We start from the raw sequence: 57671 nt of genomic DNA, 5'->3' as shown, positions 1-57671 counted from the left end.
TCTCGGGACCGTGCACCGATCACCTTTCAGGGTAGGAGCACATACGTCGCGGTACTCCACATTCCTAGTAAATTGTCCTGCACTCGGCATTTTACGCGAGCGACCAACGGGTGAACGTCAGGCGAGCAGAACCAACCGGTACGTCGAAACGCCAGGTGACCGCACCGACCGCTAGGGCACCGCCGCGTGCCATGCTCGGACCGGGTTCGTAAAATGATGTGCCGCAATGCAACCGGAGGTGACGACGAGATGCGACCCGAGACGCTCGCGCGCATCGAGCGACAACTCCGCAGCGAGGCGGACCGCGACGGCATCGCGCATTTCGTCGTCGGCGTCGCGGTGTTCCGCGACCGCAAACTTCTGGTGGTGCGCCGGGTCCCCGACGACTATCACGGCGGCATGTACGAGCTACCCGGCGGTGGCGTCGAATCCGGCGAGACCTTCGCCGAATGCGTCGAACGTGAGCTGTTCGAGGAAACCGGCCTGCGGCTGCGCGGCATCACCGATTTTCTCGGCGGCATCGACTACGCCACCAGAACCAAGTCCAGGGTGCGGAAATACAGCTTCGTGGTAGACGTCGAACCGGGCGAGGTGGCCCTGGAGCCGGGCGAACACGACGCCTTCGCGTGGATCGACGCCGACGCCCTCGACGAACTACCCATGGCCCCCGATATGCGCGAGGCGGTCAGCGCCCTGGTCACCGACGCGCACTGAATTTCACCGACGCGCACCGAATTCGGCGCGGCACGGCCGCAACCAGTAGCCTCACCGGCGTGTCCACTGGTCGCTCGGAGAGCTCCATTCCCTCGGACGAGCGGCCGAAGCCGCTGTGGACCGCGCTGCGCGAGAGCCCAGGGGTGTTGCGACTGGCTGTCGTGCGGTTCACCGGGCAGTTCGGTGACGGGATGTTCCAGGCGGCGCTGTCGGGGGCGATTCTGTTCAATCCGGAGCGGCAGACCGATCCGCTCGCCATCGCCGCCGGGTTCGCGGTGCTGCTATTGCCGTACTCGCTGATCGGGCCGTACGCGGGGGCGCTGCTGGATCGGTGGGATCGGCGGACCGTGCTGCTGGTGGCGAATGTGGCGCGGGCGGTGCTGATCGGGGTGGTGTGCGCCGGGCTGCTCGCCGGGGTCGGGGAGACGCCGCTGCTGTTGCTCGCGCTGGCCGTGGTCGGGATCAGCCGGTTCGTACTGTCGGGCGTGTCGGCGGCCTTGCCGAGGGTGCTCGCGCAGCACTGGTTGGTGCCGATGAACTCGGTGCTCGCCACGGTGGCCTCGGGCTGTGCCGGGCTCGGCGCGGCCGCCTCGGTGGCGGTGATCGGGTCGATCGGCGCGGGGGATTTCGCCTCCGCGGTCGCGGTCGCGGTGAGCGGCGTCGGGCCGGTGCTCAGCGCGGCGCTTGCCGCCGGGTTCGCGCCGAGGGTGCTCGGGCCGGACGCGGACGCGGCGGCGCACGAGAGCGCGCTACGTGCCATCGCCACCGGTCTGCGCACGGGCGCGACGGCGGTGTGGGAGTCGGTGCACGTGACCACCGCGATGCTCGGCATCGGCACGCACCGAATCGTGTTCGGCATCAACACCTTGATCATGGTGCTTGTGCTGCGGCAGGCACCGGCCGATGGTTCCGCGCTGAACAGCGGGTTGCTCGGTTTCGGCGTGGCCATCGGCGCTATCGCCGCGGGCATGCTGGTGGCGGCTGTGGTTGCGCCGCTGTTGATTCCGCGGCTCGGACGGTCGAAGACGGTGGTGGTCGGCTTGTTGACCGCGACGGTTGTGCAGTTGACGCTGGTGACCCCGATCGCCGTCGCGGACGCGGGGTCGGCCGCGCAGCGGGCGCATCAGCTGCTGCTGGTCGGGGCGTTCCTGCTCGGGCTTGCCGGGCAGACGATCAAACTGACCGGCGATGCGACCATGCAGATCGATATCGATGACGCGCGGCGCGGGCAGGTGTTCGCGTTGCAGGACACGGTCTTCAATATCGCCTTCATACTGGCGATTGCCGGTGCGGCACTGGTTATCCCGGACGACGGACGGTCATTGCCGGTAATTCTGTCGGGTGCCGGAATCTATTGCGCGGGTATTGCCGCCATCGCGGTGAATGCGCGGCGGCGGACTGTCGGCTGAATCGCTGGTTATTCAGCGGTGCCGACTTCAGGCAATGGTCGAATCATGATCGAGTGACGCCCGGCGCGGTTCATCGATTGGGCGAGGTAGTCGGGTAGGTCGTCCGTTGGGCGGTGTGACGGTAGCTCGTCGGTGGTCGGATGGCCGCCGAGTGGCATCTGATCGGCGTTGAATCCCAAGGGGCCCGGGATCGAATCCGGCTGTGCCGCATCGTCGTCGGGCGGAGCGTAATGCTGCTCGGCGTCGAGATTATCGGTGCGCACGATCCAGTCCAGCGGTTCGCTGACGGCATCGGAGACGGTGCCGGTGATCTGGTGATCCCAGGTGCCGTTTCCGCTCGGGTCGGTATAGAAATGGTCGAGGACGCCGTCGTTGTCCAGATCGAGGGCCGCCACGTCGGCGATGCCGGAACCGCTGGTGTCCCACATGGCATCGTCGGCGAGGCCGTCGCCGTCGAAGTCGAGCCGCACCGCGTCACCCGTGCCGGGCCCGGCCAGTTCCAGGTCGGCCTGGCTGGTCCAGACGTGCACCGTGCCGTCGCCCGTGCCGAACACGTACTCGATTTCGTCCATATGAGTTTGGACGCGCGCGACCGACATTCGGTTCCCTCTTTCGCGCCCGCGATTCCGGTAGGTTCCTTTTCGCTTCGGCCCGATTCGACAGGAGTCTGCCAGACATGGGTTTTCCGGTGCAGCAGCCGCATACCGCGCGAAACCTACTATGTGGGTTGGTAACCCGGCCGTATCCCCGGATCGCCGAATAGCGGGCCCCGCCCGACGTGACGCGCCGACTCGGCGGCAAATTCCCTTGTGTACCGGCATTGTTCGGTGCGCTGCTCGGCGGGTTGCTCACCATGCCCGTCCCTGCCGCGCAGGCAGCCCCGTTTCCGTGGGCGCCGTCGCCGGTGAACAGCTGCGGTGAGGTCGGTTTCGATCCGCTCAACCGCGAACGCGATCCCGCGCTGCCGCCACCGCCGCCGGTGGTGCTGCCGGAACGAATCGACATTCCGGTGCCGATCCCGCAGCTCACCCCGATAACGGTGCCCGGCCCGCCGCAGGACAACACCAGGGTCGACCAGGGACCGCCTGCCGTCGATCCGTGCCGCACCCCGTGCCCGGACGTCCGCGACATCTCGAAAGCACCCGAGCCCGGTGCCGATCCGAGCCCGGTGCCGGAAACCGGAAACCGGCCGAATTCGGGCACCGGCGAACCGATCAAGGTCCCGCGCGTCGAATTCAAGCCAGAGATCGAACCCATCCCGGTGCCGGTGCCCGGCGACCAGGGCGACGCACCGGAGCCCGCGCCGCCGCCGGTGGTGCACCCCGCCGAGCCGGGCCCGCTGGCCGCGGCGGTGGCCGAACCGCGCGTGCAATCAGTAGCGCTGGCGGGCCAGCTCACCGGGCACGGATCGCAGAATCGCACCGACCTGCGCTGGCAGGTGGACGGCACCGACCTCGGCGTGATGTGGGAGACCAAGCCGGGCGAGGTCGCCGTCGTCTTCGGCGATACCTTCGGCAAGGGCTGGCAGGTCGGCGGCACCGGGCGCGACGACCAGGACTGGCGCAGCAACGTGCTCGGATACAGCACCGATCGCGATCTGTCCGACGGGATGTCGTTGGACAGCATGGTGCAGGACAGCCGCTGCCACGCCGCCGAGATCCTCGGCAGCCGCAAGCTGAAGAACTGGGAGACGACCACCATTCCGACTTCCGGTTTCGCCCTTGGCAATCGACAGTATCTGAGCTACATGTCGGTGAATCGGTGGAGCCGGATCCCCGGCCTGTGGTCGAACAACTACGGCGGGCTCGCCTACTCCGACGACGACGGCCGCACCTGGACCAAGGATCAGCATGCCAAGTGGGACAACTTCTTCGGCGTCGGCCGGTTCCAGGTCGCGGCGATGGTGCCGCAGGGCGACTACGTCTATATGTTCGGCACACCCAACGGACGCGTCGGGGTGATCGGGCTCGCGCGGGTGCTGAAGGACGACGTGCTCAACACCTCGGCCTACCAGTACTGGGTGAACGGCAGCTGGGCGCCCGCGGCGGAAAACCAGGCGACCCCACTGGTTCCCGGACTGGCCAGCGAGGTATCCGTGCGCTACGACCAGGACAACGCGCAGTGGCAGATGGTGTATCTCGACTCCGCCCGCGGCGCGATCGTGGTGCGCAATGCCGCGGTGCCGCAAGGCGCTTGGACCGAAGCGGCCCAGCTCGTTTCCACCAGCGACTATCCGCAGTCCTACGGTGGTTTCATCCATCCTTGGTCGACCGGCAAGGATCTGTACTTCACGCTCTCGTCCTGGGACAGCTACAACGTGTATCTCATGCACGCACAGCTGGATTCGCCGAACTGAGCTAGTCGGCGACGAACCGGACGAAACCGCCAGCGTGGATCAGCGAGGGTGGATCGCGGTCCACGTCCCACATCCGCAGGTCGGTGGTTCCGATCAGCTGCCATCCGCCGGGGGTGCTCCGCGGGTACACGGCCGAGTAGCCACCGGCCAGCGCGACCGCGCCCGCGGGGATCGTGGTGCGGGACTGTGGCCGTCGCGGCACGGTCAGCCGGGCGTCGGGCGACTCCAGATAGCCGAAGCCGGGGGCGAATCCGACGAACGCGCAACGCCAGACCGTGCCGGTATGTTCGGCGACGACCTCCGCTTCGGTCAGGCCGAGCAATCGCGCGACCTCGGTGAGATCGGCGCCGTCGTAGCGCACCGGGACGACCAGCGGATCGTCCGGAGAATCGTTGTCCAACAGTGTTCCACGGGAAACAATGTCCGAATCCTGCTCCGCCGCAGACTGTTGCACCTCGCGCAGCAGGGTCGCTAACTCCTGGCGGACGGATTCCGCGTACTCCGGCGAAAGCAGCGTCACGAGAACGGTTTCCGCGGCGGGCAGGATGTCTTGCGCGCCGTCCGGCGTGTTAACACGCAGGGCGGCAACCAGTTTCGCTACCTGGTCATGGCGGGACGGCACCACGAGCAGCGCGCAATCGCCTGCCACCCGGATCGACCGATCCGGGTCGTCCCCGATCGAACCACCGTCGGTCATGCTCAGCCGAACGGTTCGACCGGCACCCCGACCTCGTCGAGGGCGGTGCGAATGAGGCGGGCCATCTCGACGGCGGCGGGAGTATCGCCATGCACGCAGATGCTGGCCGCGGCCACCGCGACCTCGCCCGATCCGTCGACCGTGCGTGCGGTACCCGACGTGGCAATCGAAACCGCCTGCGTGACCGCCTCTTTGGTGCCGAGAACGGCACCGGGCAGGCCGCGCGCGGCGAGCGTGCCGTCCGGCGTGTACGCGCGATCGGCGAATCCCTCACCGACGAAACGCACCCCGGCCGCCTCGGCCGCGTGGTCGAGCTGGGATCCAGCGGGACCGAGTAACGCAAGCTGAGGGTCGTAGTCGACGATCGCGGTGAGTACCGCGTCCGCGAGCCGCCGGTCACGCGAGGCCGAATGGTAGAGCGCGCCATGCGGTTTCACGTAGCGCACCCGGTCGCCCGCCGCCTTGGCGAACGCGTCGAGGCTGCCGATCTGATACAGCACCTCGTCGCGCAACTCGGCGGGGTCCATGGTGATTTCGCGGCGGCCGAACCCGGCCAGATCCCGGTAACCGACGTGTGCCCCGATCTTGACCCCCTTCTGCACCGCGAGCCCGCAGGTCCGGCGCATGATCGAGGGGTCGCCCGCGTGGAATCCGCAGGCGATGTTGGCGCTGGTGACGATGTCGAGCATCGCCGCGTCGTCGCCCATCCGCCACGGGCCGAAGCCCTCGCCGAGGTCACTGTTCAGATCCAGCGGCATATGCGCCCTTTCCGTGGCGGTGTGTCGGAGACAGGCTCCGATTGTCGTTGCGACGGTGTTCCACAAGCAAGAATGCCTGGTCAGCGGGTTATCCTCGGCGCAAAGCGCGACCTGGGTCACAGCACGATGGTCGAGTTCAGCGTCGGCAAGTACGCTCGGACCAATCATGGCCACGTATTTCGATCCGAAGTCCTGGTCGCCGCTACGGGCCGTCGATCTCGGCAAGCGCCTGTTCGAGCAATCCTGGCTGGAGCAGTGGATCGCCGTCACCACCTCCTGGGTGGACGCGGGCGCCGATCTCGGTGCCGGCACCGTCACGGCGCTGATGCCGGACGCTCTGATGACCGTGCTCAGCGAGGGCATTCTCAGCCGATTCGGCGGGCAGGAGGTCAGCGCCACCCTGCTCGGCCACGATCTGCACGCCACCCTGCAGGTGCTCAAGGTCCGGCGGCGTGGCGCGCACTTCCAGACCAAGACGGTGCTGTCCCGGCTGCGCTGGGACGACCACCCGATCGAGGCCGTGACCGTGATCGCGCACGGCGTTCGGCTGATTCCCGGCGTGCCGACGAAGGTGCGGGCCGCGCAGCTCGATCTCGAGGGCACGGTCACCACGGCGGCGCTGGTCGGCTGGATCAACAGCCAGCCGTTGGACTGGGTGCTCGATATCGACGCCAGCGGCCTTATCCGCGCCAAGCATCGCCGAAGACGATTGACCGCGCTGGTGGATGCCTCGGTGACGGACAACCGGGTCACCGTCGATCTGCTTCGGGCCACCTGGCTCGGCCTGCGGATGCCACGACGGATGATCGGCACACCGGCGCTGCTGTTGGAGCAGCTACCGAATCAGGCACGCATCGTGCACGCGACCCGCGACGGCGACCTCGTTCGCTTCCGGATCGAGCTGCCGGAGATCACCGGATCGTTCGAGCTGGCGCAGATCCGTTCCGCCATCGTCACCGGAACGACGCTGATCGTCTTCTAGCCCTTGGCTTTCCACCATTCCTGCAATGCCGCCTCGGCCTCGTCGCGGGTCATCGGGCCACGATCGAGCCGCAGCTCCTTGAGGAACCGCCACGCCTTGCCGACCTCGGGACCCGGTGGCAGGCCGAGCAGTTCCATGATCGCGTTGCCGTCCAGGTCGGGGCGGACCTTGGCCAGATCCTCCTGCTCCTGCAGTGCCGCGATCCGCGACTCCAGATCGTCGTAGGTGCCGCGCAACGCGGCGGCCCTGCGCTTGTTGCGGGTTGTGCAGTCGGCGCGGACCAGTTTGTGCAGGCGGGGGAGCAGTTCGTCGGCGTCGGTGACGTAGCGGCGGACCGCGGAATCGGTCCACTGGCCCTTGCCGTAACCGTGGAAACGCAAGTGCAGGAACACCAGTCGGGCCACGTCCTCGGTGAACTGCTTCGGGTACTTCAGCGCCCGCATCCGCTTGCGCACCATTTTCGCGCCGACCACCTCGTGATGATGGAAGCTGACGCCGCCGCCCGGCTCGTTGCGTTTGGTGTCCGGCTTGCCGATGTCGTGCAGCAGCGCGGCCCAGCGCAGCACCAGGTCCGGGTCGCCCTCCTCCAGGTCGATGGCCTGCTGGAGCACGGTGAGCGAGTGCCAGTAGACGTCCTTGTGCTGGTGGTGTTCGTCGATCTCCAGCTTCATCGCGGGCACCTCGGGCAGCACCCGCTGGGCCAGGCCGGTCTCGCACATGATGTTGATGCCGTCGATCGGGTGCGCACCGCCGATCAGCTTGTCCAGTTCCACCCGGACCCGCTCGGCGGTGATCCGGTCGATCTGATCGGCCATCGCGGTGATCGCCGTGTGCACCCGTGGCTGCAGTTCGAAGCCGAGTTGGGCGACGAAACGTGCGGCGCGCAACATGCGCAGCGGGTCGTCGTTGAACGAATCCTCCGGCGCCGCAGGCGTATCCAGCATGCCAGCGAGTAGCGCGTCCATCCCGCCGAGCGGGTCGACGAACTCAAGCGAACCGTCCGCGCCGATCCGCACCGCCATCGCGTTGACGGTGAAGTCGCGGCGCACCAGGTCGTCTTCGAGATTGTCGCCGAAGGTGACCTCGGGATTGCGCGAAACCCGGTCGTAGTTGTCGCTGCGGAACGTGGTGATCTCCAGCTGCTGGCCGCGCTTGGACCCGCTCACCGTGCCGAACGCCAAACCGCCGGTGTCCCACAGGTGATCGGCCCAGCCGCGCAACATCTCCTGCACCTGCTCGGGCCGCGCGTCGGTGGTGAAGTCCAGATCGGTGCCGAGTCGCCCGAGCACCGCGTCGCGCACGCTGCCGCCGACCAGATACAGCTCATGGCCCCGCGCCGCGAACATCTCGCCGAGCGGTTCCAGTACATCCGACAGCCTGCCCAACGTCACCGCCGCGGCGGCCAGCAATCGGGTACGTCTATCCAGCTCTGCGTCCTCGGACTCGGTCGAAACCACGAAATGGCAGCTTACCGAGCCCCAGCAACCGAGATTCCGGCGCAGTGTCGGTAGCGCGGGGTGTGCGTCCGCGCAAATCCAACACAGTAGGATTGCTTGGTGTCTCCGGCCGATCGCGCGAACAGTCGACGCCGCCAGCCTCGGCGCCGCGGTTCGGCCGCCAACGCGGCGAAACCGCGCATGCGCACGGTGCGGGAAACCTCAGCTGGCGGGCTTGTTGTCGACGGCTTGGACGGTCCGAGGGAGAAACGCAGCGCGGCGCTGATCGGGCGCACGGATCGGCGCGGGCGGTTGCTGTGGTCGCTGCCGAAGGGGCATATCGAAGAGGGAGAGACCTCCGAGCAAACCGCGATCCGTGAGGTGGCCGAGGAGACCGGCATCAACGGGGTGGTGGTCGCCGAACTCGGCAGCATCGATTACTGGTTCGTCACCGATGGGCGGCGGGTACACAAAACCGTGCATCATTATCTACTGCGTTCCACCGGCGGCGAACTGTCCGACGCCGACGTCGAGGTCACTCAAGTGGCGTGGGTGCCGTTGAGCGAGTTGAATTCTCGACTGGCCTACGCGGACGAACGCCGCTTGGCCGAAGTAGCGAACAAGCTGATCGACCGGATGGAGACCGGCAAGCGATGACCCAGACTTTTCGGCATCGCGCAGCGATTCCGTTGGGGGTGGTGGCCGGGCGACGGGTGCGCCTGTTCCGGATCATCGTTGCGGTCCTGACCATCCTTGGTTCGGCGACGACGCTGCCGATGCTGGTGTCCTCCGCCGCGCAGGCGCAGCAACCCACCGGAACCGGGACGAGCTCGGAACGCAAATTCCTGAAGCTGTCACTGGATTCGGTGACCCCGACCGTGGTCACCACGACCAGCGATCCGACGCTCACGGTGACCGGCTCGATCATGAACATCGGTGATCGCATGGTCAAGAACGTCGCCGTCCGGGTGCAGCGCGCGGCCGCGGTCACGGCACCGAGCAACCTGCGCGCGACATTGCAGCAGGATCAGGTCAACTACGAGGTGAACGGCGACTTCGAAGACGTCGTCCCGCAGCTCGACAAGGGCGAGCGCACGAAGTTCACCGTGACCATCCCGCTGCGCGCGGGCGGCGGTGCCACCAAGACCTCGCTGAATATCAACGAACCCGGCGTGTATCCACTGCTGTTGAATGTCAACGGCAAACCGGACTACGGCATCCAAGCCCGGCTCGACGACGCCAGGTTCCTGCTCCCGGTGCTCGGCGTGCCACCGCTGACGTCGAAGGGCACCGACGCGCCCGACCCGAGCCAAGCGGTGGCCGCGCCGACCGACGCACCGGTGGCGACGACGATGCTGTGGCCGCTGGCCGACCGGCCACGGCTGGTCGCCGGCATCCCCGGATCGGCGGACGGGAAGGTCGAACTCACCGACGACGAGCTGGCCGCCTCGCTCGGCAAGGGTGGGCGCCTCGACCAGCTGCTCGGCGCGCTGGAGACCGTGTTCGATACCACGCCGACCCGCGACCGCGCCCTCGCCGCGTCGGTGTGCCTCGCGGTCGATCCGGATCTGCTTGTCACGGTGCAGGAGATGACCAAGGGCTATCGGGTGCTGGCCAGCCCGTCCGATCCGGACGGCGCGACCAGGCCGGGCACCGGCGCGGCCCAGGCACAGACCTGGCTGGACCGGCTGCGCGCACTCGCCGGGACCATGTGCACCGTGGCGCTGCCGTTCGGACAGGTCGACCTCGACGCGCTGGCCGCGGTGAACGATCCGGACCTCTCGGCAAGGGCGATGAACGCGCCCGCCGAACTCATCCACTCGATTCTGGCCACCAATCCGGTGAGCGGGGTGAGCCTGCCGGATTCCGGCAGCATCGATAGCGGCGCGGGAATCCTGCTGCGCAGCCACGGTTTCAGCACCGCCGTGCTTGCCGGTACCGCCGTCGCACCCGAGGGCAGCGCCGATTCGTCCGAGGCGGTCGCACCGACCACCGGCCGCGGCGACAGCAAGAACCAGCCGGCGAGTCGGAACACGACGAGCCGGACCGCGGAATCCGCTAGCCCCGACACGGTTCGACTGCCCGACGTCACCGCGCCAGCACCGCCGAGCGCCAATCCGGCTCCACCGAACGGGAATCCGACCACCCCTGCCGTCGATCCGGCGCTGCACGCCGCGACATTCGACATCTGGTCCGCCACAGCGCTGGCCGCGCTCGGCTCGAACCCGCCGACACCCTCGTTCACGCCGACCAAAGTGCGCTACGAGGTCAGCAACGACTCGCGCGTCGCCCGGCTGCAGGACGCGCTCGGCGCGATCTCGTGGACCGCGCTGAATCCGCAGCCGAACCAGCCGCGCTCGTTGCTGCTGGTCCCGCCGCAGCAGTGGAGTGCGAGCAAGGACGAGGGCATGGCGCTGCTGCATCAGATCGAGCTGCTGGTGCGCAGCAACCTGGCGACGCCGCGTTCGTTCCAGGACCTGGTCGCGCAGCCACCGGACCCACAGCCCTACGAGCTGGACTATCTGGCGCAGGCCGCCGCCGACGCGGTACCCGACCGGTTCGTGACATCGGCGCGCGACCAGGCGCGCCGGATCAGCGAGCTGATGCGCGCGCTCGTCGAGGTGCCGGAGGCCGATCCGACGCCACGCCAGTTCCTCGACCCGCTGCGCGACGACCTGATCCGGGTGTTGAGCCTGTCCGATCGACGGACCGGCGATCCAAGCCAGGCGGATACCTTCGCCCAGCGGCGCATCGATCAGACCACCCGGACGATGGACAACATCTACCGCTCGGTGACCGTGCTCCCGCCGGGCGGCGTGTACACCCTCGCCTCCGAGCAGAGCCCGTTGCTGCTGGTCGCGCGCAACGATCTGCCGGTGTCGATCCGGATCAAGTTCCTCATCGAGGCGCCGCACGAGGCGAAGATCACCGATCAGGGCGAGCAGCAGCTGCCGGCGAAGGGAACACGCTCGTTCCAAATCCCGACCGAGGTGAGCGACAGCCGTAACCTGGTCATTCCGATCTCGCTTACCACACCGGACGGAGTTCCGCTGGGTAATGCCACTTCGGTCTCGGTGCGTTCGAACGCCTATGGTCAGACCCTGGCAATAATTACGGCATGTGCCGGAGTACTGCTGTTGCTGTTGGCCGGGCGTCGCTTGTGGCGCCGGTTCCGCGGCCAGCCGGATCCGGCCGACGAAGGTTTCGATCCGAGCACCCGGCGCCGGGTCAATCGGTACCGACGGGCCAAGAACCGAGTCATACAGCAGGAGCATCAGGAGGCACAGTGAGGGACGGTGACCTAGCGCCCTCTGTTGTGTCCCGATCGATCACTCGGCACGATTCGGTTTCGCGGCGACCGGCCGCGTCTACCGGATTTGGACGTCCGACAAACCACAGTGGCAGAGTGGAGGACAATCGCGGAAGGCTCGCACCGGCGCAGGGGTGGTGTGAGTGATGGGCAGTACCAGGAGGAACGGTGAGCGATTCGATCTTGACGCCGCTCGCCGAGCCGACCGGGATGCGCGGCCGCGCCGGGCGCAGGAGGCATGATGAGCGACGATGACTCATCGGCGCATCGGCCTCGATCCGATCGGCGCGACGGGCCACCTCCCCGTCGGGCGCCGGTCGCGCCGTGGGAACGGCTACCGCCACAGGCGGAGGCCGAGGATCCGGACATGAACGCGGGCCCGTATGAGCCGCCCCCGCCCCGAGTGCCGCACGTCAGCAGGCCCTCGGCGCCGCCACAGCCGTGGCAGGGCCAGCGCATGCCGCCGGGCCCGCCGCAACGTCCACCCGGTCCGCCGCAGCGGCCCGCACCCGCACCGCACCCCGGGCAGCGGCAATATCCCGCACCGCCGCCGCCCGCGCAGCCGCGTCCGATTCCGCCAGGCCAGCGGCCAGGTCCGCCGCCCGGTCAGTCCGGCGGGATTCCCGTCAGCCCGCCGCGGCCAGGGCAATCCGGCGCGATACCAACCAGCGCTCCGCGCCCGGCACGTCCCGCACCCGGTCAGCCCGGTCCGATGCCAACCAGTGCTCCGCGCCCGGCACCCGGACAGTCCGGACCGATCCCGACCGACGCACCCCGTCCCGGTCAGCAGGAGCCGATTCCCGCTGGCCCGCCGCCGTCCAACCGGATGCCACCGCCGCGATACGCCCCACCGCAGGCTCGGCCGGAGCCGTACGCGCCGCCGCGCCGCCGCCAACCCGCTCCGGCGGTCGCCGAGCCCGCCGAGGTAGGCAACCGGCCGCGGACCCAGGAGTTCCCCGCCGCGACCAAGACAGCCGAGAAGCCGAATTCGAGCGCCCGGCTGCTCAGCGACTCCGGATCGATCGCGTTCGCGACCCTGATCAGCCGGGTCACCGGCTTCGGCAAGCAGCTGCTGCTGCTCACCGTGCTCGGCCCGGCCATCGCCAGCGCGTTCACCGTGGCCAGCCAGATCCCGAACATGATCGCCGAACTCGTGCTCGGCGCGGTGCTCACCGCGATCGTGGTGCCGACGCTGGTGCGCGCGGAACAGGAGGACCCCGACAACGGGGAGGCCTTCGTCCGACGACTCGTCACGGCGGCATTCGTCGTGCTCGCCACCGCCGCACTGCTGGCCACCGCGGCCGCGCCGCTGCTGACCACCTATGTGTTCCTTTCCGACGACGGCAAGGTCAACACCGGCCTGACCACGGCGCTGGCGTTCCTGCTGTTGCCCGCGATCCTCTTCTACGGCATGTCCGCCCTGCTGACGGCCATCCTCAATACCCGACAGCAGTTCAAGCCCGGTGCGTGGGCACCGGTGGTGAACAACGTCGTCGTGCTCACGGTGCTCGGTCTCTATGTGCTGATGCCTGGCGAGATCAGCCTGAACCCGGTGCGGATGGGCGACCCGAAACTGCTGGTGCTCGGCGGCGGTGTGACGCTCGGCGTGGTGGTCCAGGCGGTGAGCCTGGTGCCCGCGATTCGCCGCGAGCACATCGACCTGCGCCCACTCTGGGGTGTCGACGCGCGACTCAAGCAGTTCGGCGGGATGGGCGCGGCCATCATCCTGTACGTCGCGATCAGCCAGGCCGGTTTCGTCTTCGCCACCCGTATCTCCTCGCACGCCGACGCGGCGGGCCCGGCCATCTACAACAACGCGTGGCTGCTGCTGCAGTTGCCGTACGGCGTACTCGGCGTCACCGTGCTCACCGCGATCATGCCGCGGCTGAGCCGCAACGCCGCCGCCGATGACACTCCCGCGGTGGTCGACGACCTCTCCGCCGCGACCCGATTGACCATGATCGCCTTGCTGCCGGTGGTCACCTTCCTGACCCTGGCCGGGCCACAGGTCGGGCAGGCGCTCTACGGCTATGGCAACTTCGGCAGCGACGATGCCGCGCGCCTCGGCCTCGCGGTCAGCTGGTCGGCCTTCTCGCTGATTCCCTACGCGCTGGTGCTGATTCATCTGCGCGTGTTCTACGCCAGGGAGCAGGCCTGGATCCCGACCTGGATCATCCTCGGGATCACCGCCGCCAAGATTCTCTTCTCGGCGATCGCGCCGATGGTCACCGACGCCGATCACGTGGTGATCGCGCTGGGCGTGGCGAACGGTCTCGGGTTCGCGGTCGGCGCCGCCGTTGGTGGCTTCCTGCTGCATCGCAGTCTCGGCGATCTGCGGATGTCGAACGTCAGCCGGACCATTACCCGCGTCCTGTTCGGGTCGGTGGCCGGTGGCGCGGTCATGTGGATCGTTGACCGCGTGCTCGGACTCGACCGGTTGACCAGTGCCTTCGGCGGCCCTGGCTCGCTCATCCGGGTCGCGATCACGGCGATCGTCATGTTCTCGGTCGCCTTCGGCCTGATGCGCCTTGCCGGTGTTCCCGAGGTCGTCGCGATCACCGTCGCCATCTCGCGGCGCCTCGGCTGGACCCCACCCGCGCCCGATCTCGACCTCGACGGTCCGGTCGACGATTACGCGACTCGAGTACTGCGCAGGCCCGACCCGTATCTGGCATACCCTGGGTACGACCCGTACATGGATGCTCAGACCATGGTCTTGCCCGTGATCCGAGCCGATGCCGTTGACATCACCGGCATGGGCGAGTTCCCGTACCCTGTTCGGCAGAGAAGCACAAGTGGCGAAATCGCCGGAACCTCGACATACCAGGGCGAAGGAGGACCGAGGGTGAGCGACGACGCGGTGGGCGGCGTCCCAGCCGCTGATTCTTCTGCGACCACGGCAGGCGGGCTTTCCACGGATGCCCCGCCTCCCGGAGGAGAGCCGTCGGATCCCGCGTACGCGAACCGCGAGACCGACACCGGTCCATCGGATCACGACGCGATTCCGCCGGTCGACGAGGCGGCCCCGCAGGGTCCGCACGATCGCCAGAGTCCGGTACCGGCACGCGACCCGATGTACGACACCGGGATGATCCCGATCGGGTCGCCGGAGATGCCACCGCTCGGTGGCGAAAACCTCGGCTCCCGTCGCTCGCAGCGCGGTCCGAAGCTGATTCCCGGCGCGTCGGTGGCCGGTGGCCGTTACCGGCTGCTCGCCGGGCACGGCGGGGCCCGCGGCCTGAAGTTCTGGCAGGCGCTCGACATCAAGCTCGACCGCGAGGTCGCGCTCACCTTCGTCGACGCCGATCAGAAGGCGAGCGAGAACTCCGGCCACGACGGCCCGCAGGCGATTCTGTCCCGCACGCTGCGCCTCGGGCGGATCAATTCGCCCGGCTTGGCTCGGGTGCTCGACGTGGTGCGCGGCAGCTCAGGCGGCATCGTGGTGGCCGAGTGGACCCCTGGTCGCTCGCTGCGCGAGATGGCCGAAACGGTGCCGTCCCCGATCGGCGCCGCCCGCGCCATCCGCGCGTTGGCCTCGGCTGCCGAACTGGCCCATCGCGGCGGCGGATCGTTGTCCATCGACCACCCGGACCGGGTACGGATCAGCGCGACCGGCGACGCGGTGCTCGCCTTCCCGGGCACCCTCGCCGATTCGGACGCGCAGTCCGACGTGCGCGGCCTCGGCGCCATGCTCTACTCACTGATCACCGCCCGCTGGCCGATCCGCTCCGGCGGTATCACCGGTACCGCCGCAACCGTCGGAGGGTTGCGGCTTGCCGATTTCGGCCCGGACGGCACGCCGGTGGAGCCACGCCAGATAAGACCCGAGGTGCCCTTCGAGATCTCGGCGGTCGCGGTGCGGTCGCTGGAGTCGAACAAGGGCGTGCGCACCGCCGCGACCGTGCAGCACGTGCTCGAGCAGGCGTCGGTGGTGGATCAGAAGACCGATTTCATCCCGGTGCTTCGGCTCGGTCAGCGCCCGCCGTCGGCTCCCGACGAGTCACTCGCCGACCCGGAACTGCTAGCGGCCGAACGCGAGAGATCCCAGCGCATGATGTGGATCATGGTCGGTCTAGGCATCCTGGCCGCGCTGGTGGTCGGCGTCGTGATCTGGTGGATGGTCAGCGTGTTCGCGCCTGGCGCCTCGGACGCGCCGCTCAACGAACAGCGCAATATCGGCCTGACCACGAACAACAGCCCCCCAGCCGCGACACCGGCGGCCGCAGGGCCGACCGCCCCGACGGGTGGGGTGCCGGTCCCGATTACCGGGGTGTCGGTGTTCTCGCCGGAGGGCACCCCGGACGGGGTCGGCAGCGTCAACGCGGTGCTCGATCAGAATCCCGCCACCCTATGGCGCTCGGATCAGTACTTCCAGCAGTTCCCCGCGCTGAAGAAGGGGGTCGGGCTGCTATCGACGCTACCGAGCCCGGCCAAGCTGACGAACGTCTCGATCAACTCGCCGAGTCCGGGCACCGCCGTCGAGATCCGCACCTCGCCGACCGCGTCGCCGACACTGGATCAGACCCAGCTGATCGGCTCGGCCAAGCTGGGCGACGGGGTCACCGACATTCCGGTACGCACCGATCAAGCCGCCCGCTACGTGCTCATCTGGATCACCGGTCTCGGTAACTCCAGTGGTGGTCAGTTCCAAACTTCGATCGCGGATATACGTTTCGACGCCGCGCCTTAGCGCGATGATTGCGCGAGTACATGGGTAACTCGCCGGGTACGGGCTGACCCGACCCCCTCACTTGCCGCCAGCCGCCAATTTTGCCGCTGCGCACCTCAGTCTGGCCTGAATCCGCGGCGGGGCGGAGCAGCTTGCTGCTCGATCGCGAGTGACGATATGATCTCCTCGCGCTCTCAGCAGGGGAGCTTCCCGGGTTCTGGTTTCTCGATCCTGGATGCTGCGTAATTTCGGTGATGGTCGTCCATGTCCGTTGCCATCGTGAGCGCTGTCCAAGGGGTTGGCATTGTCGTCCGAATTGAACGAGGATTTCCGCGGGGGGACATCGCGGCCTGTCGCGTACCGCGAACATCCGTTCGTCGGCGACGACTACACCGATGTCGAGCTGCTGCAGGCGCATGTGCGCGGCCAGCGGCACGCCTTCGCCGAGCTGCTACGCAGGCACAACGACCACCTGTGGCAGACCGCCCTTCGCACCTCCTACACCCGCGAGGACGCGGCGGATTCGCTGCAGGACGCGCTGCTCTCGGCCCATCGCACGGCCGCCTCGTTCCGGGCCGAGGCCGAGGTGCGCAGCTGGCTGCACGCGATCGTGGTCAACGCCTGTCTCGACCGGATCCGGCGCAACAAGATCCGCAAGGCCGTCTCACTGACCGCGGAGACGATGCCGGAACCGCGCGACGACCGGGACGCGGTCGCCGAACTGGAGATGTCACTCGTGGTCGATCACGCGCTGTTCTCGCTGCCGCCGGATCAGCGCACCGCACTTGTTGCCATCGATCTCGAGGGGTATAGCGTGGCCGAAGCCGCCGCTATGCTCGGTGTCCCGGAGGGAACAATCAAGAGCCGCTGCGCGCGCGGGAGGCAACGTCTGCAAGAACGCCTGGAATTTCTGCGCGATCCAGGGAACCGGAAGTAGTTGAGGTGCGTCATTAATAGTGACGAGCCCGTAGACGATGTTCGTGTAGTTCCCCCGCCGATGTCAGATGAGAACACTGGAGGTGCGATGGCGACCAGGTCCGTGCCGCAGCCTCCGTTCCCGGCCGAACTGCTCGCCGACCTACACGCCGACAATGTGACGCCCGAGCTGCGCGAGCAGCTGTGGCCCGCGGTCCGTCGCGACGGGGACGCGCTGCGCTTCGTGCACGCATTGGACGACGTCGCCACCGAGCTACGCGCACTCGGCCGCAGCGACCACATCATCCACTCGATGCCCGACGACATCGCCGCCCGGCTCGAACAGTTCGTCGACGGTTTCGACCTGAACGAGCAGCCCACCGAAGAGGGCGCGACCCTCTATCAGCTGCCACCATCGGCAGCACCCGAAAACACCGAAGCCACCACGGTTTCCACGCCATCGGCCGTGCCGATCTCGCTCGACGACCGCCGCCGGAGCAGGCTGCGCTGGCTCACCGCCGCTGCCGCCGCGGTGGCGGTCGTCGCCTGCGCCTCGATCGCGCTCACCACGGTGCGCGGCAACGACGCCGCACCCACCGCCCAGCCGACCGCGAACAGCGACCAACTCGGCGACGACCTCGACGCGCCCGCGATGCTCAGCGCGCTCGGCCGCAACGATGCCACCGGACTGCTCGGCAGCGTGGCCGCGAGGGAACGCTGCGTGCACGCCAACGGATTCGATCGCACCATCCTCGGCTCGAACAACATCCGCTATCAGGGCAAGGACGCGGTGCTGATCCTGCTCACCGGGCCACGCACCCCGAAGATCACCGCGTTGGTCGTCGGAACCGGTTGCAGCACAGCCGATCCCCAACACCTCGCCACCCAGGACATCGGCTGAGTGGCGCACGCCACAACCGCCTGCGCGGGTACCTGAACGCTCCCGTCCCGGCACTGAGCCGAACCTCACGTGGGACCGGACAAGTCCAGGAACAATAGCCATTACCCTGTTGTTGACCGAGACGTCCATTGATTTCTCCCCGGAAGGGCCTCATGAGTGCGCCAGTTCGCGACCTGATCATCGTCGGCTCCGGACCCGCTGGCTACACGGCCGCCGTGTACGCCGCCCGGGCCGAGCTCCAGCCACTGGTGTTCGAAGGCACCCAATTCGGCGGCGCGCTGATGACCACCACCGAGGTGGAGAACTTCCCCGGCTTCCGCGAGGGCATCATGGGCCCGGACCTGATGGAAGAGATGCGCGAGCAGGCCAAGCGCTTCGGTGCCGATATCCGCACCGAGGACGTGGACGCGCTCGACCTCAGCGGCCCGATCAAGACCGTCACCGTCGGCGACGAGACCTACCAGGCCTACGCGGTGATCCTGGCCATGGGCTCGGCCGCCCGCTACCTCAACGTGCCGGGTGAGCAGAAGCTGCTCGGCCGCGGCGTGAGCGCCTGCGCCACCTGCGACGGCTTCTTCTTCAAGAACCAGGACATCGTCGTGGTCGGCGGCGGCGACTCCGCGATGGAGGAAGCCACCTTCCTGACCAAGTTCGCCAGCACCGTGACCATCGTGCACCGGCGCGAGGAGTTCCGTGCCTCGCGAATCATGCTCGAGCGGGCCAAGGCCAACGAGAAGATCAAGTTCGTGCTCAATGCCGAGGTCGCCGAGGTCAAGGGCGACAGCAGCGTGACGAGCCTGGTGCTGCGCGATACCCGCACCGGGGAGACCTCGGAGCTGGCCGCGACCGGCCTGTTCGTCGCGATCGGCCACGACCCGCGCAGTGAGCTGGTCAATGGTCAGGTCGAGCTGGACGACGAGGGCTACGTGCAGGTGGTGCACCCGTCGACCGCCACCAAGGTGTCCGGCGTCTTCGCCGCCGGCGACCTCGTCGACCACACTTACCGCCAGGCGATCACCGCGGCGGGCACCGGCTGCCGCGCGGCCATCGACGCCGAGCGCTGGCTCGCCGACCAGGGCGACATCAGCTCGAACACCCTGGACCACGCGGGCAACACGGTCGCCGTGCCCGCCAACTGACGACGCCTCGTCTCAGCAAGGAGAACGCTATGTCCGATAGTGCCAAGACCGACAGCGCCAAGAAGACGATCACCGTCACCGACGCGTCCTTCGCCGACGATGTGCTGCTCAGCGAGAAGCCCGTCCTCGTCGATTTCTGGGCCACCTGGTGCGGACCGTGCAAGATGGTCGCCCCCGTGCTGGAGGAGATCGCCGGCACACACGCGGACAAGCTGACTGTCGCGAAAGTGGACGTCGACGCGAATCCCGGCACCGCCCGCGATTACAAGATCCTCTCGCTGCCCACTATGATGCTGTTCCGCGGCGGTAAGCCGGTGAAACAGATCGTCGGTGCGAAGGGCAAAGCCGCCCTTTTGCGCGAACTCGACGGCGAGATCTGACACCTGTCGCGCTAATGCCATAGGCGCCAAAGGCCGTCGAGAACCATCGACGCGCCGTAGGATGCCTGGACCCGGGAATGCCGAATTCCCGTCCGGGTCTGAGACAATCGACCGATGCCGGTCGTGCGCAGGGTGTATCCCATCGCATGAGTGGGTACCCGGATTGACGGAAGGAAAGGGCTCTCACGCATGCACCGACTTCGTCACGGCGATAGCGGTCCAGCCGTAGCAGAGGTTCGGAGCACCCTGGCAAGTCTCGGGTTCTTACACGCACACGTCGATACCGATCACGCCGACGCACGCGAGTACTGGAAAGACACCGAGGCCTCCTTCGACCACCGACTCGACTCAGCCGTCCGCGCGTTCCAGCAACATCGCGGGCTGCTCGTCGACGGTGTGGTCGGCCCGGCCACCTACCGAGCGCTGAAGGAAGCGTCCTACCGCCTCGGCGCGCGCACGCTGATCTATCAGCTCTCCGCGCCGCTGTACGGCGACGATGTCGCGACACTGCAGCGCAAGCTGCAGGACCTCGGCTTCTACGTGCACCGGGTGGACGGCTACTTCGGCCCGCACACCCACGAGGGGCTTTCCTCCTTCCAACGGGAGATCGGCCTTGCCGCCGACGGCATCTGCGGGCCGGACACGCTGCGCTCGCTCGACCTGCTCGGCGCCCGCGTCACCGGCGGTAATCCGCATCGGATCGCCGAGGAAGAAGTGGTGCACCGGGCCGGACCACAGCTCACCGGTAAGCGCATCGTCATCGACCCCGGTCTCGGCGGGCCCGACAAGGGACATCCCGTGCCGACCGAGTTCGGCGAGGTGTTCGAGTCGGAAATCCTGTGGGACTTGGCAAGTCGGCTCGAGGGCCGGATGGCAGCCACCGGCATGGAGACGTTCCTGTCGCGGGCATGGGGCGCCAACTCGACCGACGCCGAACGTGCCGATACCTCGAACGCCTTCGACGCCGACCTGATGATCTCGCTGCGCTGCGCGACCAACCCGAGCCCGCTGGCCAACGGTGTCGCCGGTTTCTACTTCGGCAATTCGCACGGCTCGGTGTCGATGATCGGTCAGGTGCTCGCCGGTTTCATCCAGCGTGAGGTCGTCGCGCGCACCTCGCTGCAGGATTGCCGGACGCACGCAAGGACCTGGGATCTGTTGCGGCTCACCAAGATGCCGACCGTGCAGGTCGATATCGGTTATCTGACAAACGATTACGACGCTACCGTGCTCACCAATCCGCGCATGCGCGATGTGATCGCCGAAGCAATCCTGGTCTCGGTCAAGCGGCTGTACCTGCTCGGGCAGGACGATCAGCCAACGGGCACATACACTTTCGCGGAACTGCTGGCGGAGGAACTCGCCGCCGCAGACCGCATGTAGCTAGAGCTGAACACAGCGCCCCCTGCCGATCTCATCGGCGGGGGGCGCTTTTCGTCGAAGATTCTCAGCGCACTCCGACGCGTGCCGGGGGAGTCATCGCGGCGGCGGCCAGCAGCTGGTCGAGCGCGCGCTCCACGTCTTCCTTCCACCCGTGATCGGAGTCGAGTTCCAGGCGCAGCCGCGGGAACCGGTGGTGCGGTGCGATCACCTTGAATCCGACCTCCTCCAGGAAGTCGGCCTCGATCATGCAGGTTTCCGGCGAGCACTCGGTCATCGAACCCGGTGCGTTCGCGCCGGTTCCCTTGATCGGCGAGATGATCCGCTCCATCAGCGTCATCGAGCCGAAGCGTTCCGAGAGTGCCTGCGAGGGCGGATCGGAGCGAATCCCGAACGACTCGAGTGCGCGCACGCCTCGACGCACCAGATCGGCCACCACGGCCTGCATCAGCTGGTGGGCAACCTCATTGTCCTGATACGGAAATTCGGCCTGCAGCGTGGTCAGCAGGACCGCGTCCGGGCTTACCGGTGAGGTGGGGAAGAGGGTCGCACGCGGAACGGCGCTCGGCGGCGAATACAGGGCACACCCCGCGACATTGCCGTCGACATTCGCCACCTGCCCGCAGGAACCCCATTCCAGCAGGACCGTGGAGAGCCAGGCCTCCTTTTCGAAGACGGGGTCGCTGAAGCCGCGGGAGTCCTCGGCGACGGCGGGATCCATCTCCCAGAACACGCAGCGCCGGGAGTGCGCGGGGAGCTTGTCGAGCCCGCCGAGGGTAAGTGCTGTGACGCTGGTCGACACTGCTCTGCTCAGCCTCCAGCTGTCCGATTCGTCCACACTCATGTCTGTGCCTCGCTCGCGCTCGGCCCCAGCATGCGCGAGGCACTCCGACTCACGGTTCGCTCGCTCATGATTGCACCTCGCTGAAGCTCGGCTCTGTCATCACCGAGCAAAGCTCGGCCCGCGCCCATGGCTCGTTCGCTCACACCGCATCACTATGTTCTTGCCAGCAAGAATAAGCGATCAAGAGAACCCGCCTCATTCCATGTCGCTGTGCTGTTGGTTAAGAACTTGTGCTGGTCCGACCCGTGCTCCGCTGACTTGCGGAAATCACACCCCGTCACAGTGACGTTTCGGCTCTGGGGTCGTGCCCGTCGCAGTCACAAGTCTTTTTCTGTCACTTCTGTTACAAGCTGAGGGTTTTGGCCCATCAGGCTAGCAATGCGCTCGAGATCTTCGAGCGAGCCGAACTCGACGACGATCTTTCCCTTGCGCTTGCCCATACTCACCATGACCCGCGTATCGAACGAGTCGGCCAACCGCTCCGCGAATCGCTGCATGCCGGCCGCGATCAGCGGCTTGTGCTTCGGCTCCGGGGGCACGCTCGGATCGGCCACCGGTTCCGGGGGCGTTTCCTGGTTTGCCAGGATGACGGCTTCCTCGGTGCTGCGAACGGATAGTCCCTCCGCAACAACGCGCTTGGCTAGTTCCTCTTGCGCGTCCACTCCTGCGGTCAGCCCGAGCAGCGCCCGCGCGTGTCCGGCCGAAAGCACACCTGCCGCAACGCGACGCTGCACCGAGATCGGCAGCTTCAGCAGCCGGATCATGTTGGTGACCGCGGACCTGGAACGACCGATGCGATCGGCGAGCGCCTCGTGGGTGACGCCGAACTCTTCCAGCAGCTGCTGGTACGCCGCCGCCTCTTCCAGCGGGTTGAGCTGCACCCGATGGATGTTCTCCAGCAGGGCGTCGCGCAGCATCGACTCGTCGGCAGTGTCCCGAACAATCGCGGGGATCGCGGCGAGGCCCGCAACTTGCGAAGCGCGCCACCGGCGTTCGCCCATGACGAGCTGATACTTGTCGACGCCCGGCTCGACCCGACGCACCACGATCGGCTGCATCAGGCCGAATTCCTTGATCGAGTGCACCAGCTCGTCCAGTGCCTCGGCCTCGAACACCTGACGCGGCTGCTTCGGGTTCGGCTCGATCTGATCCGGCGGAATCTCGCGATAGACCGCACCGCCGGCCTCGAGGTCATCGTCGGCCGGGTCGGGGACCCGATGCAGATAGGCCGACGCGGGCTGCGGCCCGATCGGATCCAGACCGATGACGCTGGCCGCTTGACTGCTGAGCCCCGGCGTAGCCGCCGGTCCCGTCGGGATCAGCGCGGCGAGACCGCGCCCTAGCCCACCCTTCTTCGCCTGACTCATCGGTCTACAGACCCCTTCCTCGTTCCGCCACCAAACCGGGTCTCGCCGACCCGGCCCTCACATCCAGCCAGATCACTCCGCGGCTTCGGCCGCGGCATGTGCCATCGCCGTAGCCCTGGCCGCCATTTCACGCCCGGCATCGAGGTAGCTCATCGCGCCTCGGGAGCCTGGATCATAATCGAGCACCGTCATTCCGTAGCCCGGCGCCTCGGACACCTTCACACTGCGCGGAATCACCGACCGCAGCACCACGTCACCGAAGTGCCCGCGCACCTCCTCGGCGACCTGGTCGGCCAGCTTGGTCCGGCCGTCGTACATCGTGAGGATCACCGTCGACACGTGCAGGTCGGGATTCAGGTGCGCCTGCACCAGTCCGATATTGCGGAGCAACTGCCCGACACCCTCCAGCGCGTAATACTCGCACTGGATCGGGATCAGCACCTCCTTGGCCGCGACCATCGCGTTAACGGTCAGCAGGCCGAGCGACGGCGGGCAATCGATCATCACGTAGTCGATGTCGTAACCGGCGATATTGGCCTCCTGGATGGCGGCCTTGAGCCGACCCTCCCTGGCCACCATCGACACCAGTTCGATCTCCGCACCGGCCAGATCGATGGTCGCCGGGATGCACAGCAGCCGCTCGTTATGCGGGCTCTGCTGGATCGCGTCCCTGACCGACACCTCGCCGATCAGGAGTTCGTAGCTGGACGGGACACCCGAGTGGTGCTCGATGCCGAGGGCGGTGCTGGCGTTGCCCTGCGGGTCCAGATCGATCACGAGGACCGTCATCCCCTGATGCGCCAGAGCGGCCGCGAGATTAACCGCGGTGGTCGTCTTGCCGACGCCGCCCTTCTGATTGGCGATGGTGATGATGCGCTGCTCGTGCGGTTTCTGCACTGTCACCTTTCCTGGATGGAGAATCTGGCTGGCGCGTTGTGCTTCGGCCGCGATCGGGGTCTCGCTGGGGGAGATGTTCCCAAACGGTGTGCTTCCGAATGTCTCCGTGTCGAAATTGCTGGAGTCCAGCATTCCCGGCACGCGCGACGTAGTTTCCCGTGAAACATTCGCCGGACCGCTCGACATAGACAGCTCCTAACCCGAGAACTTCAGATCACGTGCTTCCGACGAGCGTCGGCGCCGTGTCATCAAACAGCTGGTGTCGGTACGAACATGATGCTCAACCGGGTTCGCGGCGCCCGATCGACCGAGCGGAACTCTCGTCGCGACACCAAATCCTCCGTGGCACCTACGCTCACGCCCGACGCTCACTAGCTTGCCAGCACCGAGCACGATAAGAAAGCTGAATCGCGGCAACGCGCACACGACACGCAAAACTGTCCCGATTCCCACACCGATCCCCGATGTTTCACATGAAACACCGCACGCGCCAACGGGGTTACGGGTCATTCCAAGCAGGTTGGCGTCCACGAACCATCGCGTGCCGACCCGAAACCAGCGCACTCCGCCGACCATCCGTGGGCTTGGTAGCTACGCCGGAGCGTGACCGGATGAGCGCCTACCGATCCCGAAGCAGCTTCGTAAGTCCCAGGGGAGCTCCTCCCGACCCACACGTGCGGACTACCAGACCCACGTACTCCGTAAGGCAACGCGCGATGAATCAGCCTTAGGGTCGTCTGCCTCAACCGCATGCGGACCGCCTGGACCAGACTCACAACCGCTCTCTCGGAACGCGCCCGAGCCGAGCCTCCGGCCCGTCGCTCCGCAAGCCTGGCCCGTGCGCGCCTACCCGTGACGTGCGCTGCGCATCATGTCTTGTGCGGCCCGGCCTAGGTCCGACATCTAGCCCGTCTGCCTAAACCGGTTCTGCACGTGCCAACCTCTTTGCCCGCGCGGCCGCGCATCGTGTCCCATGCGGCTCTCGCCTCGGCGAGTACGACAAGACGCCACCGACTCCCGATGTTTCATGTGAAACCTTCCGAACGCGAGACCGGGGGAGCCGCTCAGCTGCCCCTGCAACAGGAAGCTTCGGTCCCCCCGTGAAGTAGAGCGAGCCGTGCGGGCGACTGAACTTCGATGCTTTGGTGTGAGCGCTGCAGGGGACGACCGAGCGCGTGCCGATTGGCAGAGACTTACGAGTCATCCGGTGCATTGGTCCGACTTGCTCGTACGACCTACCGCGCCCCGGACTGCCAGCGTTCTATGTCAGCCCCATGCTGAGTCAGCCTCAAGTTTCCGCCTCGCTTGCCCGCGCCCCCGTACGTGCCCGCAACCGATCCCGACCTTGATGACTGCTCGCTGACTTCGGGAAGCACTACGTGGAGAGCGACTAGCCGCGGGCTTGATGGTCACGCCGGAGTGCGGCCAGGTGTTCGCCGATTACGGCGGCATGCCAACCAAGCTCAGCATTGCGATCGTTGCAGTCCCGTTGAGGATCATCACCGGGGCGTCACTACCCGCTTCAACGCGCGCTCTCCGATGGGCGGAACTGCCTCGTAAGACCGACAGGTACACGGCGACGTCCCACGCGTGGTGGACCCACGGAACGCATACACGCGTACACACGATCAGTTCAGCGCCTCAACCGGCCTCGCCGTGCACGCCATAACCAACGCGTCTCCCGTGACCAGACCCGCCCGACAAGATCTCGGGGGAGTCCCCCACTCGTGCCTGCGGCGGAGAGATTTGGTTCCCCGTGAAACAGAGCAGCCCTGCCATCAACCAACCGTCCGCTGCTTGGTGAACGCGGTGCGGGGAGTGACCGAGCGAGTGCATCCCGACCGACAGAAACTCGCGAGTCTCCAACAGCACAGGGGCCCGACCTCATTCGGACCGCCATGCAACTAGACCCACACCTCCCTGTGCCAGCGCACAGAGATCGGCGACGCGAGAGCGGGCCGATCGAGGGAGCCTCGCGAGCGATTCCTACACGCAACCAGTCCCACGTACGCCCTAGGACAGCACGGCGTCAGAACCAGGTCCCGGCTACCTCTGTCGGCAAGCGGCGCGGACCTCGGTGACCGTCCGCAGGTCCTGTGAGCGCTGTGGCAACGCCTCGCGCGAGAGCGCGGGCGATCGACAGAAACTCGCGAACGCTACAGGCGCGCGCAACCGGACTGTGCACGACACAGGCAGCGCGCACAGTCCAGATCGGTTCGCCTGCCCCCGGCCAGCCTCGCCGCATAACCCGCGATCGACGCGACGTCCCGACCGTCCGCAACTTGATGAGCACTGCACGGGAACGACCCGGACGAACGCATAGCCGATCGACAGAAACTTGCGAACGCCGCAGACACGTGCAGCCCGGACCCACGCGCCACCGGGACAGGGCGGGGAGCCCGGATCGGGTTCGATTGAGAGAACCTCGCGAGCGATTCCTACAAGCGCGCAACCAATCCCACGTACGCCCAAGACAGCGCGGAGTCATGATCAGGTTCGGCCGCCGCAGTCGGCTGTCTGCAACCGGCGCAGACCCCGCCGACCGTCCGCAGGTCCGGCGAGCGCTATGTGGAACGCCTCGCGCGAGAGCGCGAGCGATCGAGCAAGAACTCACGAGCGCTACAGGCACGCCCAGCCGAACCCGCGCCACAGGACAGCGCGCACAGTCCGGATCGGGCTCGGCTACCTCAGCAGACCTCGCCGCGCACGACCCACAATTGACGCGACCACACGACCGTCCGCAGGCTTGATCAGCACTGCGCGGGAACGACCCAGACGAACGCATAGCCGATCAACAGAAGCCCACGAACACCGCAAGCACGTGCAGCCGGACCCCGCGCCACGGGACAAGGCTCAGCCAGGATCGGGCTCGATAGCGTCAGCCCGCGTGGCCACGCGGGCGGCCCGCGATTGATGCAACCTCGCAACCGTCCGCAACTTGATGAGCACCGCGGGAACAACCCGGACGAACGCATAGCCGATCGACAGAAGCCCACGAACGCCGCAAGCACGTGCTGCCGGACCCTGCGCCACGGGACAGGGCGGGGAGCCAGGATCAGGTTCGATTGCGTCAGTCCGCGTGGCCGTGCGGGCGGCCCGCAATTGATGCGACCTCGCGACCGTCTGCAACTTGATGAGCACTGCGCGGGAACAACCCGTACGAGCACATAGCCGATCAACAGAAACTCGCGAACGCCGCAAGCACCTGCAGCCGGACCCGCGCCACGGGACAGGGCGGAGCCCAGGATCGGGTTCGATTGCGTCAGTCGTCCTGGCCGCGGGGACCCGCGCGCCACCGGAACAAGGCAGAGTCAGGATCAAGTTTCGGCTACTCCAGTCGGCTCGTCGGTAACCGACGCGACCCCGGTGACCCGTCCGCAGACTTGGTGAGCACTGTGTGGGAACGACACGGGCGAGTGATCGACAGGACTCGCGAGCGCTACAAGTGTGCAGCCGGGGCGCGGGCCGCAGGACAGGGCGGACTCACGATCGGGTTCTATCGCCTACAGTCGGCTTCGCCGCGCGCGTCCGCAATTGACGCGTCCTCGCCATCCGCCCACAGTCCTGACGGGCGCTGCGCGGCAACGAACTGAGCGAGCGTGCGGCCGATCGACAGAAGCTCGCGAAGCGCTACGGGGCACGCTCAGCCGGATCCACACACGCCGCAAGACAGGGCGCACCAGTCCGGATCGAGTTCGGCTACTCAGTCGGTCTTCGCTCCGCATTGGCCTGTAATTGACTCGGCTTCACGATCATTCACAGGCTTGATGGGCGGCGCGCGAGGAACTGTCGGGGGAGTGCGTGCCGATCGAAGGACTCCTCGCGAGTCCTACTTGTGCGCGGTTGGTCCCCGCGTGCGTACCTGTCAAAGGGCAACCGGACCCGCATGAACACTGACGCAACGCGCTGAGTTCCGACATCTAGCCCGTCGCCCTAAAGCCGGTTGAATATGCCAACCTTTCGGCCGCGGCCACGCATCATCCCGTGCCGGCCCTCGCCCACGACGGGGTCGACAAGGCGGCACCGAATCTCGATGTTTCATGTGAAACCGTCCGAATCGAGATCCAGGAGTCACCCCACCGTCCTTCCAGCGGGGGAGATCCGGGCACCCCACTGAATAGAGCAAGCCGGGCGTCAACCGACACAATCCCGATTCAGCTTGCCCACCACACGACCCGAAGCAGATTTACGTTTCCCGTGAAACATCCGATACAGACTGATCCACCACTTGCCTGCCGACGCGACCCGGCGACCCGGCGACCCGGCGACCCGGCGACCCGGCGACCCGGCGACCCGGCGACCCGGCGACCCGGCGACCCGGCGACCCGGCGACCCGGCGACCCGGCGACCCGGCGACCCGGCGACCCGGCGACCCGGCGACCCGGCGACCCGGCGACCCGGCGACCCGGCGACCCGGCGACCCGGCGACCCGGCGACCCGGCGACCCGGCGACCCGGCGACCCGGCGACCCGGCGACCCGGCGACCCGGCGACCCGGCGACCCGGCGACCCGGCGACCCGGCGACCCGGCGACCCGGCGACCCGGCGACCCGGCGACCCGGCGACCCGGCGACCCGGCGACCCGGCGACCCGGCGACCCGGCGACGAAAAGCTAGCGGGCGCTCACGTTTCTGGCAACGGCTCGTGCATGCTCGATCGCGCGGACGGATCTCTCGATCCTCGTGCAGCGCGGATCTCCGGATCGTCGGCGAAGGTACGACTTCTCACATGGTTCCTAGACTGCTCACCTCCGCAAGCCGGGCCACCATTAACTCGTTGCGTCACGTGACTCTTGCGGCAGAGGGGTGCTGGCTATCCCCGCAGGCGACATCGAAGGTCTGTGTTTCATGTGAAACCACAAGCGACTTGATCCGCTGCCGACTTGGGGCAATCGGCGCTGCGCGCCCAATGCATTTGCGAATCTGGCCGGATGCCGTCGCGAGTAGGTAGGTGGAGGTGCATTGGAAGTTTCTAATCCGAGGCTCTGCTCGATCAGACGTTCCGATTCGGCGCTACCCTGACCTCCAACCGATGATCGGTCGGGCGTGACTGCCGCGCTTTCTTACCTACCCATCCCACTGCGCGCCCTCGCTCAGTCGGTCCAGCAGTCAGGTCAGGGAGACCCGTTCAAGTACCGCAGTGTGGTTCAGGTCCGCGAGCTAAGTCCCGGCTCCGACTCACACGGGCGAGCAACTACTGCGCCGGGGGGTGCGGCGCGAGCAGGTCGACGAACGAGTCAAAGACATGCGTTGTGAAACCGCCGGATGGTTCAGATCGCCCCCCCCAGAGACGGTCAAGTCCACCGCGAGCACTCGCCTTGCTTGGGGCTGCCACATAACGAGCCGCCCAGCCTCCACTCCGTCTGCGGATCGGCCCCGAGGAGACATACCAGTCGGGGCTGCTCGGGAGCTCCACACGAAACAGGTGGAGTCAGCGATGTGCACGGGAAGTTCAGTATGCGAACACCCAAATGTCCACGGCCGCAGAGAAATCCAGCGGATTCAAGACCGAATCACCCACGATGCACCATCGCCCGCACCGACTTCCGCCCGCGAGTAAGTATTACTTCGACTTGCGAGCCCGATCCGGCGCATCCGCACCGGCACGCTTCGCCGCCTTCGCCTCCCGGCGCGCGGTCGCGTGCTCACCCCGTCGCCGGGGCGCGCGCTCGGCGCGGGGGAGGCGTTCGGCGCTGATGATCAAAGTGGGGGTGGAGACGAGTCCGGCTCCGCATTCGACGACCGTCGCGTTGCCCGCGCCTGCTCGCTCCAGCGCGTCACCGTCGCGGGCGAGTTCCTCGGCGGCGCTGACTCCCTTGAGCGCGAGCATCCGGCCGTGGTCGCGCAGCAGGGGGAGGGACCACTGCGCCAGCTTGCCGAGGGGGGCTACGGCGCGGGAGGTGACCACGTCGGCGCCGCCCGCTTCCTTCATCACGCCGGACTGTTCGGCGCGACCGCGCACCACGGTGACGTCGAGTCCGGCCGCCTCGATGAACTCGCTCAGGAAGATGGTGCGGCGCAGCAGTGGCTCGACCAAGGTGATGCGGAGATCCGGCCGGGCGATCGCCAGCGGGATTCCGGGTAGTCCGGCGCCGCTGCCGATATCGACCACGGAGGTGCCCTCGGCGATCAGCTCGCCGATCACCGCGCAGTTGAGGATGTGGCGATCCCAGAGGCGGGGGACCTCGCGCGGACCGATCAGTCCGCGCTCGACGCCAGCCGTGGCGAGTGCCGCGCAATATCGGCGGGCGAGATCGAGTCGGTCGCCGAACACCACCGCGGCCGTCGCTGGGGGTTCCAGCTCGGCAGGCAACGCGGTGGTTTCACCGAGATCTCGTTCCACGTGAAACATCCTTCCGAACTCGAGTCGATCAGGGGACCGGCGACGTGCGGACAATCAGGTGCCAGACATGAACAAGGCCCCCGATCCGAAGACCAGAGGCCCTATCCAACCACTACCCGTCAGGGTGACGAAATACGCCGTGCCCTAACGTGTCCGGCTTTCGCTCAGGACGGAACGACCACGACGTGCCGGTTCGGCTCGACGCCTTCGCTCTCGCTGTTGACGCCGTCGATCACCGACACCGCGTCGTGCACGATCTTGCGCTCGAACGGCGTCATGGGGGACAGCGACTCGGGCGCGCCGGATTCCAGCACCCGCTGCGCGGCGGCGGTACCGAGCGCGCTCAGGTCTTCCCGGCGCTTCGCGCGCCAGCCGGCGACGTCCAGCATCAGCCGACTGCGCACACCGGTCGCCTGTTGCACGGCAAGCCGGGTCAGTTCCTGTAGCGCGTCGAGCGTTTCGCCGTTGCGGCCCACCAGCTTTGACAGATCACGGCCACCGTCGATGCTGACGATGGCGCGGTCGCCCTCGACGTCGAGATCGATGTCGCCGTCGAAGTCGAGCACGTCGAGCAACTGTTCGAGGTAGTCGCCCGCGATTTCGCCCTCTTCGATCAGGGCTTCCTCGGCATCGTTTACGACATCGTCGGCGTCCGTTCCGGCGTTCACCATCGTCGTCGCCACTGTGGCGTCCCCTCCGTCGGTCTCAACTGTCATTTGATTTCCTTCATCTGCTCATCGCGCTCGCCATGCGCTCGCCGCCGGACGGTGCGCGATCAAGGGGTTGCTCAGCGTGGTGGCCCGACCGACCACCGAAATGCGGTCAGCGGCGGCGCTTTTGGTTCGCCCGGCCCCGATTGCCCGGTCGCTTCTGGCCACCCGGCCTGCGCTGACCCGTGGCCTTGCCCGCGGACTTGGCGGCGCCGTTGGTCGACGGTGGCGCGTCGACCGCGTCGACCGCCTCATCGGCATCCACGACGTCGTCGGCATCCACGGCCGCACCGGCTGGCTTCTTTCGCGTGTTGACCGGCTTGGCACCCGGCTTCGGCGCGTTCTGTGCGCGCTGCTCGAGCTTCGCCTGCTTCTTCTCTTCCGCTTCCTTCTCCATGCGGCCGAAGACGAGGTGCTGCTGCCCGTAGGTCCAGATGTTGTTGGAGACCCAGTACAGGAGGATGGCGATCGGCAGGAACGGGCCACCGACGAGCACGCCGAGCGGGAAGACCCACAGCGCGAGCTTGTTCATCATCGCGGCCTGCGGGTTGGCCGCGGCCTCCGGCGTCTGCCTGGCGACCGAGGCGCGCGCGTTGAAGTGGGTGGCGAGGCCAGCGATGATCATCAACGGGACTGCGACGACCGCGATGCTCAGCTTGGTCGGCATGCCGCCGTAATCGGCGAACGCCTGCAGGTCGGTGACGGGGCTGGTGATGAAGGCCGAGATCGGGGCGCCGAAGATACGGGCGCTCAGGAACGACTGGACATCGGTCGCGCTGAAGACGTAGTTCGCGGTGTGGGCGTTGTCGTAGGTGGACATGCCGAGCTGCCCGATCCCGTGCCCGGTCCGGTTGAACGAGCGCAGCACATGGAACAGACCGAGGAACACCGGCACCTGCGCGAGGATCGGCAGGCAGCCCATGAGTGGGTTGAAGCCGTGGTCCTTCTGCAGCTTCTGCATCTCGGTCGCCATCTTCTGGCGGTCGTTCTTGTACTTCTTCTGCAGCTCCTTGATCTGGGGCTGCAGCTCCTGCATCTGCTTGGTGGTGCGCACCTGCTTCACGAACGGCTTGTAGAGCACCAGCCGGAGCGTGAACACCAGGAACACCACGGCCAGCGCCCAGGTGAGCCCGTTGTCCTGGCCGAACGCGAACCCGAAGACCCGATGCCAGAACCACAAGATCCAGGACACCGGATAATAAATGAAGTCGAGCACGGCTCTATGCACTCCCGTCGTTCGTATCGCCGATCACCGCGCGCGGTGATCCTTTCCAAGCGTTCGGCTCCGACACCGGGTCGGCCTGCAGGTTGGCTTCCTGCGGCGCCGGATCGGTGGCTGCCACGGTCCCAGGCGCGGTGCGAACGGTGCTTCGCTTCCGCTCCGGAACGGGGTCCCACCCACCAGGGTGCCAGGGCGCACATTTGGCCAGTCGCACGGCTGCCAATCCGAGGCCGACGAACAGCCCGCGCGTGCGCAATGCGGTGACCGCGTACTCGCTGCAGGTCGGGGTGAAACGACACACCGGCATGCGGGTGGGGGAGACGTAGGTCCGATACAACTCGATCAGAAAGATCAGTGCGTTCGCCGGTAGCCGACCGATCTTCGCGGTGCGGCTCATGGCGATCCGACACGTGCCGCGCCGGTTGTCCCGACACCGAGCTTGCGTACCGCCCCGCGCAGCTGACGCAGCAGCTCCTCCGAGGAGGCGTTCGCTGCGCCGGGCAGCGCGCGGATCACGATGTCGGCGTCGCCGGGCAACTCGGGAACTATCTGGAGGCACATATGACGCAGGCGGCGGGCCACACGGTGTCGAATCACCGCGTTGCCCACCGCCTTGCTGACGATCAGCCCAAAGCGTGGTCCGCCTACGCGGACCAGCGCACCGGCCGGATCACCATGTCGTCCATTTACGTCCACGACTCCGTCATACCCGTGTGTGAGCACGTGTACGACTAGATCGCGCCTCCCGATTCGCTGGCCGCGGCGCACCGTCCGGGAGAAGTCGGCACGATGATGCAACCGATACGGCTCAGGCAACACCCGAGCGTCCGCGGAAGATCAGGCAGTGAGTTCGGCGCGGCCCTTGCGGCGACGCGCCGAAACGATGGCGCGCCCCGCACGGGTGCGCATCCGGAGACGGAAGCCGTGGACGCGCGCCCGACGACGGTTGTTCGGCTGGAACGTCCGCTTGCCCTTGGCCACGGTCAACACTCCTCGAGTCAGTGGGCACCAGGTAGTGCCCGAAGCTTTTCGGTGAAACAGGTATTCGCGATGAATCGCAGGTCTGGTCATCATCGGCGCGTCGGTCTTGGCGCACAGTCGGTCGATCACGACCTACACGCGGTCAGCACAAGACCGCCACCGCACCAAAGGGTGACTGTACGAGGGTACTGATCGCCTAGGAGCGGGTCAAACTCGCCCCACCCGGCCTGCCCCGAACACCCGACCAGCGGGAACAGCGTGACCTATCCCGAAAGCTGTGCATATCACTGTGCGAGCCTGTGAGTATCACGGTGAGTTCGTCCACACCCCTAGCCACGCCCGAGCTGATCAGCAACCTACGTTGCCGAAGGGTTGCTACACAACCGCAGGTCAGAGCGTTATGGCCGGGGCGATAAGCCGCATTTCACAACTCCCCAGGGTTCTCCACATCTGTGGATAATTGTGTGGAAAGACCCCTGGAGTGGCATATTCGTAGGGCCGACGGTGCCACGCCGCCGCCCGGAATGGGGATCCGGGCAGCGTCCGAACCGGTTACGGACGTACGCAGGATCACGGTACCGACCCGAGCATGGTCGTCACCACTATCTCCCCGCGTGCCCCGGCCGTCTGCTCCTATCGACCTACTTCCGGGGAGGAAACTGCATGGACGACGAGCAGAACGTGTTGGCCACGGTGTGGCCCGAGGTAGTTGCCGAGCTGACCACCGGCTCACCGGACGGTGCCATTCCGCCGGTGACCAGAGCGCAGCAGGCCTGGCTGAAACTGGTCAAGCCGCTGACGGTGGCGCAGGGGTTCGCCCTGCTCTCGGTACCTTCCTCGTTGGCTCAGGAGGCCATCGAACGCGATCTGCGCGAGCCGATCCTGCGGTCCCTGGCCCGGCGCCTCGGCCCCCAGGTGGAGGGACTCGGGGTGCGCATCGCCGCGCCGACCGCCCCGACCACCGAGCGGACCAGCAACAATCCCAGGCACGCCCGGATGACGAGCAGGCCGGAACGCCCAAGGGACAACGGACCTCGCGACAACGGACCTCGCGACAACGGTCCCCGCGACAACGAACCTCGCGACAACGGACCCCGGGACAACGGACCCCGCGATAACGGACGTGGCCACGGCGGTTATCCCGGCGAGTATCAGAGCCGCGACGAATACCAGCAACCGCGCTACGCCCAGTCCAACGACTACGCCCCGGCCCCCGGCTACAACGGCGGCTCCGATTACTCCGACAACGAGTACGCGCCGGAATACGCCTCCGCAGGCGAATACGACCGGCAGGACTACGCCCGCGACGAATACCCGAGCCGCGACGAATACCCCGCCCCCGCCGAGATGCAGGCCGCCCCGAGGCACGAACCCACGCCCGCCCAACGCCGTGAACAGGGCTTACCCCCGCGCCGCGAATCGATCCCGCCCGGCCAGGAGTCCCTGTTCACCCCAGACCCCGGCCCAGCCGCCGTGCGCGGTCCGGTCCGGGCGCCGGTGCGCGAGGCCGCGGAGTCCAACGACCAGGGCATGGCGGCCGCGCACGATTCGGTCCGGGAATCCGAGAGCCCGCGTGCCGACCGCGACGACGAGCCCGTGGTCAACGCCCGCAATTCCTGGCCGACCTACTTCACCAAGTCGCAGGAGAGCTCGGCGCCGTCGAGTTCCTCGGCCAGCCTGAACTCGAAGTACACCTTCGACACGTTCGTCATCGGCGCGTCCAACCGCTTCGCACACGCCGCCGCGGTCGCCATCGCGGAGGCCCCTGCCCGCGCCTACAACCCCCTATTCGTCTGGGGCGCTTCGGGTTTGGGCAAGACGCATCTACTACACGCGGCTGGCCACTACGCCCAGCGGCTGTTTCCAGGGATGCGGGTGAAGTACGTCTCGACCGAAGAGTTCACCAACGACTTCATCAACAGCCTGCGCGACGACCGGAAGGTGGCGTTCAAACGCCGCTACCGCGAGACCGACATCCTGCTTGTCGACGACATCCAGTTCATCGAGGGCAAGGAAGGTATCCAGGAGGAGTTCTTCCATACCTTCAACACCCTGCACAACGCCAACAAACAAATCGTCGTCTCCTCCGATCGCCCGCCCAAGCAGCTGGCCACGCTGGAGGAACGATTGCGGACCCGGTTCGAGTGGGGTCTGATCACCGACGTGCAGCCGCCGGAGCTGGAGACGCGCATCGCCATCCTGCGCAAGAAGGCCCGAATGGATCGGCTGGACGTACCGCACGACGTGATGGAACTGATCGCGACCAGGGTCGAACGCAACATCCGCGAGCTGGAGGGCGCGCTGATCCGGGTCACCGCGTTCGCCTCGCTCAATGGTCAGCCGCTGGATCTGTCGCTGGCCGAGATGGTGCTGCGCGACCTGATGCCGGATACCGCGGCGCTGGAGATCAACGCGGCGACGATCATGGCCGTCACCGCCGAGTACTTCAACACCACGCTCGAGGAGCTGACCGGGCCGGGCAAGGCGCGGCCGCTGGCGCAGGCCCGCCAGATCGCCATGTATCTGTCCCGTGAGCTGACCGATCTGTCGCTGCCGAAGATCGGCCAGGCGTTCGGCCGAGACCACACCACGGTGATGTACGCGGAGAAGAAAGTCCGCAAGGAGATGACCGAGCGGCGCCGGGTGTATGACCAGGTACAAGAACTAACAGCCCGAATCAAGCAACGCTCGCGCTGAGTTTCACTAACAACCCCGCACCGCCCCTGACCTGGGGCGGTGCTTTTTTGTGGCCTGTGGATTCCTCGAGGAATCCTTGTGGAGTCCTCGAGGAAACACCGGGTTGTGCACCGGTTGGCTAACAGGCGTGGGGATGGACCGCGCGGCGTCCGCTAACAGGGCTTCATCCCCAGCTTCCCAAGCCGAACTTGCGCACAGGCGGTGACCAGCGCGGCAGTCGGTCAAGGGGTTGGGGAATCCTCGAGGAGTCCATGTGGAGTCCTCGAGGATTCCTCGAGTTGTCCACGTATCGGTACACACGTGTGAACAACCGGGTGAATTCGGTGGAACAACTCGAGGAGCACTCGAGGATGAATGTGGGACAACTTCGGAACTCCACAGACGCCCCTCGTTCATCCTCGAGACACCCCGCGGTCATCCCCACGGCACCACGCTCGCTGACCTGCGGATTCGGCCTCAGTACACAGATTCCACAGTGCCTACTACTACTTCAGTTCTTCTTCTAGAAGAACTCTCTTGAAAACAGGTGTGTGGAAAGTCGGGTCGGGGAGGGTCACGTCCGGAGCCGCTCTCGTCCACAGGCAAGGAGGCGAGCCGGGAGCAGATCCTCGTTCGGCACTTCGGTTCGCGGACACGGGCCACAGCCTCGATCCTCGAAACCGGCCAACTGATTTCTCGAGCACATGGGTAACTCCCCAGGGACGGGCTCACTCATCACCAACATCACCGCTGGCCGCCAACGTCACTGACGTAGTACCTAGGTCTGGCCTGAAGACTTGGAGAGGCGGTCTAGCGGGTCGGGCTAGGCCATAGCTCTCGTCGCGGGTACGGTTTGGTGTCGGTCGCCTGTGCCACACTTTCCATGGCGGCCGATCCACATCCTGCGCGAATCAACGTTGAACGAGCCGACAGGCTTGGAGGACGAATGTCCGGCCACCGCATAACTGCTCACGGAACTGGGAGAGGACAGATCGGGCGATGGAGCTTGCGAGCATGAAGTTTCGGGTCGCCCGAGAGGACTTCGCGGAATCCGTTGCCTGGGTGGCACGTAGCCTCCCGTCCCGGCCTCCGGTCCCGGTGCTCGGTGGTGTGCTGCTCGTTGCCGACGAGGGCGGGCTGACCGTCTCCGGCTTCGACTACGAGGTCTCCGCGCAGATGCGGGTCGCCGCCGAGGTCGCCGGTCCCGGCGAGGTTCTCGTCTCCGGCCGACTGCTTGCCGACATCACCAAGTCGCTGTCGAACAAGCCGGTCGACGTCTCCGTCGATGGCACCCGCGTGCTGATCGCCTGTGGCAGTGCGAAGTTCTCGCTGCCGACCATGCCGGTCGAGGACTATCCCCAGCTTCCCGAGGTGCCGCAGCAGACCGGTGAGCTGAGCGTCGACGTGTTCGCCAATGCGGTCGGCCAGGTCGCCGTCGCGGCGGGCCGAGACGACACGCTGCCGATGCTCACCGGCATCCGCGTCGAGATCGAGGGCTCGAAGGTGGTGCTCGCGGCCACCGACCGATTCCGCCTCGCGGTCCGGCACATCGAGTGGTCGCCCGCCGACGCCGCGATCGAGACCTCCGTACTGATTCCGGCAAGGACCCTGTCCGAGGCCGCGAAGACGCTCGGCGCCTCCGATGCGCCCGTACAGCTTTCGCTCGGCACCGGTGCGGGCTCGGACGGTCTGCTCGGCATCGTGAACGCGGGCCGCCGCACCACCACGCGCCTGCTCGATGCCGAATTCCCCAAGTTCCGTCAGCTGCTGCCGAAGGAACACACCTCGATCGCCACCCTCCAGGTGTCCGTGCTGACCGAGGCGATCAAGCGTGTCGCGTTGGTCGCCGAGCGCGGTGCCCAGGTGCGCCTCGAGTTCTCCACCGAGGGCCTGCTGCTGTCCGCGGGTGGTGACGACGCCGGTCGCGCCGAGGAATGGCTCGAGGCCGACTTCCGTGGCGAATCGCTGACCATCGCGTTCAACCCCGGTTACCTGATCGACGGCCTGTCCGCGCTGCACGCCGAGCGGGTCACCTTCGGGTTCACCACGCCTAGCCGTCCCGCGGTACTACTCCCCGCGGTCGAGGACGAGCCGAAAGTGCTCGAGTCGGGCGCGTTCGCGGCCCTGGACAGCCCGTACACCTACCTGCTGATGCCGGTCCGGCTCCCGGGCTGAGCACCTGTGCACGACCGCGATCCGAGCTCGGCCACTGTCTCGGTCGTTTCGAATCCGGTAGTGACGCCGCCGGATTCGGTGACGCGGCAGTGGCGGTCGGCGCCATTCATCCACAGGTCTTCCACATCCTGTGGTTGGTTGCCAACGGCTCCGGTGTCCGTGGCGGAGCACTACGCACAGCTTCATGTGACAGAACTCGCGCAGGTAGGAGCCAGGTAGCGGATGTTCATCCGAACACTGTCGCTGCGTGACTTCCGCTCCTGGGAACACGCCGAACTCGAATTGTCCCCAGGCCGAACGGTTTTCCTCGGCTCGAACGGCAACGGCAAAACGAACCTGCTCGAGGCGATCGGCTACCTGGCCACCCTCGGCTCGCATCGGGTCGCGGCCGACGCCCCGCTGATCAGGATGGGCGCCGACAAGGCGAGGATCGGCGCGTCCGTTGTCAACAGCGGCCGTGAACTGCGGATCGACATCGAGCTGAACCAGGGCACCGCCAACCGCGCCCAGATCAATCGCTCACCGGCCCGCCGGCCGAGGGAGATTCTCGGCATCCTGCAAACGGTGCTGTTCGCTCCCGAAGATCTCGCGCTGGTGCGCGGCGATCCGGGCGAGCGGCGACGGTTCATGGACGAGTTGTGCACAGCCCGCCTGCCGAGGCTGGCCGCCGTCCGCAGCGACTATGACCGGGTACTGCGACAGCGCTCGGCATTGCTGAAATCCGCTGGGCGGCAAGCCCGATCGAAGACCGAGCTCGGCACCCTCGACGTATGGGACGGCCACCTGGCTACCCACGCCTCGGTGCTGCTGAACTACCGGCTGCGCCTGGTGCACGAACTCTACCCGTACCTCGCCCAGTCCTACGCCGCCATCGCACCCGAATCACGGCCTGCCGCAATCGCTTACCGCAGCGCGACGCTGCCGCCCGAATTCCTCGACCCCGCAAGGGAACCCGAGCCGGACGACACCGAGGCGCTGGAAGCCATCATGCTGCGCGAACTCGCTGCGGCACGGTCGAAGGAACTGGAACGCGGTGTCTGCCTGGTCGGCCCGCACCGCGACGAGCTCGAGCTGAACCTCGGGGACGCACCGGCCAAGGGTTTCGCCAGCCACGGCGAATCCTGGTCGTTCGCGCTGGCGCTGCGTCTCGGCGCGTTCGAATTGTTGCGCGCCAGCGGATCCGAACCCGTGCTGCTGCTCGACGACGTCTTCGCCGAACTCGACCGCCGCCGCCGCACCGCCCTCGCCGCCGTAGCCGCCGGCGCGGAACAGGTATTGATCACCGCCGCTGTCCCAGAGGATGTCCCTGCCGAACTCGCCGCCGTCCCGCTGCGCGTGGAAACCAGCGGCGGCCCGGACGGTCGCACCTCCCGGATCGCCGAGCCCGCCACACCGGCACCGTGACAATCGCGTTCGCACGATGACGTATGCACAGAAAAGCATGGTTATCAACAGGCCCTGTGGAGAACTAATGCGTTCGGTGCCGTGGCCGAGGCGACCGTTTTGTCGGTGCCCTGTCGTAGAGTGACGATTTGGCCGCGCGATACGAGAGGAGCCTGGTGACCGATCAAAAAGGCGCCGAACCGGCAGGTAACGAGCCGGAGTTGCGCGGTGTCGATCTGGCAAGGCGGGCGCTCGAGGAGGCCCGCGCGGCGGCGAAGGCAAGCGGAAAGTCCGTCGGGCAGGGGCGATCCTCGCCGCAGCGCAAGCTGCGGACCGGGGCGCGTCGCCGCAGCGGTTGGTCCGGCGCCGGACCGGACTCGCGCGATCCCCAGCTGTTCGGCAAGCTGACCGGCTCGCTCGCGAAGAATCGCGGTTGGTCCACCAAGGTCGCCGAGGGAATGGTGTTCGGCCGCTGGGCCGGTGTCGTCGGCGAGGACATCGCCTCCCATGCCACGCCGTTGACCCTGAAGGACAACGTGCTGAGCATCGCCGCCGAATCCACCGCCTGGGCAACCCAATTGCGCATGTTGCAGAGCCAGATCCTGGCGAAGATCAACGCCGCGGTCGGGCCGGGTGTCGTGACGTCACTGAAGATCACCGGCCCCGCGGCACCCAGCTGGCGCAAGGGCGAACGACACGTCCGCGGCCGCGGACCGCGCGATACCTACGGATAATCCGAGCGCGTTCCACGTGAAACCGTTCCGCGCTATCGCTCGATGCGCCAACCGATTTCAACCGAGCGGTAGTAGCTGGACTTTGCCGAGAGCACCGCATTCACCCAAGGTCGATCCCATCGTCGGACGTCCGGTACTTGATCTACCGCCCTGTTCGCGGACCGATCCGTCGCCGGAAGCCGACTCCGCACATGATCTCGCGGCCGCCGTGAGTAACTTGTCGGCTACACCCAACGGGCCCGAAATACGGGCATACCGCCGCACCGCCGCGTGTCGCCGGGACGGCCGCTCGATGCCTGCCGCCCGAATCATCCCAGAGGCGAGTTGGAGGCCCGAAGGGCGGAACAGACTCGCGGCAATCCGATTTCTCGCATTCACGGAGCCGTCAGGGGTGTCGTAGGTGCACTGTAGGTTGGGTCTACCAGTAGGATGGTGACGTAACTAGCGGCGATCACCTTCGGTGCGTCCCGTACAGCCCGCGTGGCCCTGTATTTCTCGAGCAGTCATGGCCAGGGATCAACGCGTGCTGTGCAGTGCCTCGCCAGGAGGATCAGCAAGTAAGGAGAGCTACCGACCAGTGGCTGCCAACGACTCCAACGCATCGGGCTCGACCAACGCTACCTCGGGCAAGGCGGACTACGGCGCCTCGTCCATCACGGTCCTCGAGGGGCTCGAGGCGGTCCGCAAGCGTCCCGGCATGTACATCGGTTCCACCGGTGAGCGTGGCCTGCACCACCTGATCTGGGAGGTCGTCGACAACTCGGTCGACGAGGCGATGGCCGGGTACGCGTCCAAGGTCGAGGTCACCCTCCTCGCCGACGGCGGCGTCGAGGTGGTCGACGACGGCCGAGGCATCCCGGTGGCCATGCACGCGCAGGGCGTCCCGACCATCGAAGTGGTCATGACCCAGCTGCACGCGGGCGGCAAGTTCGACTCCGACTCCTACGCGGTGTCCGGTGGTCTGCACGGCGTCGGTATCTCCGTGGTGAACGCGCTGTCCTCCCAGCTCGAGGCGGAGATCGACCGCGACGGTTTCCACTGGACCCAGACGTACAAGGACTCGGTCCCCGGCAAGCTGCTCCAGGGCGACCCGTCCAAGAAGACCGGCACCACGATCCGCTTCTGGGCCGACCCGAACATCTTCGAGACGACCACCTACAACTTCGAGACGGTGGCCCGTCGGCTGCAGGAGATGGCGTTCCTGAACAAGGGACTGACCATCACGCTCACCGACGAGCGCGTCACCGACGCCGAGATCACCGACGATGTGGTCAGCGAGACGGCCGATGCGCCCAAGCACGCGGAGGCCGAAGACGTCACCGCGCCGGTCGAGCACAAGGTGAAGAAGCGCACCTACCACTACCCGGGTGGTCTGGAGGACTTCGTCCGCCACATCAACCGGACCAAGCAGCCGATCCACAACTCGGTCGTCGGCTTCACCGGCAAGGGCACCGGCCACGAGCTCGAGGTCGCCATGCAGTGGAACTCGGGCTACTCCGAGTCGGTGCACACCTTCGCCAACACGATCAACACCCACGAGGGCGGCACCCACGAAGAGGGCTTCCGCGCGGCGTTGACCACGGTCGTCAACAAGTACGCCAAGGACAAGAAGCTCCTCAAGGAAAAAGACGGCAACCTCACCGGTGACGACATCCGTGAGGGCCTGGCCGCCATCGTCAGCGTGAAGGTCTCCGAGCCGCAGTTCGAGGGCCAGACCAAGACGAAGCTCGGCAACACCGAGGTCAAGTCGTTCGTGCAGAAGGCGTGCAACGAGCACCTCTCGCACTGGTTCGAAGCCAACCCGGCCGACGCGAAGACCATCGTGAACAAGGCGGTCTCCTCCGCGCAGGCCCGCGTCGCCGCACGGAAGGCCAGGGAGTTGGTGCGCCGCAAGAGCGCGACCGACCTCGGCGGCCTGCCCGGTAAGCTGGCCGACTGCCGCTCCAAGGACCCGAGCAAGTCCGAGATCTACATCGTCGAGGGCGACTCCGCCGGTGGCTCGGCCAAATCCGGGCGCGACTCGATGTACCAGGCGATCCTGCCGCTGCGCGGAAAGATCATCAACGTCGAGAAGGCCCGCATCGACCGGGTGCTCAAGAACAACGAAGTCCAGTCGATCATCACCGCCTTCGGCACCGGCATCCACGACGAGTTCGATATCGCCAAGCTGCGCTATCACAAGATCGTGCTGATGGCCGACGCCGACGTCGACGGCCAGCACATCGCGACCCTGCTGCTCACGCTGCTGTTCCGGTTCATGCGCCCGCTGGTCGAGCAGGGCCACGTGTATCTGGCCCAGCCGCCGCTGTACAAGCTCAAGTGGCAGCGCAGCGATCCGGAGTTCGCCTACTCCGACCGCGAACGCGACGGCCTGCTGGAAACCGGTCTCGCCGCTGGCAAGAAGATCAACAAGGAAGACGGCGTCCAGCGCTACAAAGGTCTCGGCGAAATGAACGCCAAGGAGCTGTGGGAAACCACGATGGACCCGTCGGTGCGCGTGCTCAAGCTGGTCACCTTGGACGACGCCGCCGCGGCCGACGAGCTGTTCAGCGTGCTGATGGGCGAGGACGTAGAGGCCCGCCGCAGCTTCATCACCCGTAATGCCAAGGACGTTCGCTTCCTCGACGTATAAGCCGGTGCGCGTGCCACGTCACCGCAACCGCACCAGGCCCGCTAAGGAGACTCCATGACCGACACGACGCTGCCTCCGTACGGAGGCACCGGCGGCGACCGGATCGATCCGGTCGACATCCAGCAGGAAATGCAGAACAGCTACATCGATTACGCGATGAGCGTGATCGTCGGCCGCGCGTTGCCCGAGGTGCGCGACGGCCTCAAGCCGGTGCACCGGCGCGTGCTGTACGCGATGTACGACAACGGGTATCGGCCCGACCGCGGCTATGTGAAGTCCGCGCGCCCGGTCGCCGAGACGATGGGTAACTACCACCCGCACGGTGACGCGTCGATCTACGACACCCTCGTGCGCATGGCGCAGCCGTGGTCGCTGCGCTACCCGCTGGTCGACGGCCAAGGCAACTTCGGTTCCCGCGGCAACGACGGCGCGGCCGCCATGCGATACACCGAATGTCGGCTGACCCCGCTCGCGATGGAGATGCTGCGCGAGATCGACCACGAGACGGTCGATTTCGTGCCGAACTACGACGGTCGCTCGCAGGAGCCGACCGTGCTGCCCAGCCGGGTGCCCGCGCTGCTGATGAACGGCAGCAACGGCATCGCGGTCGGCATGGCGACCAACATTCCGCCGCACAACCTGCGCGAGCTGGCCGAGGCGATCTACTGGGCGCTGGACAACTTCGAGGCTGACGAAGAGTCGACGCTTGCCGCCTGCATGGAACGGGTCAAGGGCCCGGACTTCCCGACCTACGGTCTCATCGTCGGCGGCCAGGGCATCCACGACGCCTACTCCACCGGCCGCGGCTCGGTCCGGATGCGCGGTGTCGTCGAGATCGAGGAAGACAACAAGGGCCGGACCACGCTGGTCATCACCGAGCTGCCGTACCAGGTCAACACCGACAACTTCATCAACGCGATCGCCGAGCAGGTGCGGGACGGCAAGATCGCGGGCATCTCCGACATCCACGACGAGTCCTCGGACCGCGCTGGCATGCGGATCGTCGTCACCGTCAAGCGCGACGCCGTCGCCAAGGTCGTGCTGAACAACCTGTACAAGCACACCCAGCTGCAGACCAGTTTCGGCTGCAACATGCTCTCGATCGTCGACGGCGTGCCGCGCACGCTGCGGCTCGACCAGATGATCCGCTACTACGTCAAGCACCAGTTGGACGTCATCGTCCGGCGCACCAAGTACTTGCTGCGCAAGGCCGAGGAGCGGGCCCACATCCTGCGCGGCCTGGTCAAGGCGCTCGACGCGCTCGACGAGGTCATCGCCCTTATCCGGCGGTCGGCCAATACCGACACCGCGCGCACCGGCCTGATGCAGATGCTCGACATCGACGAGATCCAGGCGACCGCGATCCTCGATATGCAGCTGCGCCGCCTCTCGGCGTTGGAGCGGCAGAAGATCGTCGACGAGTTGGCCAAGATCGAGCTCGAGATCGCCGACTTGAAGGACATCCTCGCCAAGCCGGAGCGCCAGCGCGCCATCGTGCGCGACGAGCTGGCCGAGATCGTCGAGAAGTACGGCGACGACCGGCGCACCAGGATCATCGCCGCCGACGGCGACGTCGCCGACGAGGACCTGATCGCCCGCGAGGACGTGGTCGTCACCATCACCGAGACCGGCTACGCCAAGCGCACCAAGACCGACCTCTACCGCAGCCAGAAGCGCGGCGGCAAGGGTGTGCAGGGTGCCGGTCTCAAGCAGGACGACCTGGTCAAGCACTTCTTCATCTCGTCGACCCACGACTGGCTGCTGTTCTTCACGAACAAGGGCCGGGTCTACCGCGCCAAGGCCTACGAGCTGCCCGAGGCCAGCCGCACCGCGCGCGGCCAGCACGTGGCGAACCTGCTCGCCTTCCAGCCGGACGAGAAGATCGCCCAGATCATTCAGCTGAAATCCTACGAAGACTCCCCATACCTGGTGCTCGCCACCAAGAATGGCCTCGTGAAGAAGTCGAAGCTGACCGATTTCGACTCCAACCGCACCGGCGGCATCGTCGCGGTGAACCTGCGCGACGAGGACGAACTGGTCGGCGCCGTGCTGTGCTCGGCCGATGACGACCTGCTGCTGGTGTCGGCGCTGGGCCAGTCGATCCGGTTCTCCGCGACCGACGAGGCGCTGCGTCCGATGGGCCGCGCCACCTCCGGTGTGCAGGGCATGCGATTCAACGCCTCCGATGAACTCTTGTCGTTGAACGTTGTGCGCCCGGATACATATCTGCTGGTCGCCACCGCGGGCGGTTACGCTAAGCGGACCGCGATCGAGGAGTACACGGCGCAGGGTCGCGGTGGTAAAGGCGTATTGACCGTCCAGTACGACCCCAAGCGTGGCACCCTTGTCGGTGCGCTCATCGTCGAGGACGAGGATGAGTTGTATGCGATCACCTCCGGTGGTGGTGTCATCCGGACGGTGGCCAAGCAGGTGCGTAAGGCTGGACGGCAGACCAAGGGCGTGCGATTGATGAACCTCGGCGAGGGCGATACGTTGCTTGCTATCGCGCGCAATGCCGACGAGCCCGATCCCGATCTGCTGGCCGGCGAGGACAGCGACACCGGTTCCTCTGAGTAGTAACCCAACAGCGGCGGCAACGAACGGATCTAAGGATTCCCATTGACCACTCCGAATCAGCCGAATGACGAGCGGCACCAGACGAACGGTGTGACCGAGCGGATCGCACCGTCCCCGATCCCGCCGCGGCCGATCCCACGGCCGACCTCGTCGGGCGATAACGGCCAGCCGGGCGGCGGGCAGCCAGGCGGCGGCCAGCCCAACGGTGGCCAATCGGGTGGTGCGCAGTCCGCTGGCCAGGGCGGGCAGCAGCACGGGCAGTCCGGTGGCGGCCAGCAAGGCGGCCAGCAGCGCGAAATGCAAGACAAGCAAGGCGATTTCGCGGGCCAGCCGAAGGGGTCGGAGCAGGCTCCCGGTCACAGCGGGCAAGATCCGTTCGATCAGACTGTGCGGATGAACAACTCAGAGCCCGGCGCATCCGAGTCGGGGGATCAGTCCGGCAACGGTGGTGGCCAATCGCCGTTCCAGGACGGCTGGGCACAACTGCCGCAGCGGGAACCACAGTCCAACCTGTACCGGCCGGGCCAAGCGCCGGTCACCGGCCGCCCGAGCGGCTCCGGTGCCCAGCAGGGCGGCCAAGGCGGCCAGGGTGGCCTCGGCGGTGGCGTGACCAACGCGCGCACCACCGCCGACCTCGCGGCCAAGGCGGCCCGCAAGGAAGCGGCCATGGTGAAGTCCGTCGGCATCGACGGACCGACCCGAAGCATCGCGCGGCCCGAACTGATCAAGGACATGCCGGACCTGTCCGAGATCCGGCACCCGCTGCCGCCGTCCGCCGACCACACCGGCCCGCAGACACCCATCTCGCCCGCGGTGCCGGTCGCGGTGGCCGCCGCCGTCGCCACCGGCGAGCCGCTGCGGGCCACCGTGCAGATCCGCCGGATCGACCCGTGGTCGACCCTGAAGATCTCGCTGGTGATCAGCGTCGCCATGTTCTTCGTCTGGATGCTCGCGGTCGGCCTGCTCTACATCGTGCTCGAGGGCATGGGCGTGTGGGAGCGGCTGAACAACACCTTCACCGACATGGTGTCCCAGGACAGCGGATCGGCCGGGCTCATCGACGCAGGCACGGTCTTCGGCTACGCGGGCGTCATCGGTCTGATCAACGTGGTGCTGTTCACCGCACTCGGCACCGTCGGCACGTTCATCTACAACCAGTGTTGCGACCTGGTCGGCGGCATCCAGGTGACCCTCGCCGATCCCGACTAGCACTCGATTGTCCAACGGCCGGTGTCGTCCCCGACCCGGGACGACACCGGCCGTTTTCGATGATGGCAGCCCTGCTACCAGCCGTTTTGGTTGATAGATAACGCGTCGGGTAATCTCTACTCTCGGCTCAGGTGGAACAACACGAGAGCCATACGGGCCTATAGCTCAGGCGGTTAGAGCGCTTCGCTGATAACGAAGAGGTCGGAGGTTCAAGTCCTCCTAGGCCCACTCCCGATCATCACAGTAGGGTGGGAACCATGAAGTTTCTTGTCACGGTCGGTGCCGTGGTCGCGGTTCTCATCGGTATCTCCAAGCTGCGCCAGCGCAACGACGCCGACATGTGGCACGAGGTCACCACCCGCTGACTCGGGGCCTTAGCTCAATTGGCAGAGCACTGCCTTTGCAAGGCAGGGGTTAGGGGTTCGATTCCCCTAGGCTCCACGCATCAGAGGCTCATGCTCATGGAGAGCATGAGCCTTTTGCGTTCCGCGTATCTTGTGGGGGCGGAGCCCCCACACCCCGCCCCGGAGGGGCTTTGCCCCCCGGACCCCCCTCCTCAGGTGAACCATCCACGGGTTGTTTGCTGGCCTGTTGACTGCCCGCTGGGCGCGGATTCCTGACTACCTCCCAGGCTTCTCGGTTACTCGTAACCGACCTACTTGTCGTTGGTGGTGTACCGACAGGGCTTGCGCTGGCTCGTCGACTGCCGGACGGGATCGCTTCGGGACCACTTTCCAGCCTTGGTTACCCGAAGTCGTGCCGAGATCCGTTTCGCGTGTGCCTCTCATCGCCTGTTCTCGGCGAAAGCTTTGGTACCCCAGCACATCCCAGATAGGGCGGCAGGGTGCTTTCGCTGTTCAGCGGGGAATCGAGGCGGCCTCGAGGCGGGCGAGGGTTTCGGGGGTTGGCCAGTGGCGGACTTCGTAGCGGCGGGGGGACATGCCGGGGATTGGGGTTAGGCCGGTTATTTCTGCTACGGCGGCGAAGGGGGTTTCGAAGAGGGTGGTCATTTCGCCGGATTGGTTGGTGCAGAAGGCGATGTGGTCGGCTTCTGGGAGGAGGTATTCGACGTCTTTGCCCCAGACGGTGACTGTGCGGGGGCCGGTGTCGGCGGCTACGTAGCTGACCGAGGCTACGAATGCGGGGGCTAGGTCTTTGTGGCGGGGGTAGGTGAAGTCGCGTTCTACTGCCTCGTTGAGGGCTGCGGTTTGGGCGTCGTATTCGGTTACGGCTAAACCACATCGGGCGCGTAGGGCCAGGGCGTGGTGGCGGTGGTTGGGGGAGTGGTCGAGGGGGATTACGGTGCCGTGGTCGTCGACCGTGTAGGCCTGGGGGGAGATGGGGCGGACGGCATTGCGGTAGAGCTGCTCGACCTCTGCGAAGAGGGCGGTGAGGTCGCCGGTGTCGGGGGTGATGATCAGGGTGTCTACCTCGGGCAGGAAGGCGATGGGGCGGTGGGTGCCGTCGCCGGAGCCCGTTAGCCAGCCGGGGATCAGTGGCCAGGAGGTGCAGTAGCCGTCGCCGTTGTCGGCGAAGCGGAGCACGCCCGCTTCCTTGATGCCGTGCGAACCGGCCATGGCCGTGAGGTTTTCGCGGGCTGCGGCGAAGACCTCATCGGCGCTGACGCCCCAGTCCGCCACTGTCGCGGTGGAGACGATCGAGCGGGAGTTGGGGCGGTCGACCGCGACCAGCTCGTCTACGAACGGGAAAGCGGGGCGCGTGAGCGCGACCATGTCGCCGGTCGGGGAGTTGAGGCCGAAGCCGTTGGGGCGCAGGATGGGTCGCAGTGCGGCACGGACGGCTGGCCAGGCCTCCGGCTCGTCTTCGTCTCGGACGCTGGCGACGAAGCGTGCGATCCGCGCGTCCCGTTCGTCGGACGGGAGCTCGGCGGTCTCCCGAAAGATGTTGCCCAGGTACAGCTGCAGGTCGCCGACGACGATCGTGAACTCGTCGGGGTCGTACACGGCGTCGTGCTCGCCGATATCGGTCAGTCGTTGCCGGACGAGCGCCGCGAACTGCTCGGCGTCGACCCCGAAATTCTCCTCCACGCGGCCACCGTAACCGGACCGGCCGACGAGTGCACGAAAGTCACTGACCGGACAGCGGTCCGTGCCGGTCGAGGTGCAGGTAGGTGTAGCCGGTCACGATCAGGCAGACGACCGTCGCGGTGATTAGCATGGCCCAGCCGGCGACGAGCAGGCTCAACAGTCCACCGAGCAGGGCGCCCAGCGCGAAACTTACGTAGAGCAGAAAGTAACCGAGCCAATCCGCGTAGTCGCCGCCGCTGATATGACGTTCGATGCCCTGGGCCAGCTTGACCAGGGTGCCGGTGACGTAGCTCAGCGGCACGGAGACCTCACCGTCCTTGACGAACGAGGTGTTCAGCGCGCCGACACCGAACGCGACGAACAGGATCGGCACGAAGTCGATGCTGGCCGTCTCCGGGTTCTGGAATCGAACGATGTCGATGATCGACGCGGTGGCGAGGCTGAAGGTCGTCAGCAGCGTCGGTCCGTGCGGATGGCCGGACCAGTAGCGCCTGCGGCACCAGGAGGAGACCACCACCCCGGCAACGAACGACCCGAGCAGCCCGGCCGCCGCGACCGCGGTGTCCTTTTGATCGTGGAAGTGTCCGAGAATGGCGCGCTCGGTGTTGCCGGTCATGAATGTGACGAAGTAGCCAGCGGTGTGCATGAACGCCGCTGCGCCGATCAGTCCGGCCAATCCGGCCAGCACCCAGGACAATCTGGCCTCGTTGTCGAAAAGTGCCCTTTTGCGTGCTTCATCTGGTTTTGGCACAGGTCAGGCTCCTTTCGATACGGATATGACTCCCCAGTCTTACCGCTCGTCGGCGGAACGCGCATGTGCAGCGCCGTTGGTTGCCGGACGGTCACCACTCTGTGTCGACGGTCGGTGGGCAAGGAGCTGTGTGACTGGCGGCACGGCGCCGCACCGGCTGAGCCCTATCGCCGGTTACCGTGCAGGAGTGGACTCCGTGCTCGATTTCCTGCTGACCGAACCGCTCGCCGCGACCCCGCTCGACGATGTCGCCGCGGCCTGGACGCGACATCGGGTGGCCGCGAACCGATTCGACAAGCCGGTCGATGTCGCCATCGCTGGCGGATTCGGCGCCGACCGGCTCGGCTTCGCGTTCCTGTCCGGATATCAGGAGGCGCTGCGCACGCTGATTCCCGATCTGCCCGCTGACGAACTGGTCGCATTGTGCGCGACCGAGGAGGGCGGCGGGCATCCGTCGGCGATCAGGACCACGCTGACCGAAGCCGCGGGCGGCTTCCGGCTCAACGGCACCAAAACCTTTGCCACGCTTGGCATGATGGCACACCGGCTGGTGGTGCTCGCCAGTGTCGGCGCGGACGAGTCCGGCCGGAATCGGTTGCGCGCCACCATGGTCGATGTCCGCGAGGCCGGGGTGCACGTGACGAATCTGCCCGCGACCGCGTTTGCCCCGGAGATCCCGCACGCCATGGTGACGCTGACTGATGTTGCGGCAGTGGTGCTACCGGGCGACGGCTACCTGGACTACCTCAAGCCGTTCCGCACGATCGAGGACATCCATGTGCTCGCGGCGGCACTCGGCTGGTTGGTCAGGGTGGCGCGGGCGGCGGACTGGCCGCAATCGGTGCTGCAGCGACTGTTGACCGTGGTGGCGGCGGTGCGTGGGCTCGACATCGATGCGCCGAGTTCACCAGGCGTGCATATCGCGCTCGGTGGCGCGTTCGAGTACTTTGCCCGGTTGCTCGCGGAGCTGGATTCCCTGTGGGCGTCGGTGGATTCGGTGACCGCGCAGCGATGGGAGCGGGATCGTCCGTTGCTCGCGATCGCCGGGCGGGTGCGCGATCAGCGGCTGGCTACGGCCTGGCGATCGGTGCTGCCCGGCGCCGATCAAGCGGTCTGACCTGGTCCGGAAATGGGGAGCGGGCCTCGGCGAAGGGGGGGAGTTAGCCGAGGCCCGCGTAAGGTCGGCCCGGGGGGGAGGGGCCGACCTGAATGATCCTACGCGATGATCCGCGATTGTGTGCGCGTGGGAAGCGCCACTTTTCGAAGATTTTTTGGGTGGGCTTACTTTCTCCTAGTTCGAGGCCGTTTTGGGTGGGTGAGTTGCCCCGTTTCGTCACTGTTCGGCGGTGGCCTGTTGTTTGCCAAAATCGCTGTTGCGCAGGTGGATACCTGGTTTTCGCGTGGTCGGGCCTGGATGCTGGCGACGACGTAAAACATGCCGACCGGTCGCTGTGTGGCGAGGATCGCTGTCGGATATGTGCGATTCGCGCCTAGCGGGCGTGCGGAGGCGCCGCGTGTCGCCTTCCTCGGCACGCCTCGGCTTCGAAACCTGTCGGACCTCGGTGCGAACATGTGTTCGTGTTCAGCGCGGGGGTGGCCGGTCGCGGGAACCGAGCGATCAAGGCGCTCGGCCCCTTTCGGGTCGGCGCGCGCCGGGTGCGAGTAGCGCACGCGGGCGAATCGGGTAGTCCGCTACGCACGACGCGGCCCGGTGCCGCGCGGGAGTATCGAACCGGTCGCACTTCGATCCGGCACCCCCGAGCACCGCCTGGATCGAGGTGCGACCTTTCGTCTGTCAACGGGCGGAAACTGGCGGCCAGGATTTGGGGGTGGGCAGCTACTCAAAAACTCTGTACATTGTAGAGAGAAAGCTTCGCCGCACAGAAGGAATCGAGCCATTGCGCATCAACGCCAGCACCCTGTCCCTGACCGTGGCCGACATCGCCGCCACGAAACGGTTCCTCATCGACCACTTCGGCTACCTCGAGGCGATCGCGGCCGACGGCTTCGTATCGCTGACGCACCCGGCGGCGTTGGGCATCGCGGTGCACGAGCTCGGCCTGGCGGTGCTACCCGAGGAGCAACGACACATCGCCTCGCAAGGCATCGCGATCGCGTTCACCGTCGATGACGCCGCGCGCGAGGAGGCGCGACTGCGGAACGCGGGTGTGCCCATCACGCTGCCGCTGGTCGAGCAACCGTGGGGCGAGAAGCTGTTCCAGGTGACCGACCCCAACGGCGTCATCGTGCAGGTTCTGGAATGGACGACGCCCGTTGCCGACGGGCCGTCCCTTTCGGATGATCTTGATACCGAACAAAACGGATGAACTTGTCGGTGGGTGGCGCAATACTGACTCGAGTATCGGAATTCGATTCCGATCCAGCGAATTCGGTCGGCGTCAGCTCACTGGCGTCGGGCAATACATCCTACGAAAACTCACGAACTCAGGAGAATCATGCCCGACGCAATAGTCGCCGAGGGTCTGGTCAAACGATACGGCGATCTGGTCGCCCTCGATGGACTCGACCTCTCGGTCCCCGAGGGGACCGTTACCGCGCTGCTCGGACCCAACGGCGCAGGTAAAACCACCACGGTCCGGGTGCTCAGCACGATGCTCGTGCCCGACGCCGGACGCGCGACCGTCGCGGGCATCGATGTGCTGCGCGATCCACGGACGCTGCGTTCCCGGATCGGCGCGTCGGGCCAGTACGCCGCGGTGGACGAATACCTGACCGGTTTCGAGAATTTGGAAATGGTCGGGCGGCTGTATCACATGGGCGTGCCGCGTAGTAAGCAACGAGCGCGCGAACTACTCGAGCGATTCCGGCTCAGCGACGCCGCCGACCGTCCGGTGAAAACGTATTCCGGCGGTATGCGCAGGCGCCTCGACCTGGCGGGTGCGTTGGTGGCAAAACCGCCCGTGCTTTTCCTCGACGAGCCGACCACCGGCCTGGATCCCCGGGCCAGGCTGGACCTGTGGGATGTCATCGAGGAGTTGGTGGCGGGCGGCACCACGCTGCTGCTCACCACCCAGCACATGGACGAGGCCGATCGGCTGGCCGACGCGATCGCGGTGATCGACCGAGGCAAGGTCATCGCCCGCGGCACCGCCGATGAGCTCAAGACCATGGTCGGCGGCGACCGGATCGAGCTCACGGTCGATCACGCCGACAACCTCGGCACCGCGATGCAGGCGTTGAAAGGCTTGGCGGATGGCGAGATTCACGTCGAGCCCGGGCTGCGCCGCATCATCGTCCCGGTGTCGGACGGCTCGCAGGCGCTGGTGGCGGCGATCGGCAAGCTCACCGAGCACGGCGTGACGATCCACGACGTCGGCCTGCGCAGGCCCTCACTCGATGACGTCTTCCTCACTCTCACCGGGCATGAGGCAGGGGAACTGATCAACGACAACGGCGCGGCGGACAAGCTCGAAGCAGCGGAAGGAACAACCCGATGACCACGATCGCTCCGGTATTCGACCGGCCCGGACTCGTCGATCGATTGTCGATGGTGGTCAGCGACAGCCTGACCATCGCGAAGCGCGGCATCATCAAGATCAGGCGCGTGCCCGATGTGCTGATCTTCTCGACGCTCTCGCCGATCATGTTCGTGCTGTTGTTCGCCTACATCTTCGGCGCCGGGATCGATGTACCCGGCGGGTACCGAGAGTTCTTGATCGCGGGCATCTTCGCACAAACCGTGGTGTTCGGTGCGTCGTTCACCGGTTCGGCGTTGGCCGAGGACATGCAGAAGGGCATCATCGACCGATTCCGTTCGCTGCCGATGGCGCCGTCCGCCGTGCTGATCGGCCGGACGCTCAGCGACGTGGTGATCAACGTGGTCAGCCTGACGGTGATGTCGCTGACCGGCCTCGTGGTCGGCTGGCGGATTCGCGGATCGCTCCTGGACGCGGTGCTGGCCTATGTCCTGCTGTTGCTGTTCGCCTACGCGGTGTCCTGGGTGATGGCCTACGTCGGCCTGCTGGTCCGCGCGCCGGAGGTCTTCAACAACGCCAGCTTCATCGTCGTCTTCCCGCTGACGTTCATCGGCAACACCTTCGTGCCGAGCGAGAAACTGCCGACGGTGCTGCGGGTCATCGCCGAATGGAATCCGGTCTCCGCACTCACCCAGGCAAGCCGCGATCTGTTCGGCAACACCAGCGCGCTGTCGCCCGCGCCCACCGCGTGGTCACTGCGCAATCCCGAAGTGACCACGCTGATCTGGGTAGTGGTGATCATGGTGGTGTTCGTTCCGCTCGCGGTCAGTCAGTACAAGAAAACCGTCAGCCGCTAGTCGTGGAACATCCTCAGTCGGAGACAGCGAGCGCCGATGATTGGCCGCCGTCAGCGCCCGTTCTCCGCGTTTACCCCCGCGACGGGGGCCGGGGCGGAACCGTTGCGGGAGTAGCCGATGCGCGGCGGCTCCGGGGCGGGTACCGGCGGCTGCGGCCGCTTACTGCGTATCAGCAAGGCCACGGCACCCGCCAGCGCGACGGCCGCCGCGACGATGAGCCGGTTACGAGTACGTGCGGATACATGTAGGGGCCCCAAGGTCATTGGCCCATGCTGGCACAACCGGGCCGTTGATGCAGTAGCGCCAGCTCAGGGCCTTGCTCGGCGGCGCGCATGCACGGCCCATCCGCTCGGCCGGAACTCGGTCGGGTGACGCATCGCTCGACGCCCGTGCGGCGACGACCGATTTCGTTCGACTACGGGTAACTCACCGCGCGCATCCGCTACTCGACTACCCGACACGGAAGGCACCGGCCGGTGCGCTGAAGTTCCGGGGCGGCGGGACCGTAGCATTGCGGCGTGACCTCACCGAATCAGACCGCTGTGGCGACGCTCCACACGAATCGCGGCGACATCAAGATCGCGCTCTTCGGTAACCACGCGCCCAAGACGGTCCGCAACTTCATCGGCCTCGCCGACGGTTCCGCGCCGTACACCACCGCGAACGCGAGCGGCGGCAGCACCGGCCCGTTCTACGACGGCGCGGTGTTCCACCGGGTGATGGCCGGGTTCATGATTCAGGGCGGGGATCCCACCGGCACCGGGCGCGGCGGGCCAGGCTATGAGTTCGGCGACGAGTTCCACCCAGAACTGCGCTTCGACCGCGGCTACCTGCTGGCGATGGCCAACGCGGGGCCAGCGACCAACGGCTCGCAGTTCTTCATCACCGTCGGCGCGCAGCCGCACCTCAACCGCAAGCACAGCATCTTCGGCGAGGTCGTCGATCCCGAGTCGCGCAAGGTCGTCGACGCCATCGCCACGACGGCGACCGATCGCAACGACCGTCCCCTGGAATCCGTCGAAATCACCAAGATCACGATCGAATGAGGCTATGACCGCCCAGCCGCCTGCGCCGACGTGCGTTCGCCATCCCAATCGTCCGACCGGCCTGGCGTGTACGCGCTGCGGACGGCCGGCCTGCCCTGAGTGCCTGCGTCCGGCGGCGGTCGGTCAGCACTGCGTCGACTGCCTGCGGCAGGAGCAGCGCGACGTGCCACCGGTGCGCACCGTCGCGGGTGCGCCGGCGGCACGGGCGTCGCTGCCGTACGCGACCTACGCGCTGATCGCGCTCAATGTCGCGGTCTTCGCGATCACCGCGGCGCAGGCCAAGAGCCTGGTGGACAACCGAACCTCGGCGCTGTTCCGGGACTGGGTGCTGTTTCCGCCGTTCGTCGCCGACGGCCAGTGGCTGCGGGTGATCGGTGCGGGCTTCCTGCACTACGGTCCGATCCATCTGCTGCTCAACATGTTCGCGCTGTATGTGATCGGCCGTGATACCGAGCTGGTGCTCGGGCGGCTGCGGTATCTCGCGGTCTATCTGGTGTCGCTGCTCGGTGGCTCCGCCGCCGTCATGGTGTTCTCGCAGAACAGCGCGACCGCCGGTGCCTCGGGCGCGGTGTACGGCCTGTTCGGCGCGATCACCGTCATCCTGATCCGGTTGCGGCAGGACCCGAAGCAGATGCTGATCCTGATCGCCATCAACGTCTTCATCAGCTTCTCGTTGCCGGGCATCTCGCTGTGGGGACACCTCGGTGGCTTGGCCGCCGGCACGCTCGCGACGCTCGGCATCCTGTTCCTGCCCGGCTGGCTGCACGCGAAATCGCAAGAGGTCGCTCGGCTCATCGGCTGGGTCGCCGTCGCGGTCGTCGGAGTGTCGGGGGTTGCCGTGATCGGCGCTACCGCTATGTCGCTGGCCTGATTCGATATTCGTGGCGCGGCTTCACGTGAAACACGTCGAAGCCGCGCCGATCGGAGTCTGTGCCGCGACCCATGGTGCCTGTGCATAACTCGCACGGCGCGGGGATTATCGGGTGGTCTTGCCCGACAATCGGAGGGTCTGTACCAGGGTGTCGTAGACGTCGTCGGGTCGTACGCCGAGATCCCAGCGACCGAAGATCAACAACCGTTCGCTGCCGTCGTGATCGACGTCGATCTCCAGCATCGGCATCTTGCGACCGAGGCGGCGATAGTCGACCACCCGGGCGCGGATGATCTGGTCGCGGCTGTATTCGTCGGCGCCGAGCAGGTTGCGCACCACCATGCGCGGGTCCGCGCCGGGGACAACGGTCAGCCGTGGTCGCTGCCGGAAACCCAGCCCGGCCAGCACCAATAGGCCGACCGCCGCCAATCCGATGAGCAGACGGCTGGCCGCCTCGTTCGACAGGATCGCGGCGACCGCCAGGACGATGCCGCCGCCGGTGACCGCGATCAGAGCCGGGGCAGGCGTGGTCCACGCGAGGCGCGGAGTCGCGTCGCGCGGTCGCGGATCGGGTGCCTGGGGATCGGGAGAATCAGGTGTCACGCGTCACTTTCCCCAATCGCTCCTCGAGTTGTCCACAGGTTCATCCACAGGTGTGCATGAATGACACGTCTGTAACCCAGATGTGGTGTCCGCGTTACCCGGAACAACCTAGATGTGGTGTCAACGCCACCGCATGGTCATGATCAGACCGACGACCATGAGACCGAATCCGATGAGGAAGTTCCAGGCGTTCAGGTCGCTCATCCAGGTGATGTGGTCGGCGGCGAGGTAGTAGACGAGCAGCCACGCCAGCCCGGCGAGCATGAAACCGAGCATGATGGTGACGTACCAGACGGGCGACGGTCCGACCTTCACCTTCACCGGCGTCCGGCTGGCAGGGTTGATCGTGTAGTCGGTCTTCTTCCGGACCTTCGACTTGGGCATGACGTCCTCGTATTTCGGCGTGCAGGTCGGTACCGGCGGGGCAGGCGCGGGTGCGTGGTGCGGAGCTCGCTCGCCACGGTGGACGAGGCTCGGGCGCCCTCCGGTGTGTCTCTAGGCTATCCCAACTGGTAATGGATGCGACGCGGCGCCGTGCGGGGACGTAATCTCGGATCATGCGTGTTCTGGTCGTCGACAATTACGACAGCTTCGTGTTCAACCTGGTCCAGTACCTCGGGCAGCTTGGTGTCGAGGCCGTGGTCTGGCGCAATGACGACCCGAACCTCGCCGATGTCGACACCGTGGTGACCGAATTCGACGGCGTCCTGATCAGCCCCGGGCCTGGCACCCCGGATCGGGCGGGTGCCAGCATCGACCTGGTGCACGCCTGTGCCCGGCATTCCGTTCCGCTGCTCGGCGTGTGCCTCGGTCATCAGGCCATCGGCGAGGCCTTCGGCGCGACCGTGACCCGCGCGCCCGAGCTGCTGCACGGCAAGACCAGCTCGGTCTTCCACATCGGCGCCGGGGTGCTTGCCGGCCTGCCCGACCCGTTCACCGCGACGCGATACCACTCGCTCACCGTCCTCGAGGACACCCTGCCCGAGGAGATCGAGGTGCTCGGCCGCACCGAGACCGGCATCGTGATGGCCATGCGGCACCGCACCCTGCCGATCCAGGGCGTGCAGTTCCACCCCGAATCGGTGCTGACCCAGGGCGGGCATCGGATGCTGGCCAACTGGCTCGGCGTCTGCGGCGAGCGCCCGGCCGAGAGTCTGGTCGAGATGCTCGAGGCGGAGGTCGCGGCGCTGGTGCTGCAGTGAGCGGACGCGGTGGGCCTCCTGTCCGCCCAGCGCGATGGAGGCGTGGCTACCGTGTACGCCCG

Annotated in this window: 46 protein-coding genes and 2 tRNA genes; 30 read left to right on the top strand and 18 right to left on the bottom strand. The window is 66.7% G+C overall.

Translation table 11 applies throughout. From position 1 onward, the window contains the following. Positions 1-249 precede the first annotated feature (249 nt). Together OG203_RS25345 and OG203_RS25340 are read left to right on the top strand one after the other, a co-directional pair. Positions 250-714 (top strand): NUDIX hydrolase, encoded by a 465-nt coding sequence (locus OG203_RS25345; RefSeq protein ID WP_405159761.1) that lies wholly within the window; start codon positions 250-252, stop codon positions 712-714. A 59-nt stretch (positions 715-773) separates the two neighbouring features. Continuing rightward, positions 774-2123, top strand: coding sequence for an MFS transporter (locus tag OG203_RS25340; protein ID WP_405159760.1), 1350 nt, complete (start codon positions 774-776; stop codon positions 2121-2123). Between the two features lie 8 nt (positions 2124-2131). Here the strand turns inward: OG203_RS25340 and OG203_RS25335 are convergent, their stop codons facing one another. Then, positions 2132-2695: a hypothetical protein gene (locus tag OG203_RS25335; protein WP_405159759.1), complete on the bottom strand. Its 564-nt coding sequence runs from the start codon at positions 2693-2695 to the stop codon at positions 2132-2134. A 281-nt stretch (positions 2696-2976) separates the two neighbouring features. On the opposite strand from OG203_RS25335, the gene OG203_RS25330 reads away from it, so the two are divergent. Continuing rightward, on the top strand, positions 2977-4479 hold the full coding sequence (locus OG203_RS25330; protein WP_405168000.1) for a DUF4185 domain-containing protein: 1503 nt from the start codon (positions 2977-2979) through the stop codon (positions 4477-4479). A gap of 1 nt (position 4480) precedes the next feature. Here the strand turns inward: OG203_RS25330 and OG203_RS25325 are convergent, their stop codons facing one another. After that, positions 4481-5176 carry an allophanate hydrolase subunit 1 gene (locus OG203_RS25325; protein ID WP_405159758.1) on the bottom strand — a complete coding sequence of 232 codons (696 nt, stop codon included), beginning with the start codon at positions 5174-5176 and terminating at the stop codon, positions 4481-4483. 2 nt (positions 5177-5178) lie between these two features. Further along, on the bottom strand, positions 5179-5934 hold the full coding sequence (locus OG203_RS25320; RefSeq protein WP_405159757.1) for a LamB/YcsF family protein: 756 nt from the start codon (positions 5932-5934) through the stop codon (positions 5179-5181). Positions 5935-6100: 166 nt separating this feature from the next. Here OG203_RS25320 and OG203_RS25315 point away from each other — a divergent pair, with 166 nt between their 5' ends. Continuing rightward, complete coding sequence (locus OG203_RS25315) at positions 6101-6916, top strand: hypothetical protein (protein ID WP_405159756.1); 816 nt, start codon at positions 6101-6103, stop codon at positions 6914-6916. On the opposite strand, the gene OG203_RS25310 is transcribed toward OG203_RS25315, so the two are convergent. Beyond that, complete coding sequence (locus OG203_RS25310) at positions 6913-8373, bottom strand: CCA tRNA nucleotidyltransferase (RefSeq protein WP_405159755.1); 1461 nt, start codon at positions 8371-8373, stop codon at positions 6913-6915. The two genes, OG203_RS25315 and OG203_RS25310, sit on opposite strands and share 4 nt — an antisense overlap. 99 nt (positions 8374-8472) lie before the next feature. On the opposite strand from OG203_RS25310, the gene OG203_RS25305 reads away from it, so the two are divergent. From OG203_RS25305 to OG203_RS25270, 8 genes are all read left to right on the top strand, one after another. Then, a complete protein-coding gene (locus OG203_RS25305) occupies positions 8473-9009 on the top strand; it encodes an NUDIX hydrolase (protein ID WP_107659875.1) in 537 nt (178 codons plus the stop codon). Further along, on the top strand, positions 9006-11642 hold the full coding sequence (locus OG203_RS25300) for a DUF6049 family protein (RefSeq protein ID WP_405159754.1): 2637 nt from the start codon (positions 9006-9008) through the stop codon (positions 11640-11642). Before OG203_RS25305 ends, OG203_RS25300 begins: the two co-directional genes overlap by 4 nt. Before the next feature lie 846 nt (positions 11643-12488). Then, entirely contained in the window at positions 12489-16352 is a 3864-nt protein-coding gene (locus tag OG203_RS25295) for a murein biosynthesis integral membrane protein MurJ (RefSeq protein ID WP_405167999.1), read from the top strand. A 382-nt stretch (positions 16353-16734) separates the two neighbouring features. Continuing rightward, a complete protein-coding gene (sigM, locus tag OG203_RS25290; protein ID WP_405167998.1) occupies positions 16735-17268 on the top strand; it encodes an RNA polymerase sigma factor SigM in 534 nt (177 codons plus the stop codon). Positions 17269-17355: 87 nt separating this feature from the next. After that, positions 17356-18147 (top strand): hypothetical protein, encoded by a 792-nt coding sequence (locus OG203_RS25285; RefSeq protein WP_405159753.1) that lies wholly within the window; start codon positions 17356-17358, stop codon positions 18145-18147. 152 nt (positions 18148-18299) lie between these two features. Beyond that, entirely contained in the window at positions 18300-19286 is a 987-nt protein-coding gene (gene trxB / locus OG203_RS25280) for a thioredoxin-disulfide reductase (protein WP_405159752.1), read from the top strand. 29 nt (positions 19287-19315) lie between these two features. Then, the gene (gene trxA / locus OG203_RS25275) at positions 19316-19666 is read left to right on the top strand and encodes a thioredoxin (RefSeq protein ID WP_405159751.1); all 351 of its coding nucleotides are present in this window, start codon (positions 19316-19318) and stop codon (positions 19664-19666) included. 189 nt (positions 19667-19855) lie between these two features. Further along, the gene (locus tag OG203_RS25270; protein ID WP_405159750.1) at positions 19856-21049 is read left to right on the top strand and encodes an N-acetylmuramoyl-L-alanine amidase; all 1194 of its coding nucleotides are present in this window, start codon (positions 19856-19858) and stop codon (positions 21047-21049) included. Between the two features lie 64 nt (positions 21050-21113). On the opposite strand, the gene OG203_RS25265 is transcribed toward OG203_RS25270, so the two are convergent. The 3 genes from OG203_RS25265 to OG203_RS25255 all read right to left on the bottom strand — a co-directional run bounded on the left by OG203_RS25265 (position 21114) and on the right by OG203_RS25255 (position 24286). Further along, positions 21114-21848 carry a GNAT family N-acetyltransferase gene (locus OG203_RS25265; RefSeq protein WP_405167997.1) on the bottom strand — a complete coding sequence of 245 codons (735 nt, stop codon included), beginning with the start codon at positions 21846-21848 and terminating at the stop codon, positions 21114-21116. A gap of 359 nt (positions 21849-22207) precedes the next feature. After that, positions 22208-23257: a ParB/RepB/Spo0J family partition protein gene (locus OG203_RS25260; RefSeq protein ID WP_405159749.1), complete on the bottom strand. Its 1050-nt coding sequence runs from the start codon at positions 23255-23257 to the stop codon at positions 22208-22210. Between the two features lie 72 nt (positions 23258-23329). Then, complete coding sequence (locus OG203_RS25255; protein ID WP_228540497.1) at positions 23330-24286, bottom strand: ParA family protein; 957 nt, start codon at positions 24284-24286, stop codon at positions 23330-23332. A 4096-nt stretch (positions 24287-28382) separates the two neighbouring features. On the opposite strand from OG203_RS25255, the gene OG203_RS25250 reads away from it, so the two are divergent. After that, positions 28383-28769, top strand: a complete 387-nt coding sequence (locus tag OG203_RS25250) for a hypothetical protein (protein ID WP_405159748.1) — start codon at positions 28383-28385, stop codon at positions 28767-28769. 946 nt (positions 28770-29715) lie between these two features. Here OG203_RS25250 and rsmG read toward each other — a convergent pair. From rsmG to rpmH, 6 genes are all read right to left on the bottom strand, one after another. Beyond that, complete coding sequence (gene rsmG / locus OG203_RS25245; protein WP_405159747.1) at positions 29716-30504, bottom strand: 16S rRNA (guanine(527)-N(7))-methyltransferase RsmG; 789 nt, start codon at positions 30502-30504, stop codon at positions 29716-29718. 155 nt (positions 30505-30659) lie between these two features. Next, positions 30660-31211, bottom strand: coding sequence for a protein jag (locus tag OG203_RS25240; RefSeq protein ID WP_405159746.1), 552 nt, complete (start codon positions 31209-31211; stop codon positions 30660-30662). A 106-nt stretch (positions 31212-31317) separates the two neighbouring features. Continuing rightward, positions 31318-32421 carry a membrane protein insertase YidC gene (gene yidC / locus OG203_RS25235; protein ID WP_405159745.1) on the bottom strand — a complete coding sequence of 368 codons (1104 nt, stop codon included), beginning with the start codon at positions 32419-32421 and terminating at the stop codon, positions 31318-31320. A gap of 4 nt (positions 32422-32425) precedes the next feature. Beyond that, complete coding sequence (gene yidD, locus OG203_RS25230) at positions 32426-32824, bottom strand: membrane protein insertion efficiency factor YidD (protein WP_357380133.1); 399 nt, start codon at positions 32822-32824, stop codon at positions 32426-32428. Next, positions 32821-33246: a ribonuclease P protein component gene (gene rnpA / locus OG203_RS25225; RefSeq protein ID WP_405159744.1), complete on the bottom strand. Its 426-nt coding sequence runs from the start codon at positions 33244-33246 to the stop codon at positions 32821-32823. The genes yidD and rnpA overlap by 4 nt, the downstream gene beginning before the upstream one ends. Positions 33247-33264: 18 nt before the next feature. After that, on the bottom strand, positions 33265-33408 hold the full coding sequence (gene rpmH, locus OG203_RS25220; RefSeq protein ID WP_005516618.1) for a 50S ribosomal protein L34: 144 nt from the start codon (positions 33406-33408) through the stop codon (positions 33265-33267). A gap of 663 nt (positions 33409-34071) precedes the next feature. On the opposite strand from rpmH, the gene dnaA reads away from it, so the two are divergent. From dnaA to OG203_RS25170, 10 genes are all read left to right on the top strand, one after another. Continuing rightward, on the top strand, positions 34072-36105 hold the full coding sequence (gene dnaA / locus OG203_RS25215) for a chromosomal replication initiator protein DnaA (protein WP_405159743.1): 2034 nt from the start codon (positions 34072-34074) through the stop codon (positions 36103-36105). A 978-nt stretch (positions 36106-37083) separates the two neighbouring features. Next, positions 37084-38259, top strand: a complete 1176-nt coding sequence (gene dnaN / locus OG203_RS25210; protein WP_405159742.1) for a DNA polymerase III subunit beta — start codon at positions 37084-37086, stop codon at positions 38257-38259. Between the two features lie 222 nt (positions 38260-38481). Then, positions 38482-39663 (top strand): DNA replication/repair protein RecF, encoded by a 1182-nt coding sequence (recF, locus tag OG203_RS25205; protein WP_405159741.1) that lies wholly within the window; start codon positions 38482-38484, stop codon positions 39661-39663. A 152-nt stretch (positions 39664-39815) separates the two neighbouring features. Next, positions 39816-40376 (top strand): DUF721 family protein, encoded by a 561-nt coding sequence (locus tag OG203_RS25200; RefSeq protein ID WP_405167996.1) that lies wholly within the window; start codon positions 39816-39818, stop codon positions 40374-40376. 577 nt (positions 40377-40953) lie between these two features. Beyond that, positions 40954-43008 (top strand): DNA topoisomerase (ATP-hydrolyzing) subunit B, encoded by a 2055-nt coding sequence (gyrB, locus tag OG203_RS25195; RefSeq protein WP_405159740.1) that lies wholly within the window; start codon positions 40954-40956, stop codon positions 43006-43008. A 54-nt stretch (positions 43009-43062) separates the two neighbouring features. After that, the gene (gyrA, locus tag OG203_RS25190; RefSeq protein ID WP_405159739.1) at positions 43063-45585 is read left to right on the top strand and encodes a DNA gyrase subunit A; all 2523 of its coding nucleotides are present in this window, start codon (positions 43063-43065) and stop codon (positions 45583-45585) included. A 42-nt stretch (positions 45586-45627) separates the two neighbouring features. Beyond that, positions 45628-46794 carry a DUF3566 domain-containing protein gene (locus tag OG203_RS25185; protein WP_405159738.1) on the top strand — a complete coding sequence of 389 codons (1167 nt, stop codon included), beginning with the start codon at positions 45628-45630 and terminating at the stop codon, positions 46792-46794. Between the two features lie 154 nt (positions 46795-46948). Next, a tRNA-Ile gene (locus tag OG203_RS25180) sits at positions 46949-47022 on the top strand. 29 nt (positions 47023-47051) lie between these two features. Continuing rightward, the gene (locus OG203_RS25175) at positions 47052-47159 is read left to right on the top strand and encodes a DLW-39 family protein (protein ID WP_223884814.1); all 108 of its coding nucleotides are present in this window, start codon (positions 47052-47054) and stop codon (positions 47157-47159) included. Positions 47160-47162: 3 nt separating this feature from the next. After that, positions 47163-47235: transfer RNA gene (locus OG203_RS25170), tRNA-Ala, on the top strand. A gap of 416 nt (positions 47236-47651) precedes the next feature. Here the strand turns inward: OG203_RS25170 and OG203_RS25165 are convergent. Together OG203_RS25165 and OG203_RS25160 are read right to left on the bottom strand one after the other, a co-directional pair. Then, on the bottom strand, positions 47652-48842 hold the full coding sequence (locus OG203_RS25165; RefSeq protein WP_405159737.1) for a hypothetical protein: 1191 nt from the start codon (positions 48840-48842) through the stop codon (positions 47652-47654). A 40-nt stretch (positions 48843-48882) separates the two neighbouring features. Further along, on the bottom strand, positions 48883-49593 hold the full coding sequence (locus tag OG203_RS25160; RefSeq protein ID WP_405159736.1) for a YoaK family protein: 711 nt from the start codon (positions 49591-49593) through the stop codon (positions 48883-48885). Between the two features lie 187 nt (positions 49594-49780). Here OG203_RS25160 and OG203_RS25155 point away from each other — a divergent pair, with 187 nt between their 5' ends. The 4 genes from OG203_RS25155 to OG203_RS25140 all read left to right on the top strand — a co-directional run bounded on the left by OG203_RS25155 (position 49781) and on the right by OG203_RS25140 (position 53887). Further along, positions 49781-50710 (top strand): acyl-CoA dehydrogenase family protein, encoded by a 930-nt coding sequence (locus OG203_RS25155; protein WP_405159735.1) that lies wholly within the window; start codon positions 49781-49783, stop codon positions 50708-50710. 781 nt (positions 50711-51491) lie between these two features. After that, positions 51492-51920 (top strand): VOC family protein, encoded by a 429-nt coding sequence (locus OG203_RS25150; protein ID WP_405159734.1) that lies wholly within the window; start codon positions 51492-51494, stop codon positions 51918-51920. A 129-nt stretch (positions 51921-52049) separates the two neighbouring features. Continuing rightward, positions 52050-53051: an ATP-binding cassette domain-containing protein gene (locus tag OG203_RS25145; protein WP_405159733.1), complete on the top strand. Its 1002-nt coding sequence runs from the start codon at positions 52050-52052 to the stop codon at positions 53049-53051. Then, entirely contained in the window at positions 53048-53887 is an 840-nt protein-coding gene (locus OG203_RS25140; RefSeq protein ID WP_405159732.1) for an ABC transporter permease, read from the top strand. Before OG203_RS25145 ends, OG203_RS25140 begins: the two co-directional genes overlap by 4 nt. A 50-nt stretch (positions 53888-53937) precedes the next feature. Here OG203_RS25140 and OG203_RS25135 read toward each other — a convergent pair whose 3' ends face one another. Continuing rightward, on the bottom strand, positions 53938-54150 hold the full coding sequence (locus tag OG203_RS25135) for a hypothetical protein (RefSeq protein ID WP_405159731.1): 213 nt from the start codon (positions 54148-54150) through the stop codon (positions 53938-53940). Between the two features lie 255 nt (positions 54151-54405). On the opposite strand from OG203_RS25135, the gene OG203_RS25130 reads away from it, so the two are divergent. Continuing rightward, positions 54406-54933, top strand: coding sequence for a peptidylprolyl isomerase (locus OG203_RS25130; protein WP_405159730.1), 528 nt, complete (start codon positions 54406-54408; stop codon positions 54931-54933). 4 nt (positions 54934-54937) lie between these two features. Further along, positions 54938-55804 (top strand): rhomboid family intramembrane serine protease, encoded by an 867-nt coding sequence (locus OG203_RS25125; RefSeq protein ID WP_405159729.1) that lies wholly within the window; start codon positions 54938-54940, stop codon positions 55802-55804. A 105-nt stretch (positions 55805-55909) separates the two neighbouring features. Here OG203_RS25125 and OG203_RS25120 read toward each other — a convergent pair whose 3' ends face one another. Both OG203_RS25120 and crgA read right to left on the bottom strand, forming a co-directional pair. Then, complete coding sequence (locus OG203_RS25120; RefSeq protein WP_405159728.1) at positions 55910-56407, bottom strand: PH domain-containing protein; 498 nt, start codon at positions 56405-56407, stop codon at positions 55910-55912. Between the two features lie 120 nt (positions 56408-56527). Further along, positions 56528-56791 carry a cell division protein CrgA gene (gene crgA, locus OG203_RS25115; RefSeq protein WP_405159727.1) on the bottom strand — a complete coding sequence of 88 codons (264 nt, stop codon included), beginning with the start codon at positions 56789-56791 and terminating at the stop codon, positions 56528-56530. Positions 56792-56964: 173 nt separating this feature from the next. Between crgA and OG203_RS25110 the strand changes: the two genes are divergently transcribed. Continuing rightward, positions 56965-57609, top strand: a complete 645-nt coding sequence (locus OG203_RS25110; RefSeq protein ID WP_405159726.1) for an aminodeoxychorismate/anthranilate synthase component II — start codon at positions 56965-56967, stop codon at positions 57607-57609. Positions 57610-57671 lie beyond the last annotated feature (62 nt).

It is taken from the genome of Nocardia sp. NBC_01499, assembly GCF_045040275.1.
In the GTDB taxonomy this organism is placed as follows: domain Bacteria; phylum Actinomycetota; class Actinomycetes; order Mycobacteriales; family Mycobacteriaceae; genus Nocardia.
The sequence above is the reverse complement of the archived record's forward strand: the minus strand, read 5'-3'. Positions and strand labels throughout refer to the sequence as shown.

Coding starts and splice junctions, on each gene's coding strand:
- OG203_RS25295 (WP_405167999.1), top strand. CDS start 12,489: ATGCCACCGCCGCGATACGCCCCACCGCAGGCTCGGCCGGAGCCGTAC.
- OG203_RS25330 (WP_405168000.1), top strand. CDS start 2,977: ATGCCCGTCCCTGCCGCGCAGGCAGCCCCGTTTCCGTGGGCGCCGTCG.
- OG203_RS25315 (WP_405159756.1), top strand. CDS start 6,101: ATGGCCACGTATTTCGATCCGAAGTCCTGGTCGCCGCTACGGGCCGTC.
- OG203_RS25335 (WP_405159759.1), bottom strand. CDS start 2,695: ATGGACGAAATCGAGTACGTGTTCGGCACGGGCGACGGCACGGTGCAC.
- OG203_RS25260 (WP_405159749.1), bottom strand. CDS start 23,257: ATGAGTCAGGCGAAGAAGGGTGGGCTAGGGCGCGGTCTCGCCGCGCTG.
- crgA (WP_405159727.1), bottom strand. CDS start 56,791: ATGCCCAAGTCGAAGGTCCGGAAGAAGACCGACTACACGATCAACCCT.
- OG203_RS25240 (WP_405159746.1), bottom strand. CDS start 31,211: ATGACAGTTGAGACCGACGGAGGGGACGCCACAGTGGCGACGACGATG.
- recF (WP_405159741.1), top strand. CDS start 38,482: ATGTTCATCCGAACACTGTCGCTGCGTGACTTCCGCTCCTGGGAACAC.
- OG203_RS25125 (WP_405159729.1), top strand. CDS start 54,938: ATGACCGCCCAGCCGCCTGCGCCGACGTGCGTTCGCCATCCCAATCGT.
- OG203_RS25140 (WP_405159732.1), top strand. CDS start 53,048: ATGACCACGATCGCTCCGGTATTCGACCGGCCCGGACTCGTCGATCGA.
- OG203_RS25320 (WP_405159757.1), bottom strand. CDS start 5,934: ATGCCGCTGGATCTGAACAGTGACCTCGGCGAGGGCTTCGGCCCGTGG.
- dnaA (WP_405159743.1), top strand. CDS start 34,072: ATGGACGACGAGCAGAACGTGTTGGCCACGGTGTGGCCCGAGGTAGTT.
- OG203_RS25285 (WP_405159753.1), top strand. CDS start 17,356: ATGGCGACCAGGTCCGTGCCGCAGCCTCCGTTCCCGGCCGAACTGCTC.
- trxB (WP_405159752.1), top strand. CDS start 18,300: ATGAGTGCGCCAGTTCGCGACCTGATCATCGTCGGCTCCGGACCCGCT.
- yidD (WP_357380133.1), bottom strand. CDS start 32,824: ATGAGCCGCACCGCGAAGATCGGTCGGCTACCGGCGAACGCACTGATC.
- OG203_RS25300 (WP_405159754.1), top strand. CDS start 9,006: ATGACCCAGACTTTTCGGCATCGCGCAGCGATTCCGTTGGGGGTGGTG.
- OG203_RS25135 (WP_405159731.1), bottom strand. CDS start 54,150: ATGACCTTGGGGCCCCTACATGTATCCGCACGTACTCGTAACCGGCTC.
- trxA (WP_405159751.1), top strand. CDS start 19,316: ATGTCCGATAGTGCCAAGACCGACAGCGCCAAGAAGACGATCACCGTC.
- OG203_RS25255 (WP_228540497.1), bottom strand. CDS start 24,286: ATGCTGGACTCCAGCAATTTCGACACGGAGACATTCGGAAGCACACCG.
- OG203_RS25325 (WP_405159758.1), bottom strand. CDS start 5,176: ATGACCGACGGTGGTTCGATCGGGGACGACCCGGATCGGTCGATCCGG.
- OG203_RS25270 (WP_405159750.1), top strand. CDS start 19,856: ATGCACCGACTTCGTCACGGCGATAGCGGTCCAGCCGTAGCAGAGGTT.
- OG203_RS25175 (WP_223884814.1), top strand. CDS start 47,052: ATGAAGTTTCTTGTCACGGTCGGTGCCGTGGTCGCGGTTCTCATCGGT.
- gyrA (WP_405159739.1), top strand. CDS start 43,063: ATGACCGACACGACGCTGCCTCCGTACGGAGGCACCGGCGGCGACCGG.
- OG203_RS25345 (WP_405159761.1), top strand. CDS start 250: ATGCGACCCGAGACGCTCGCGCGCATCGAGCGACAACTCCGCAGCGAG.
- OG203_RS25110 (WP_405159726.1), top strand. CDS start 56,965: ATGCGTGTTCTGGTCGTCGACAATTACGACAGCTTCGTGTTCAACCTG.
- dnaN (WP_405159742.1), top strand. CDS start 37,084: ATGGAGCTTGCGAGCATGAAGTTTCGGGTCGCCCGAGAGGACTTCGCG.
- rsmG (WP_405159747.1), bottom strand. CDS start 30,504: ATGTTTCACGTGGAACGAGATCTCGGTGAAACCACCGCGTTGCCTGCC.
- OG203_RS25145 (WP_405159733.1), top strand. CDS start 52,050: ATGCCCGACGCAATAGTCGCCGAGGGTCTGGTCAAACGATACGGCGAT.